Origin of the sequence: Streptomyces sp. NRRL S-337 (assembly GCF_000720175.1) — a bacterium.
GTDB classification, from domain to species: Bacteria; Actinomycetota; Actinomycetes; order Streptomycetales; family Streptomycetaceae; genus Streptomyces; species Streptomyces siderophoricus.
Genome location: NZ_JOIX01000096.1, coordinates 1 through 47,934 on the forward strand (window position 1 = coordinate 1; position 47,934 = coordinate 47,934).

At 74.7% G+C, this 47,934-nt stretch carries 35 protein-coding genes and 1 pseudogene; 14 read left to right on the plus strand and 22 right to left on the minus strand.

Annotation, left to right across the window (positions count from 1 at the left end):
* Nucleotides 1–432: 432 nt before the first annotated feature.
* Together IG62_RS0136580 and ptsP are read left to right on the plus strand one after the other, a co-directional pair.
* Nucleotides 433–882, plus strand: coding sequence for a PTS sugar transporter subunit IIA (locus IG62_RS0136580; RefSeq protein ID WP_030813937.1), 450 nt, complete (start codon nt 433–435; stop codon nt 880–882).
* Between the two features lie 80 nt (nt 883–962).
* On the plus strand, nt 963–2,633 hold the full coding sequence (gene ptsP, locus IG62_RS0136585) for a phosphoenolpyruvate--protein phosphotransferase (protein WP_030813938.1): 1,671 nt from the start codon (nt 963–965) through the stop codon (nt 2,631–2,633).
* A gap of 93 nt (nt 2,634–2,726) precedes the next feature.
* On the opposite strand, the gene IG62_RS0136590 is transcribed toward ptsP, so the two are convergent.
* Together IG62_RS0136590 and IG62_RS0136595 are read right to left on the minus strand one after the other, a co-directional pair.
* A complete protein-coding gene (locus tag IG62_RS0136590; RefSeq protein WP_030813939.1) occupies nt 2,727–3,701 on the minus strand; it encodes a hypothetical protein in 975 nt (324 codons plus the stop codon).
* Between the two features lie 158 nt (nt 3,702–3,859).
* Nucleotides 3,860–5,878, minus strand: a complete 2,019-nt coding sequence (locus IG62_RS0136595; RefSeq protein WP_030813940.1) for an acetoacetate--CoA ligase — start codon at nt 5,876–5,878, stop codon at nt 3,860–3,862.
* A 310-nt stretch (nt 5,879–6,188) separates the two neighbouring features.
* Here IG62_RS0136595 and IG62_RS0136600 point away from each other — a divergent pair, with 310 nt between their 5' ends.
* Both IG62_RS0136600 and IG62_RS0136605 read left to right on the plus strand, forming a co-directional pair.
* Entirely contained in the window at nt 6,189–8,612 is a 2,424-nt protein-coding gene (locus tag IG62_RS0136600) for a glycoside hydrolase family 31 protein (RefSeq protein ID WP_037840229.1), read from the plus strand.
* 84 nt (nt 8,613–8,696) lie between these two features.
* A complete protein-coding gene (locus IG62_RS0136605) occupies nt 8,697–9,560 on the plus strand; it encodes a M15 family metallopeptidase (protein WP_030813946.1) in 864 nt (287 codons plus the stop codon).
* 60 nt (nt 9,561–9,620) lie between these two features.
* On the opposite strand, the gene IG62_RS0136610 is transcribed toward IG62_RS0136605, so the two are convergent.
* Nucleotides 9,621–10,526: an NUDIX domain-containing protein gene (locus IG62_RS0136610; protein WP_234326894.1), complete on the minus strand. Its 906-nt coding sequence runs from the start codon at nt 10,524–10,526 to the stop codon at nt 9,621–9,623.
* A gap of 355 nt (nt 10,527–10,881) precedes the next feature.
* Between IG62_RS0136610 and IG62_RS0136615 the strand changes: the two genes are divergently transcribed.
* From IG62_RS0136615 to glpK, 3 genes are all read left to right on the plus strand, one after another.
* The gene (locus tag IG62_RS0136615) at nt 10,882–12,588 is read left to right on the plus strand and encodes a GGDEF domain-containing protein (RefSeq protein ID WP_051799108.1); all 1,707 of its coding nucleotides are present in this window, start codon (nt 10,882–10,884) and stop codon (nt 12,586–12,588) included.
* A gap of 227 nt (nt 12,589–12,815) precedes the next feature.
* Nucleotides 12,816–13,583: an MIP/aquaporin family protein gene (locus tag IG62_RS0136620; protein ID WP_030813955.1), complete on the plus strand. Its 768-nt coding sequence runs from the start codon at nt 12,816–12,818 to the stop codon at nt 13,581–13,583.
* Between the two features lie 76 nt (nt 13,584–13,659).
* Complete coding sequence (glpK, locus tag IG62_RS0136625) at nt 13,660–15,189, plus strand: glycerol kinase GlpK (RefSeq protein WP_030813958.1); 1,530 nt, start codon at nt 13,660–13,662, stop codon at nt 15,187–15,189.
* Between the two features lie 75 nt (nt 15,190–15,264).
* Here glpK and IG62_RS0136630 read toward each other — a convergent pair whose 3' ends face one another.
* The 3 genes from IG62_RS0136630 to IG62_RS0136640 form a co-directional block, all read right to left on the minus strand.
* Nucleotides 15,265–15,876, minus strand: coding sequence for a GTP-binding protein (locus tag IG62_RS0136630; protein ID WP_030813961.1), 612 nt, complete (start codon nt 15,874–15,876; stop codon nt 15,265–15,267).
* 163 nt (nt 15,877–16,039) lie between these two features.
* Nucleotides 16,040–16,651, minus strand: coding sequence for a TetR/AcrR family transcriptional regulator (locus tag IG62_RS0136635; RefSeq protein WP_030813964.1), 612 nt, complete (start codon nt 16,649–16,651; stop codon nt 16,040–16,042).
* 60 nt (nt 16,652–16,711) lie between these two features.
* Nucleotides 16,712–17,587 carry an alpha/beta fold hydrolase gene (locus IG62_RS0136640; RefSeq protein ID WP_030813968.1) on the minus strand — a complete coding sequence of 292 codons (876 nt, stop codon included), beginning with the start codon at nt 17,585–17,587 and terminating at the stop codon, nt 16,712–16,714.
* 184 nt (nt 17,588–17,771) lie between these two features.
* Between IG62_RS0136640 and IG62_RS42710 the strand changes: the two are divergent.
* Nucleotides 17,772–18,592, plus strand: a pseudogene (locus IG62_RS42710) (PP2C family protein-serine/threonine phosphatase).
* Nucleotides 18,593–18,646: 54 nt separating this feature from the next.
* Nucleotides 18,647–19,645, plus strand: a complete 999-nt coding sequence (locus IG62_RS0136650; RefSeq protein ID WP_037840235.1) for an MASE1 domain-containing protein — start codon at nt 18,647–18,649, stop codon at nt 19,643–19,645.
* A gap of 12 nt (nt 19,646–19,657) precedes the next feature.
* Here the strand turns inward: IG62_RS0136650 and IG62_RS0136655 are convergent, their stop codons facing one another.
* Genes IG62_RS0136655 through IG62_RS0136665 form a run of 3 tightly spaced genes read right to left on the minus strand, consistent with a single transcriptional unit; the run spans nt 19,658 to nt 23,398 of the window.
* The gene (locus IG62_RS0136655) at nt 19,658–20,071 is read right to left on the minus strand and encodes a DUF742 domain-containing protein (RefSeq protein WP_030813975.1); all 414 of its coding nucleotides are present in this window, start codon (nt 20,069–20,071) and stop codon (nt 19,658–19,660) included.
* Between the two features lie 19 nt (nt 20,072–20,090).
* Nucleotides 20,091–20,531 carry a roadblock/LC7 domain-containing protein gene (locus IG62_RS0136660; RefSeq protein WP_030813977.1) on the minus strand — a complete coding sequence of 147 codons (441 nt, stop codon included), beginning with the start codon at nt 20,529–20,531 and terminating at the stop codon, nt 20,091–20,093.
* Nucleotides 20,528–23,398: a nitrate- and nitrite sensing domain-containing protein gene (locus IG62_RS0136665; protein ID WP_030813979.1), complete on the minus strand. Its 2,871-nt coding sequence runs from the start codon at nt 23,396–23,398 to the stop codon at nt 20,528–20,530. Before IG62_RS0136665 ends, IG62_RS0136660 begins: the two co-directional genes overlap by 4 nt.
* Before the next feature lie 263 nt (nt 23,399–23,661).
* Here IG62_RS0136665 and IG62_RS0136670 point away from each other — a divergent pair, with 263 nt between their 5' ends.
* A complete protein-coding gene (locus tag IG62_RS0136670; protein WP_420711163.1) occupies nt 23,662–24,144 on the plus strand; it encodes a hypothetical protein in 483 nt (160 codons plus the stop codon).
* Nucleotides 24,145–24,189: 45 nt separating this feature from the next.
* Here the strand turns inward: IG62_RS0136670 and IG62_RS0136675 are convergent, their stop codons facing one another.
* Entirely contained in the window at nt 24,190–24,519 is a 330-nt protein-coding gene (locus IG62_RS0136675) for a bifunctional 3-phenylpropionate/cinnamic acid dioxygenase ferredoxin subunit (RefSeq protein ID WP_030813990.1), read from the minus strand.
* A 159-nt stretch (nt 24,520–24,678) separates the two neighbouring features.
* Between IG62_RS0136675 and IG62_RS0136680 the strand changes: the two genes are divergently transcribed.
* The gene (locus IG62_RS0136680; RefSeq protein ID WP_030813993.1) at nt 24,679–25,485 is read left to right on the plus strand and encodes an IclR family transcriptional regulator; all 807 of its coding nucleotides are present in this window, start codon (nt 24,679–24,681) and stop codon (nt 25,483–25,485) included.
* Nucleotides 25,486–26,101: 616 nt separating this feature from the next.
* On the opposite strand, the gene IG62_RS0136685 is transcribed toward IG62_RS0136680, so the two are convergent.
* The 8 genes from IG62_RS0136685 to IG62_RS0136720 all read right to left on the minus strand — a co-directional run bounded on the left by IG62_RS0136685 (nt 26,102) and on the right by IG62_RS0136720 (nt 37,905).
* The gene (locus IG62_RS0136685) at nt 26,102–30,763 is read right to left on the minus strand and encodes a hypothetical protein (RefSeq protein ID WP_030813995.1); all 4,662 of its coding nucleotides are present in this window, start codon (nt 30,761–30,763) and stop codon (nt 26,102–26,104) included.
* A gap of 53 nt (nt 30,764–30,816) precedes the next feature.
* Nucleotides 30,817–31,740, minus strand: coding sequence for a hypothetical protein (locus tag IG62_RS0136690; protein ID WP_420711164.1), 924 nt, complete (start codon nt 31,738–31,740; stop codon nt 30,817–30,819).
* 97 nt (nt 31,741–31,837) lie between these two features.
* Entirely contained in the window at nt 31,838–33,361 is a 1,524-nt protein-coding gene (locus IG62_RS0136695) for a hypothetical protein (protein ID WP_030814000.1), read from the minus strand.
* Nucleotides 33,362–33,577: 216 nt separating this feature from the next.
* A complete protein-coding gene (locus IG62_RS0136700) occupies nt 33,578–34,636 on the minus strand; it encodes a DUF2891 domain-containing protein (protein WP_030814003.1) in 1,059 nt (352 codons plus the stop codon).
* Nucleotides 34,633–35,277: a pyroglutamyl-peptidase I gene (gene pcp / locus IG62_RS0136705; RefSeq protein WP_030814006.1), complete on the minus strand. Its 645-nt coding sequence runs from the start codon at nt 35,275–35,277 to the stop codon at nt 34,633–34,635. The genes IG62_RS0136700 and pcp overlap by 4 nt, the downstream gene beginning before the upstream one ends.
* An 83-nt stretch (nt 35,278–35,360) precedes the next feature.
* On the minus strand, nt 35,361–36,329 hold the full coding sequence (locus tag IG62_RS0136710; protein ID WP_030814011.1) for a DUF979 domain-containing protein: 969 nt from the start codon (nt 36,327–36,329) through the stop codon (nt 35,361–35,363).
* A complete protein-coding gene (locus IG62_RS0136715) occupies nt 36,326–37,036 on the minus strand; it encodes a DUF969 domain-containing protein (protein ID WP_030814014.1) in 711 nt (236 codons plus the stop codon). Before IG62_RS0136715 ends, IG62_RS0136710 begins: the two co-directional genes overlap by 4 nt.
* Nucleotides 37,037–37,161: 125 nt before the next feature.
* A complete protein-coding gene (locus IG62_RS0136720; protein WP_030814022.1) occupies nt 37,162–37,905 on the minus strand; it encodes a GntR family transcriptional regulator in 744 nt (247 codons plus the stop codon).
* A 323-nt stretch (nt 37,906–38,228) separates the two neighbouring features.
* On the opposite strand from IG62_RS0136720, the gene IG62_RS0136725 reads away from it, so the two are divergent.
* Genes IG62_RS0136725 through IG62_RS0136735 form a run of 3 tightly spaced genes read left to right on the plus strand, consistent with a single transcriptional unit; the run spans nt 38,229 to nt 40,533 of the window.
* Nucleotides 38,229–39,023 carry a LamB/YcsF family protein gene (locus IG62_RS0136725; RefSeq protein WP_051799106.1) on the plus strand — a complete coding sequence of 265 codons (795 nt, stop codon included), beginning with the start codon at nt 38,229–38,231 and terminating at the stop codon, nt 39,021–39,023.
* Nucleotides 39,020–39,643, plus strand: a complete 624-nt coding sequence (gene pxpB / locus IG62_RS0136730; RefSeq protein WP_030814030.1) for a 5-oxoprolinase subunit PxpB — start codon at nt 39,020–39,022, stop codon at nt 39,641–39,643. Before IG62_RS0136725 ends, pxpB begins: the two co-directional genes overlap by 4 nt.
* Nucleotides 39,640–40,533, plus strand: a complete 894-nt coding sequence (locus IG62_RS0136735) for a biotin-dependent carboxyltransferase family protein (protein ID WP_030814033.1) — start codon at nt 39,640–39,642, stop codon at nt 40,531–40,533. The genes pxpB and IG62_RS0136735 overlap by 4 nt, the downstream gene beginning before the upstream one ends.
* 106 nt (nt 40,534–40,639) lie before the next feature.
* On the opposite strand, the gene IG62_RS0136740 is transcribed toward IG62_RS0136735, so the two are convergent.
* From IG62_RS0136740 to IG62_RS0136760, 4 genes are all read right to left on the minus strand, one after another.
* A complete protein-coding gene (locus tag IG62_RS0136740) occupies nt 40,640–44,248 on the minus strand; it encodes a hydantoinase B/oxoprolinase family protein (RefSeq protein WP_030814036.1) in 3,609 nt (1,202 codons plus the stop codon).
* Nucleotides 44,245–45,153 (minus strand): SGNH/GDSL hydrolase family protein, encoded by a 909-nt coding sequence (locus IG62_RS0136745; RefSeq protein ID WP_030814045.1) that lies wholly within the window; start codon nt 45,151–45,153, stop codon nt 44,245–44,247. The genes IG62_RS0136740 and IG62_RS0136745 overlap by 4 nt, the downstream gene beginning before the upstream one ends.
* A 161-nt stretch (nt 45,154–45,314) precedes the next feature.
* On the minus strand, nt 45,315–46,538 hold the full coding sequence (locus IG62_RS0136755; protein WP_030814039.1) for a glycosyltransferase: 1,224 nt from the start codon (nt 46,536–46,538) through the stop codon (nt 45,315–45,317).
* A complete protein-coding gene (locus IG62_RS0136760) occupies nt 46,535–47,662 on the minus strand; it encodes a glycosyltransferase family 4 protein (protein ID WP_030814042.1) in 1,128 nt (375 codons plus the stop codon). The genes IG62_RS0136755 and IG62_RS0136760 overlap by 4 nt, the downstream gene beginning before the upstream one ends.
* Nucleotides 47,663–47,934 lie beyond the last annotated feature (272 nt).

Here is a 47,934-nt window from a genome sequence, read left to right on the forward strand (position 1 = left end):
CATATCTGGCGTTGACTTTTGGCACGCTGTTGAGTTCTCAAGGAACGGACGCTTCCTTTGGACTCCCTCTCGGGCTTCCTCCGGGCGCTTCCCTTCGGTGTTTCACACTCTATCAGGCCTTTTCGGGCTTTCGAACCGCCGCTTTTCTGCAAGCATGCAGAAGCGCTCAATTCTTGAGTCGCGATCAAGACGCTGAGGAGTGCCGCCCACCTCGACCGGGCCGCAGTTGATTGCGGCTGGTTGTCCGGGGCAGGTCTCAGACAGTACAGCTCTGGTGTGGGCGAGGCAAATCGATTCAGCGGGACTCGCGGGGTGCAACCGGCCTCTGTCATGCGGAAGCGTCGATTCTTATGACTTACGCTCTGAACGGTGCGCCGTCCAGGACAGGTAGTGACGGCGGCCTGATGAATCTCCACCCCTGGGAGGCTTCCCATGACCACCGTGACGTCCCCGCTCGCAGGACGCGCCATCGGACTCGCGGCAGTGCCCGATCCGGTGTTCTCCGGAGCGATGGTGGGACCCGGTACCGCCATCGACCCCGTCCGTGAGCCGTCGGCCGCCGTCTCCCCCGTGGACGGTGTCGTCGTGTCACTGCACCCGCACGCCTTCGTCGTCGTGGACCCCGAGGGCCACGGCGTGCTCACGCACCTCGGTATCGACACCGTTCAGCTCAACGGCGAGGGCTTCGAGCTGCTCGTGAACAAGGGCGACAACGTGACCCGCGGTCAGGAGATCGTGCGCTGGGACCCCGCCGCGGTCGAGGAGGCCGGCAAGTCCCCGGTGTGCCCGGTCGTCGCCCTGGAAGCCACCGCCGACGCGCTCGGCGAGGTGCGCGAGGACGGCGATATGAAGGCCGGCGACCAGCTCTTCTCCTGGCGGTAGGCCGGGCGCCGTCGCGGACGGCAGGTACGACATTCATCGCGACGGCCCGGGCCGTCGCATCACAACCGGAGACGGGTGCAATGGAGACAACGCTGCGGGGCGTCGGGGTGAGCCACGGTGTGGCCATAGGCGAGGTGCGGCACATGGGCACGGCGGTGCTGGAGCCGCCGGCCAAGCAGATCCCGGCGGAGGAGGCGGAGCGCGAACAGGGGCGCGCCCGCCAGGCCGTCGAGGCTGTGGCCGCCGACCTGATAGCGCGCGGGAACCTGGCCGGTGGTGAGGCACAGGCCGTGCTGGAGGCCCAGGCGCTGATGGCGCAGGACCCGGAGCTGATGGCGGACGTCGAGCGGCGGGTCGCCGTGGGCAGCACCGCCGAGCGTGCGGTCTACGACGCGTTCGCGGCCTACCGGGCGCTGCTCGCCGGCGCCGGTGAGTACCTGGCGGGGCGGGTCGCGGACCTTGATGACGTGCGCAATCGGATCGTGGCACGGCTGCTGGGCGTGCCGATGCCGGGTGTGCCGGACAGTGATGAGCCGTATGTGCTGATCGCGCGGGATCTGGCGCCGGCGGACACCGCGCTGCTGGACCCGTCGCTGGTGCTCGGTTTCGTGACCGAGGAGGGCGGGCCGACCAGTCACAGTGCGATTCTCGCGCGGGCGCTGGGGGTGCCGGCCGTGGTCGCGCTGCCGGGTGCGGGTGAGCTGGTCGAGGGCACGGTGATCGCCGTCGACGGCAGCACCGGGGAGATCTTCGTGGAGCCGAGCCCCGCGAAGCGGGCGGAGCTGGAGCGAGCCGCTGCGGAGCGGAAGGCGGCGCTGGCCGCGTCGTCCGGTCCGGGCGCCACCTCCGACGGGCACAAGGTGCCGCTGCTGGCGAACGTCGGTGGCCCAGGTGATGTGGCCGCCGCGGTCGAGGCCGGTGCGGAGGGCGTCGGGCTCTTCCGTACGGAGTTCCTGTTCCTGGACGACAGCAAGCAGGCGCCGTCCGAGGAGAAGCAGGTCGAGGCGTACCGGCAGGTGCTGGAGGCCTTCCCGGAGGGGCGCGTGGTCGTGCGCGTGCTGGACGCCGGTGCCGACAAGCCGCTGGACTTCCTGACGCCGGCCGACGAGCCGAACCCGGCGCTGGGCGTGCGGGGTCTGCGCACCCTGCTCGACCACCCCGAGGTGCTGCGGACGCAGCTCTCCGCGCTGGCGAAGGCCGCCGAGGGGCTGCCGGTCTACCTCGAGGTCATGGCGCCGATGGTGGCGGACCGGACCGACGCCAAGGCGTTCGCGGATGCCTGCCGTGCGGCGGGGCTGCGGGCGAAGTTCGGGGCGATGGTGGAGATTCCGTCGGCGGCTCTGCGGGCGCGGTCGATCCTGCAGGAGGTGGAGTTCCTTTCGCTGGGGACCAATGACCTGGCGCAGTACACCTTCGCGGCGGACCGTCAGGTGGGCGCGGTGTCGCGGCTGCAGGATCCGTGGCAGCCGGCGCTGCTGGATCTGGTGGCGCTGTCGGCCGAGGCCGCGAAGGCCGAGGGCAAGAGCTGTGGTGTCTGTGGTGAGGCGGCCTCGGATCCGCTGCTGGCGTGTGTGCTGACGGGGCTCGGTGTCACCAGCCTTTCGATGGGTGCGGCGTCGATTCCTTATGTACGGGCGACGCTGGCCAAGCACACTCTGGCGCAGTGCGAGCGTGCGGCGGCCGCGGCGCGTGCGGCCGACACCGCCGAAGACGCGCGGGCGGCCGCGCAGGCGGTGCTCTCCGGGGAGTGAGGCCGTGCGGCGCACGGCGCCGCACGGGCCTGACGGCCGTCCCGCCCTTGTGGCGGGGCGGCCGTTCTTTGTGTTCCGGTGCCCCGGGGCCGGTCAGGGGTGGCAGGGGTGGTCGGGCGGGGGTGTCACCGGCAGGCCGGGGGCGTAGCTGACGCCTGGTTCGGGTGGGACGGGCTCGCCGCTGTCGGCGTCGGTGCAGTAGGCGGTGAAGACCTCGCCGGCGCTGAGGGCGTGCGGCCAGGCGTCGCGCAGGGACCAGCCGCGGACCGTGTCACGGGGTGTGGCGCCGGGTGTGTCGCGGGGTGCGCCATGGGCCGGGTGGGTGGCCGGGTCGCCGGTGGTGTGGTCGGCGGGGTCGGGTGTGCTGCGGGAGACGATGCCGCCGGGGGTGCGCAGGGCGAGGCCGGCGGCGAGGACCGTGCAGAAGATCAGGGCTTCGTGTTCGTCGAGCTGGGGGCGGGCGCCGGGGCGGCAGCCGGCGTGCAGGACGGCGAGCAGGGGTGGATCGCCTGCGGCGATGGAGCAGACGAGGTGGTGGCTGCCGTCGCCGAGGGCGTCGAGGAGGCCTTGGACGGCCTGGCCGGCGCGGGTGAAGGCGGCGTGGGCGAGGTCGGTACCGCAGGTCTCGCAGCGGCCGGCGCGGGTGAGCAGGGCGGTGGCGTGGTCCCAGGTCGCCTGGCGGTCGGCCTCGGCGGCGAGTAACGGGAGGAGCTGGGTCAGCGGCTCGCCCTCGTAGGTGACGGTGGCGCCGGTGCGGGCCACTTCGGCGGTGTAGCGGCTGCGGCTGTCGGGCCGGTCGGGGTCCAGGGAGCGGTCGGCGCAGTACTGCGCGTAGGCGGCCGGGTCGAAGAGGCCGACGGTGGTGAGCACGCCCTGGGCGGCGAGGGTGCGCAGCAGGGTCTCCATCTGGCGGAGGTAGCCGGCGTGGTCGTCGAACGGGAAGCTGGTGTACCGCCGCATGGCGGTGAAGTCGCGCTCGTCGGCGAGGACGGCGGCGGCGCTGGGCATTTCGCGGCGCAGGCTGCGGCGGGCGGCGGCCGGGTCGGTGGGCCGGGATGTGGTGGTCATGGTTCCCCCTCGGTGGTGTCGGTTGCGGAGTGGTCGCCGGGCCGTGCGGGTGCGCGGCCCGGCGTTCACTCGTCACCGAGAGTAATCGGGGGGTCTGACAACGGCGTCCGGCACCGGGCCCGGGTCAGCGGTTCCGGTTCCGGCGCCGGCCCGGGGTGCTACTGGGCGCGGTCGCGGGCCACCTGCTCGTAGAAGTGGAGGAGTTCGAGGTTGTCGACCGAGCCGGGGTTGACGGCCTTGTCGAGCGGGGTGCCCTGGAGGAGGCGTTTGACGGGGACCTCGATGCGCTTGCCGGTGAGGGTGTGCGGGACGCCGGGGGCCTCGATGATGTCGTCGGGGACGTGGCGCGGGGAGAGCTGTTCGCGGATGGTGCGCTTGATGCGGTCGCGGAGCGCGTCGTCGAGGGTGCTGCCCGGGGCGAGGTGGACGAAGAGCGGCATCCAGTAGCCGCCGTCGGGGAGTTCCAGGCCGATGACGAGGGATTCGCGGATCTCGGGGAGGCGTTCGACGGCTTCGTAGATGTCGGCGGAGCCCATCCGGACGCCCTGGCGGTTGAGGGTGGAGTCGGAGCGTCCGTGGATGATGACGCTGCCGCGGGAGGTGACGGTGATCCAGTCGCCGTGCCGCCAGACGCCGGGGTACATGTCGAAGTAGCTGTCGTGGTAGCGGATGCCGTCGGGGTCGTTCCAGAAGCGGGTGGGCATGGACGGCATGGGGTTGGTGACGACGAGTTCGCCGACCTCGTCGATGACGGGCTTGCCCTGCGGGTCCCAGGCCTGCAGGTCGGTGCCGAGGCAGGGGGCCTGGAGTTCGCCGATGTGGACCGGGAGGGTGGGGACGGCGCCGGCGAAGCAGCTGCAGACGTCGGTGCCGCCGCTGACGGAGGCGGTCCACAGGTCGGCGCCGCTCTCCGCGAAGGAGTCGTGCAGCCAGCGGAAGCCGTCCGGGGGGAGCGGGGAGCCGGTGGTGGCGACGCAGGTGACGGCGGAGAGGTCGAGGTCGCGGGCAGGGTGGATGCCGGCCTTGCGGCAGGCCATGACGTACGCGGCGGAGGTGCCGAAGACGGTGGCGCGGGTGGCCTCGGCGACCCGCCACTGGGCGGCGATGTCGGGGTGTCCGGGGCTCCCGTCGTAGAGGACGATCGTGGCGCCGACCAGGAGGCCGGCGACGAGGAAGTTCCACATCATCCAGCCGGTGGAGGTGTACCAGAAGAACCGGTCGTCGGGGCCGAGGTCGCAGTGCAGGCCGGTCTGCTTGAGGTGTTCGAGGAGGATGCCGCCCTGGGACTGGACGATGGCCTTGGGCAGGCCGGTGGTGCCGGAGGAGTACAGCACCCAGAGGGGGTGGTCGAAGGGGACCTGTTCGTAGACCGGTTCGGTGTCGTTTCCGGTCAGGTCCGACCAGTTGAGGGCGCCTTCGGGCGCGGGGGTGCCGAGCAGGGGGATGTGGACGACGGCGCGCAGGGTGGGGAGTTCGGCGCGGAGTTCGGTGACGGTGTCGCGGCGGTCGTGTTCCTTGCCGCCGTAGCGGTAACCGTCGACGGTGAACAGGACGACCGGTTCGATCTGCTGGAAGCGGTCCAGGACGCTGCGGGCGCCGAAGTCGGGGGCGCAGGACGTCCAGACGCCGCCGACCGCCGCGGTGGCGAGCAGGGCGACGACGGCCTCCGGGACGTTGGGGAGGTAGCCGCTGACGCGGTCGCCGGGGCGGACGCCGAGGCGGCGGAGTTCGGCGGCCAGGGAGCCGACCTGGGCGCGCAGCCGCCGCCAGGTGACCGGGGTCGGTTCGTGGCTCTCGTCGACGTACAGCAGCGCGGGCTGGTCGGCGCGGGCCGGGTCCTCGCCGGCGCGCAGGGCGTGTTCGGCGTAGTTGAGGGTGGCGCCGGGGAACCAGCGGGCGCCGGGCATCGCGCGGTCGGCGAGCACGGTCTCGTAGGGCGTGGCGAAGCGGACGTCGAACCAGGCGGCGACGGCGCGCCAGAAGGCGGGGAGGTCGTCGACGGACCAGCGGTGCAGGTCGGCGTAGCTCGTGGCGGGGTCGCCCGGGGTGGGGGCGGGGGCGCCGTGGTGGGTGGCGGCCCAGGTGTGGAAGCGGGTGACCTGTGCGCCGGCGATCCGGTCCGGGCCGGGCTGCCAGAGGGGTTCCGGCCGGTGGGCGGAGTGCGGTGCAGTGGTCATGAGGCGGCTCCCGGGTGGTACGCGGCGTATGCGCCGGGCGCGCACCATGGTGGGGGTCTCCCGGCCTGACGTGTGCGCGTGACACGGCTTGTCTGGACGATGCCATGTGATCGTCTTGTGCACCAGGGCCGACCGCCCATATTCGGGGGGTGGGGGATGTGGTGTGCCTACGTGGCCGGGGCGGCGCGGGCGGATTCCGGCCACGGGCCGCCCCACCCCGGGCCTCGGCGTGGCCGAGCGTGACCCCGTGCAGGTGAACGGCAGTTGAACGATGCCCGCCCGCCCGGGCGTCAATGGCAGGCTGACCGGCATGGACGGGCGTGATCTGGTGCGATCGGTACGGGTGGTCAGGGCGGTCGGGCCGGCGCAGGGGCTCCGCTCCGTGCGCGCGGCATGGCGGGCGCGGCGGGCGGATGCGGTGGCGTTGCCGGCCCGTGCGCCGGAGCGGGCGCGGGTGCCGGGGGCGGCCACGGGGGCGGAGCCGCAGCCGGGCGGCGGGGTGATCCATTTCGCGCGGTCGTCGCTGCGGGTGCGGGTGGCGACCGGGGGTGCGGTGTTCTGCGGCTGGGGCGGTGCCGGGCCGGAGCCGTCGTACGCGCTGGCCGGCGCGTGTCCCGAGGTGGACGCGCGGGCGATGCTGGAGCCCGATACGGAGGGCGGCTGGCGGGTGGTGTCCGAGCGGGTGCTGGTGGCGGTGTCCCGGCACGGTGCGGTGGAGGTGCGCACGCCGGGCGGGGCGGTGCTGCGGCGGGAGCTGCCGCCGCGCTGGTGGGACCGTGCGGCGGGGCCGGACGGGGCGGGTGAGCGGGCCGGCGGGCCGGAGGGCGGCGACGGGTCGCGGTGGGTGCAGCGGTCCGAGGTGGCGGCCGATGCGCGGTTCTTCGGGCTGGGCGGCCGGGCGCACGGGCCGCGGTTGCGGGACGGTTCCTACCGGTTGTGGAACACCGATCCGGGCGGCGCGTTCGTGCCGGGTGACGATCCGCTGTCGCTGACGATGCCGGTGCAGTTGGTGGTGGCGGACGCGGGAACACATCTGGTTTTTCATGACAATTCGTGGGACGGCCGGGTGCTGCTGCGCGAGGGTGCGGAGGGTGCCGGTTCCGGGCACGACCGGCCGGGCACGTGTGAGCTGCGGATGGACGGCGGGCCGCTGCGCTACTGGGTGCTGGCCGGGACGCCGGCCCGGGTGCTGCAGATGTGGACGGCGCTGACGGGTGCGCCCGCCCTGCCGCCCCGGTGGGCGCTGGGGTACCAGCACGCCCGCTGGGGGTTCGGCGGCCAGGACGAGGTGCGCCGGATCGTGGCCGGCTACAAGGAGCGGGAGCTTCCGCTGACGGCCGTCCATCTGGACATCGACCACTTCGACCGGCACCGGGTCTTCACCGTGGACCGTGCGCGCTATCCCGATCTGCCGGGCCTGGCACGGGAGTTGCGGGCCGACGGGGTGCGGCTGGTGTCGATCGTGGACCCGGCGGTGAAGGCGGAGCCGGGGGACGCGGTCTACGAGGGCGGGGCGGCGGCCGATGCCTTCGTACGGGACGCGCGGGGGCGGGAGGTGCGCGGGGTGGTGTGGCCGGGTGAGTCGGTGTACCCGGATTTCACCGATGCGCGGGTGCGCAAGTGGTGGGGTGCGCTGTACGCGGAGCGGCTGGCGCAGGGGTTCTCGGGGTTCTGGCACGACATGAACGAGCCGGTGTCGTTCGCGCCCTTCGGGGAGCAGACGCTGCCGCGTTCGGCGCGGCACGCGCTGGAGGGCCGGGGCGGGGACCACCGGGAGGCGCACAACGTCTACGGGCTGGCGATGGCCCGGGCGGGTTTCGAGGGCCTGTGTGAACTGCGGCCGGACGAGCGGCCGTTCCTGTTCTCGCGGGCCGGCTGGGCGGGGCTCCAGAGGTACGGGGGCACCTGGTCGGGGGATGTCGCGACGGGGTGGGAGGGGCTGCGGGCCTCGCTGTCGCTCGTCCTGGGGCTGGGGCTGTGCGGGGTGCCGTACAGCGGTCCGGACGTCGGCGGGTTCTCCGGGGTGCCGTCGCCGGAGCTGTATGTGCGCTGGTTCCAACTGGGCGCCTACCTCCCGCTGTTCCGGACGCATTCGGCGGTGTGGGCGGGCCGCCGGGAGCCGTGGGAGTTCGGCATAGCCGCGCTCGGGCATGCCCGGGCGGCGCTGCGGGAGCGGCAGCGGTTGCTGCCGTACTTCGTGACGCTGGGCCAGTTGGCGCGGCTGGCGGGGGCACCGTATGTGCGCCCGGTGTGGTGGAGTTCGCCGCGGGACCGGGCGCTGCGGGACTGCGGGGACGCGTTCTTGCTGGGGGACGCGCTGCTGGTGGCGCCGGTGCTGCAGGCGGGGGTGACCCGGCGGGCGGTGCGGCTGCCGCGCGGGCGGTGGTACGACACCGCGACCGGGCGGGCGTACGAGGGGCCCGGGCAGGTGTGGGTGGACGCGCCGCTGTCGCGGATCCCGGTGCTGGCGCGGGCGGGGGCGGTGCTTCCGGTGGCGGACGGGGACGGGGGGACGGAGCTTGAGGTGTGGGCCCCGGTGGCCGGCCGGGAGGGCGGCGGGCTGGTGGTTCCGGACGCCGGGGACGGCTGGCAACGGCCGACGGTGGAGCGCTTCGTGACGCGGCGGGAGGTGGACGGCCGGGTGTTCGTGGAGCGGCGGGACGGGGGCGCGGTGGGCTATCGCGTACGGGTGCGGGGGCTGGCGGAGGAGGTGCCGGCGGGGGCGGACGGGTGACTCGGGAGGCCGGCCGCCGCCCCGGGCCCGCGGGCCGGTGATCGGGGTCTTCCGCCGGGCCGCCGCGCCTGATAGACGGGGGCCATGCCGAGACCGATACTCGCTGCCGCGCTGCGCGGCGCCGCCACCGTCGCCGCTGCCGCCGCCCTGCTGGCCGTCACCGCGCTCTCCCCCGCCGCGGCGGTCCCGACCACCCGGCCCGCCCCGCCGTCGGCGCGGGCCCACGACCCCAAGGCGCCCGAGGAGTTCGTCGCCCTGCGGGACGTGGATCCCACCATCCTCCAGGAGATGCGCTACGCCACCCCGCACACCTTCATGGGCGTCCCGGTGACCGGCTACCGGGCGCCGATCTGCCTGCTGACCAGGGACGCGGCGCGGGCGCTGCACCGGGCGCAGCGCTCGTTCCTGCGCCGTGGCTACTCCCTCAAGGTGTACGACTGCTACCGGCCGCAGCGCGCCGTGAACCACTTCGTGGCGTGGGCGGAGGACCTCGGTGACCAGCGGATGAAGGGCGAGTTCTATCCGCGGGTCGACAAGTCGACGCTGTTCCGGGACGGCTACATCGCCGAGAAGTCCGGGCACAGCCGGGGCAGTACCGTCGATCTGACGCTGGTGCGGCTGCCCGCGCTGCCCACCCGGCCGTATGTGCCGGGTGAGCCGCTGACGCCCTGTTACGGGCCGCGGGAGGCCCGCTTCCCGGACAACTCGCTGGACATGGGGACCGGGTTCGACTGCTTCGACACCCTGGCGCACACCCTCGACCCGCGGATCGCGAGCGTGCAGCGGGCGAACCGGCTGCTGCTCAAGGACGGCCTGGAGCGGGCCGGGTTCGTCAACTATGCGGCGGAGTGGTGGCATTACACCTTCACCCCGGAGACGTTCCCGGACACCTACTTCGACTTCCCGGTGTCCCGCCGGTCGCTGACCGGGCACCGGCCGCGTGGCTGACCCGGCGGGGCGTGCCCGGGTGGGGTGCTCTCGGGTGGGGTGCTCTCGGGTTGGGTGTCTTCAGGAAGCGTCCCGGCCCGGGCGCAGCAACGCCGGGTGCAGCAGGGCGGCGCCGCCCGCCCGGTAGAGGCGGGCGCGCGGGCCGCCGCGGGCTCCCCCGCGGGCCGCGGTGGCGCCGGTGGGCTCGACGAAGCCGGGGACGGAGAGCACCTTGCGGTGGAAGTTGCCGGCGTGCAGCGGGCTGCCCCAGACGGACTCGTAGACGCCGCGGAGTTCGGCGACGGTGAATTCCTCACCGAGGAAGGCGGTGGCCAGCGGGGTGTACTCGATCTTGGCGCGGGCGCGGTCCAGGCCGTCGGCCACGATCCGGGCGTGGTCGAAGGCGAGCGGCAGCGGGGCCGGTGCGTCCGGGCCCGGCGCGGTGCCGTCCGGGGTCCGGGGCACGGAATCACCCCCGTCGATCCCGTGCCCCGGGCCCTGCTGTGAGGGACGCGGGCGGGCCGCGTCCGGTTCGCCGGAGGTCCCCGCCGTACGGTCCCGGTCCTCGGCCGTGCTCCCCCGGGCCGGCGTCCGGTCCGTACGGCCGTCCTGGTGTGCGCCGAGGGCGAGCCGGGAGACCGGGATCCAGGCCGCGGCGGTCGCGTCGCCGCCGCCCCGGGCCTCGGGGAGGTCGGGGGCGAAGGCGAGGTAGGCGACCGTGACGACCGGCATCCGCGGGTCGCGGGCCGGCTCGCCGTAGGAGCCGAGCTGTTCGAGGTGGACGCGTTCCAGGTGGGCGGCGTCCAGGCCGGTCTCCTCGGCGAGTTCGCGGGCCGCGGCGGCGTCGAGGGACTCCTGGCCGGCGCGGACGAAGCCGCCGGGCAGGGCCCAGGTGCCGCGGAAGGGGCGGCCGCCGCGCTCGACGAGCAGGACGTGCAGCGCGCCGCCGCGCAGGGTGAGGGCGACGATGTCGACGGTCACGGCGATCGCGGGGAAGCCCCGGGGGTCGTAGGCGGCGAGGAAGGCGCTGTCGTCGCCGTCGGCGCCAACTCCCTTGCCGCGCCGTTCCGTTCCGGTCACGACCGTCACCTCCCCCGGCAGTTGTTCTCACCCTGAGTCTTTCTCGGGGCGAGAACAACATAGCGACCGGGCGTGGCACGGTCCAGCCCGTTCTCGCCGTCCGTGCCGCGCCGGGTCCGCCGGGGGCGGCCCGCCCGCGTATCGCGCCCGGTCGAACGCGGTGTGTGGGTCGCGGGGCAGCCGTCCGTACGCTCCGGAAGGATGCGTGAACAGTGCGTTAATCACACCTCGCGGTGGGTCGCGGAGGGGCATGCTGCTGCCCGTGCCTGCGTGGACGGACCAGCTTCGCTTCGCCTTCCAGCCCGTGGTGAACCTCTCGACCGGTTCGGTCGCGGCGATGGAGATACTCGCCCGCCCCGAACCGGGTGCGGCCGACGTCCTGACGTCCGCGCGGCGCTGTCCGGACCTGGACGCCGAACTGGCCGCGCTCGCAGTCCGGGCGGCGTCGCACCAGGAGACGCTGCTGCCGCTGCACGTCAACGTCTTCGCCGGCACGGTCGCCGAGCTGCCCCGGCTGACGTCGCTGACCAAGGCGGTGCACGAGGTGGGCCGGCGCCCGTGGGAGGTCACCCTGGACATCGGCGGGCCGTTCCTCCACTTCCCGGGCGCGGCGCTGCTGGAGTCGGTGGCGGGCCTGCGTGACGAGGGCTTCCGGATCTGTGCGGACGGGGTCGGCGACGGCGATCTGCCGCTGCGGCTGCTCGGCGCGCTCGCACCGGACCTGGTCAAGCTCGATCGGTCGCTGTGCGCGGGGCTCGACGCCGACCGGGGCCGGCAGGCCGTGGTGGCCGCGATGCGGGAGCTGTGCGAGCGGATCGGCGGGCTGCTGGCCATCGAGGGGGTGGAGACCGAACGGCAGTACGCGGCGGTCCGGGACGCCGGGGTGCAGCTGGCGCAGGGCCATCTGTTCGCCCCGCCGGCCCGGCGGCCGGCCACCGACGTGTACCTGCCGCCGCCGGTGTCCCCGGTGGTGAGCGGGCCGGCCGCGGCGACGTACCACCCGCCGTCGGGGCCGCCGGTGGCGCAGTTCCTGCAGCCGGCCGCGCTGCTGCCGATGACGGCGTCGGCGGGCGCGGTGCGCAGCCACCTCACCGGTTTCCCCGAGGTGTCGGGGGTGCTGCTGGTGGACACCGACGGGGTGCCGGTCCGGGCGATCGACCGGGACCGGTTCCTGCTGTCGCTGTCCGGGCGGTACGGGCATGCGCTGTACGCGGACCGGCCGGCGCTGCGGCTGGCGGACCGGCCGCGGACGGTCGGTGCGGACGCCACCGCCTGGCAGGTGCTCGACGTGATCGCGGAGGGCGACCGGGCGCGTACCGGGGACGACGTGGCGGTGGTGGACGAGCGGGGCCGGTGCATGGGCGTGGTGCATCTCGCCGACATCCTGCGGGCGTTGGCGGAGAGCCGGGTGGAGGAGGCGGCCCGGCTCAATCCGCTGACCCGGCTGCCCGGTTCCGACGAGGTCAACGCGGAGGTGGACCGGCGGATCGCCGAAGGGCGGGCGTTCGCGCTGAGCTGGCTGGACGTGGACGGATTCAAGCAGGTCAACGACGGTGCGGGGTTCGCGGCGGGCGATGAACTGATCCGCTCGGTGGGGCGGACGCTGGCCGGGGTCGCGGCGGACGAGCCGTCCTGCCGGGTGGGCCACATCGGCGGTGACGACTTCCTGGTGCTGACCGAGCCGGACGGGCTGGGGCCCTTCGCGGCCGCGCTGCTGGACGTGGCCTGGCAGGCGGGCGGCCGGCCGGTGACGCTGTCGCTCGCGACGGTGGTGTGCCCGCCCGGCAGCGTCGGCGGGCACCACGAGGCCGCGGCGTCGCTCGCCCCGCTGAAGAAGGAGGCCAAGGCGCTGCCGGGGGCGAGCTGGGTGGTGGGCCGGCCGGGTTCGGCGCGCACGGAGGTGCGCCGGGGGGCGGTGGCCCGAGTGCCGGATCCGGCCGGGCCGGAGGGGCTGCGGGCGCGGGGCTGACGGCGGCCGGGCAGCACGGCACAGGCCCGCCGTCCGCGGTCAACGGCCGCTGCTGCGGGCGACCTTGACGCTCCCTCAGCCCGGGTGAACACTTCCCCGTGCCAAGTCGGCAGCGCCGCACTCCGGCGCCCCGGCCGGGTGGCAGCGGCTGCCCGCTGCCCGCCGGTGGCACGCACCCGACCGCGGAGGACCGGGGGACGCCCCCGGGCCAGGGACAAGGAGCCGCCATGTATACCAATGGGGACATCGTCGTCGGTGAAGTGATCGGTACCGCGATCCTGATTCTCTTCGGCGCGGGGGTGTGCGCCGCGGTCACCCTGCACCACTCCAAGGCGCGGGCCGCCGGCTGGGTCGTGATCGCCTTCGGCTGGGGCCTGGGCGTGCTGGCCGGGGCGTACACCGCGGCGCCGCTGTCCGGCGGGCACCTCAACCCGGCGGTGACGGTCGGCTCGGCGGTCGCGGGCGGCACGCCGTGGTCGAAGGTGCCGGTGTACGTGCTGGCGCAGATGGTGGGCGCGGCGATCGGGGCGGTGCTGGCGTGGGCGCTGTACTACGCCCAGTTCGCCGCGAACGCCGAGGGGGACAAGGCGCAGCCGACGCTGGGGATATTCTCCACCGCCCCGGAGATCCGCAAGCCGGCGGCGAACCTCGTCACCGAGGTCATCGCCACCGTCGGGCTGGTCCTGCCGCTGCTGTTCTTCGGCCAGAACAAGGGCATCGGGATCGGCCAGGTGCCCGGCGAGCGGGCCGGGGTCTACGGCTCGGGCATCAACGTGCTGCTGGTCGCGCTGCTGGTGGTCGGGATCGGGCTGTCGCTGGGCGGGCCGACCGGTTACGCCATCAATCCGGCCCGGGACCTCGCTCCGCGGGTGGTGCACGCCCTGCTGCCGATCGCCAACAAGGGGTCGTCGGACTGGGGTTACGCCTGGATCCCGGTGGCCGGGCCGCTGATCGGCGCGGTGCTCTCCGGACTGGTCTACCAGGCGGCATTCTGACCGGTGCGGCCGCACGAAGGCGGGCGCACCACGGGTGCGACCCGGGTACCCACTCGGAGCCAGGAGGCCTGACGGCATGAACCAGCACACCGAGAAGTACGTCGCCGCGATCGATCAGGGCACCACGTCGAGCCGCTGCATCATCTTCGACCACGACGGGTCGATCGTCGCCGTGGACCAGCGCGAGCACCGGCAGATCTTCCCCCGGCCCGGCTGGGTGGAGCACGACGCGACGGAGATCTGGACGAAGGTGCAGGCCGTGGTGGCGGGCGCGCTCACCAAGGCGGGGCTGCGTGCCGACCAGCTCAGCGCGCTGGGCATCACCAACCAGCGGGAGACCACCGTGCTGTGGGACCGGGCCACCGGCCGGCCGGTGCACCACGCGATCGTCTGGCAGGACACCCGGACCTCGCAGCTGTGCGCGGAACTGGGCGGCACGGACGGCCAGGACCGGTTCCGCGAGGCCACCGGCCTGCCGCTGGCGAGTTACTTCTCCGGACCGAAGGCGGCCTGGCTGCTGGACGAGGTGCCGGGCCTGCGGGCGCGTGCCGAGCGCGGCGAGATCGCGTTCGGCACCATCGACTCCTGGCTGATCTGGAACCTGACCGGCGGCATCGACGGCGGGGTGCACGTCACGGACGTGACCAACGCGGGCCGCACGATGCTGATGAACCTCGCGACCCTGCAGTGGGACCCGGCGATCCTCTCGGCGATGAACGTGCCCGCCGCGATGCTGCCGGAGATCCGCTCGTCGGCGGAGGTGTACGGCTCCGCGGTGGGCCAGCTCCAGGGGGTGCCGGTGGCGTCCGCGCTGGGCGACCAGCAGGCGGCGATCTTCGGGCAGACCTGTTACGGCGTCGGCGAGGCCAAGAACACCTACGGCACGGGTTCGTTCCTGCTGCTGAACACCGGCAACCGCCCGGTGGCGTCGAAGAGCGGGCTGCTGACGACCATGGGCTACCAGCTGGGCGGTGAGGACCCGGTCTACTGCCTGGAGGGCTCCATCGCCATCACGGGTGCGCTGGTGCAGTGGTTCCGCGACCAGCTCGGCATCATCTCCTCGGCCGAGGAGATCGAGCAGCTGGCGGCGAGCGTGCCGGACAACGGCGGGGCGTACATCGTGCCGGCGTTCTCCGGTCTCTTCGCGCCGTATTGGCGCTCCGACGCCCGCGGGGTGATCACGGGTCTGACCGGTTACGTCACCAAGGCGCATCTGGCCCGTGCCGTTCTGGAGGCGACCAGCTGGCAGACCCGGGAGGTGGTGGACACGATGTTCCAGGACTCCGGGGTGCGGATCACCCAGCTGAAGGTGGACGGCGGGATGACCGCCAACAAGCTGCTGATGCAGCATCAGGCGGACGTGTTGGGCGTCCCGGTGATCCGGCCGGTGATCTCGGAGACCACCTGTCTGGGCGCGGCCTACGCGGCGGGCCTGGCCACCGGTGTCTGGCAGGACCTGGACGAGCTGCGCAGCCACTGGAAGCGCGACACGGAGTGGGTACCGCGGATGGACGGTGCGGTCCGGGACCGCGAGTACGCCAACTGGCGGCGGGCGGTGGAGCGGAGCTTCGGCTGGCTGACCGAGGACGGCTCGGCCGCCTCGTAGCGGCGGGCGGCGGACGTACGGCCCGGACCCCGGACGGCGGGGTGCGGGCCGTACCCCTGCGCGGGTGGTCCCCGGTCAGCGCAGTGCGGGCTCCCGGCGCCGGCCGCCGGTCCGCATCGCGTGCTCGACGACGGCGATCAGCACGTCCCTGGCCGAGTCCCGCTCCCGGGCGTCGCAGAGCATCACCGGCACGTCGGGGTCGAGGTCCAGGGCGTCGCGGACCACCTCGGGCGGGTAGCGGTCGGCGCCGTCGAAGCAGTTCACGGCCACGGTGAAGGGCAGTCCGCGGCGCTCGAAGTAGTCGATCGCGGCGAAGCTGTCGGCGAGCCGGCGGGTGTCGGCGAGGACCACCGCGCCCAGCGCACCGCGGGCGAGCTCGTCCCAGAGGAACCAGAAGCGGTCCTGTCCGGGGGTGCCGAAGAGGTAGAGGACCAGTTGGTCGTTGACGGTGATCCGCCCGAAGTCCATGGCGACGGTGGTGGTGCTCTTGGTCTCCACCCCGTGGAGGTCGTCGACCGGACGGCCCGCCTCGGTCAGCCGCTCCTCGGTGCGCAGCGGTTTGATCTCGCTGACGGCGCCCACCAGCGTGGTCTTGCCGACCCCGAAGCCGCCGGCCACCAGGATCTTGAGCGTCACCGGATCGGCGGCGACGGTCTGCTGACGACGGTCGGAACGCCCGAAGACCATGGGTATCTTCTCCTGTATTTCCGGGTGTGCGGGCGGTGCTCACGTCTGTGCCCCCGGGCGTGGTGGGGAGCGGGCAGCAGGCGCACAGGCACCGTACAACGTGCTCGGCGCGGCGCCCACTTGAGATCCGTCACGCTTGGGACACGGCCGCAGCTGCGGCCGTTCAGCGCGGGGCGAGGGTCTGGGGCCGGTCGAGGAGGCCCAGCAGGCTCACATGGCCGGCCTCGATGAAGGCGCAGAGCTCCTCCTCGGTGCCGTGCTCGGCCATCTGCCAGGTGATGGCGGCCTCTTCGGCGAAGGCCATCCAGGCGCGGGTGGCGACCTCCAGCCGCGGGGCCGGGGGCAGGCCGAGCCGCCGCTGCCCGTCGCGGACCCGGCGGGCGAGCGTGGCGCGGGTCTCGTCGACGAGGTCGGCGACCGCGGGGTGGCTGCCCGCCGCGCCGCGTACGAGGGCGAGGTACACCTGACGGTGTTCCAGGACGTAGGCCACGAAGCCGGCGATGAAGGCGCGCATCCAGGCGACCGGCTCCAGGCCGGCGTCCGGTTCGGTCGCGGCGGTGAAGCGGTCACACGCGGCGCGGACCACGGCGCGGTAGAAGTCGCGCTTGGAGTCGAAGTAGTGGAAGAGCAGCCCGCGGGAGATGCCGGCGCGCCGGGCGACCTCGTCGGTGGACAGTTCGTCCAGGGCCCGGTCGGCGAGCATCTCCAGCCCGATGCCGACCAGTTGCTCCCGGCGCTGGTCGGGGGTGAGTCGGGTGCCTCGCTTGCCGGACATGCCCGCAGTGTACGGCGGTGCCGGGCCGGGTCCGGGCGGCCGTGGCGGCCCGGCCGGGCGTCAGGCGTGCCGGGCGAGGTGGTCGAGGATCGGGGGCGTGACGAGCCCGGGGACCTCTTCGGGGAGCCAGTGGCTGGCGCCCTCCAGGACCTCGAAGCGGTACGGGCCGTCCACCCACTCCCCCGTCGACTCGGCCGCGCCCCGGCCCAGGGCGACGTCCTCGCTGCCCCACAGGAAGAGGGTGGGCACGGCGATCCGGCCGGCCGGCACCGAGATGACGGACTCGGGGGCGCGGTACCAGTTGAGGGTGGCGGTGAGCGCGCCCGGTGCCGAGAGCCGGCGGAGGTTGCCGTCGACCAGCGCCGCGGGGACCTTGCCTCCGTAGACGGCGCGCAGCCGGGCCGCGTCGTCGGCGAGCAGGGCCACCTCGGCGGCGCCGTCGTCGCGGCGGAAGAAGCGGACGTAGTCGAGGCGGTGATGCTGCGTGGGGTCCTCGGCGGCGGCCCGGTTGAGGGCCTCCGGGTGCGGGGTGGCCAGCACGCTCAGGGACTTCAGCCGCTCGGGGTGGGCGCCGGCCAGCGCCCAGGCGACCATGCCGCCCCAGTCGTGGGAGACCAGGTGGAAGCGGCCGGCGCCCTGGGCGTCGGCGAAGGCGAGGGCGTCGGCGACCAGTTCCGGGACGGCGTAGTCCGCGATCCGGGGCGGGCGGGCGCCGGGGGCGTAGCCGCGCTGGTCGACGGCGACGGCCCGGTAGCCGGCCGCGCCGAGGGCGGGCAGCACCTCGCTCCAGGAGTCGGCGAACTCCGGCCAGCCGTGCAGCAGCAGGACGAGGTCCCCGTCGGCGGGCCCGCAGGCCAGGGCGTCATGGGTGTGCGGGCCGACCTGGATCTCCAGGCGCTCGAAGGGGGCCGGGGCGGGGGTGGCGTCGGTGGGCATGGTGGTGCCTCTCGTCCGGTGGCGGCCGGCCGCAGTGACGGCGGAGCACGGCCGCGGTGACAACGGAACAACTGATCAGGAGCCTAGCCCGCTGTTGACCATTGCTCAACAAGGCTGGGCGGTGCCCGGCCGGCCGGGCGTAGGGTGAGAACAGACGCGAGCCGCATGCGGAGCGGAGTGCGCGATGAACCGACGCCGCGGCACCGAACCGTCGCCCGAGGAACTGCTGGAACTCCTCGGCCGGCTCACCAGCAGGTCATGGAACGGATCAAGCTCCAGCAGGCACGGGTGGCACTGGCCGTGGAACTGCAGCGGCACATGCTCCCGCCGGAGCTCCCGGGCCTTCCGGGGCTGACCACCGCCGCCCGTTACGTCCCGGCCCGGACCGGGCTGGACATCGGCGGGGACTGGTACGACGCCTTCGCCCTGCCGGACGGCTCGCTCGGCTTCGTCATCGGCGACGTCCAGGGCCACGACGTGGAGGCCGCCGCCTTCATGGGCCAGGTCCGCACCGGCCTGCGCGCCGTCGCGGGCGCCACCACCGACCCCGGCGACGTCCTGGAGCGGGCCAACGACCTGCTGCTGTCGATGAGTTCCGACCTCCTCACGACCTGTACCTTCCTGCGGTTCGAGCCGGCGTGCGGCGAGCTCGCCGGCGCCCGGGCCGGGCATCTGCCGGCGGTCTGGGGCACCGCCGCCGGTACGGAGGTGCTCACCGACCCGGGCGGGCTGCCGCTGGGGGTCTTCCCCGACCAGCGCTACCCCGTCACCCGCCGCCGGCTGGACCGGGCCGGGGCGTTCGTCCTGCTCACCGACGGGGTGGTGGAGGGGCCGAGCTTCCCGATCGAGCAGGGGCTGGCCCGGGTGGCCGGCATCGTCGGGGCGGCGTACGAGGCCGCGGCCGACGACCTCGCCGCCCAGGTGGTCGCGGTCGCCGATCTGACCGGGCACACCGACGACGCCGCCGTACTGGTGCTCCGTCACGACGGCGGTCCGTACGGGTAGGCGGGCGCGGTGGACGGGCGGACGCCGAGCGGACCCGGCAGCGTGGCCGGGCGGATCCTCGCCGCCACCGCGGGGCACCGGGTGCTCGCCGTGCAGATCCTGGGCACCGCCGGGGTCTACTACGGCAGTGCCCGGCTCGGTCTGCTGCAGGAACTGGTCCGCGGGCAGGTCACCCCGCTGTGGCCGCCGACCGGGATCGCCCTGACCGCGCTGCTGCTGTTCGGGCCGCGGGTGTGGCCGGGCATCGCCCTGGGCGCGTTCCTGGTCAATGTGTCGCTGGGGCCGTCGCCCCTCGTCGTGTGCGCCATCGTGGCGGGCAACACGCTCGGCCCGCTGCTCTCCCACCGGCTGCTCGGCCGGGTGGGGTTCCACACCCGGCTGGACCGGCTGCGCGACGCGGTGGCGCTGGTGGGCCTCGGCGCCCTGACCGGGATGCTGGTGAGCGCCACCGTCGGCAGCGGCGTCCTGGTCCTCTCCGGGGCGCTGACCGGCGCCCGGTTCTGGCCCGCCTGGGCGGTGTGGTGGACCGGTGACGCGATGGGGGTGCTGGTGGTCACGCCGGTGCTGCTGCTGTTGAGCACCGTCCGGTGGCCGCCCCGGGGCCGCTTTCGCCCCTACCGGTGGGTGGAGGGGGTGCTGCTCGGGGTCGGCACGTTCGCCGTCACCGAGCTCGCCGTGAGCAGCTCGATGAACCTGCTCTTCCTCGTCTCACCGTGCCTGATCTGGGCCGCGTTCCGCTTCGAGCGGGCCGGCGCAGCGCCGTGCGCGCTGCTGGTCTCCTCGGTGGCGATCGTGGCCGCCGCCCAACGCTCGGGACCGTTCGCGCACCACGACCTGTTCACGAACATGGTCACCCTGCAGGCGTTCAACGGGATCACCGCGCTGACCGCGCTGCTGCTCGCCGCGGTCGTCACCGAGCGGCACACCACCCACCGGCAGATCCAGCAGGTGGTCGCCCAGCTGACCGAGGCGCTCGCCCGGCTGGAGCCGGGCCGGCCCGGTGAGCAGTGGCCGCCGCCGCGTCACACGGACCGGGGCGACGGCGGCGGCTGACGTCCCGGCCGGTCACAGCGCCCGCAGACCGTCGATCACCTCGCGCAGCACCTGCTCGTCCGGCAGTTCGGCCGGCGGCACCGGCCGGCTGACCCGGACCAGGCCGGCGTCGAGCAGATCGCCGATCAGCACCCGGAGGACACCGACCGGCAGGTCGAGCTCGGCCGCGAGTTCGGCGACCGACAGCGGCGCGTCCCGGCACCGCTCGACGATCTCGACGTGCTCCGGAGACAGCGTCCGGTCCTCGGTCGTCTCCGCCGCGCGGCTCTCGGCGATCACCTGCGCGATCAGGTCGAGGCGCCCCTCCGCGGCGGTCCGGGTGCGCCCGCGGGTCATGGCGTACGGCCGGACGACGGGACCCGCTTCGTCGTCGAACCAGCGGGCCGCCTCCCGCTCGCGCGCCGCCCGGCCGCCCTGATCGCTCATGGTGTCACCGTCGTCTGGCTCAGCTGGCCGGACCGGACCGGGGCGCGGTGCCCAGGTGCGTACCCACGCGCTTGACCAGCAGGGTCATCTCGTAGGCGATCAGCCCGACGTCGGAGTCCGCGTCGGCCAGCACGGCCAGACAGCTGCCGTCGCCGGCCGCGCTGACGAACAGGAACGCCTCGTCCAGTTCGACCATGGTCTGCCGGACCCCTCCGGCGCCGAAGTGCCGGCCGACGCCCTTGGCCAGGCTGTGGAAGCCGGAGGCGACCGCGGCCAGGTGCTCGCCGTCCTCCCGCGTGAGGTCCTTCGAGGCGCCGGTGGCGAGCCCGTCGCTGGAGAGGACGAGCGCCTTGCGGATCGCGCCGACCCGCTCGACCAGGTCGTCCAGGAGCCAGTTCAGCTCGCCGGATCCCTTCGCCGAGCCCGGTGTGGTGAACGCTGCTGCCTGCGGTTCGGTCATGGACCGTCCCCTCCCGATGTGGTTCCTGGTGGTGCTGTGGTGCCCGCGCCGGTGCCGTCCTGCGTGGCGCCGTCCGGGGCATCCGGATCTGTGGTGTCCGCGGCGGCCGGTGCACCGCCGGGGTCGTGCGCGTCCGGGGGTGTGCCGTCCGCGCGGGTCTCGTCCTCCTCACCGTTGTGGCGGCGGCCGCGCTGCCAGCCGCGCTGCAGCGAGGCCATCCGGGCGCGCACCGCCTCGGCGTCTCGGTCGTCGTCCGCGGACGGCGTGGCCGGCCGCTCCGGTCCGGGCCGGCCGCCCCCGTCGGCCTTGAGCTGCGGGGCGAGGCTGGCCTGCCGTACCCGGCGGGGCAGCCCGGTGGACGTGGTGGCGGTGCCGGGCGGCGGGTCCTCGCGGGGCGGGGCGGCGTCGTCGGTGCCTTCCGCGGATCCGTCCGCGGAGCCCCGGGCGGCGGGCCGCTCGTCCCGGTCCAGGCCCCGCCCGCGGTGCCGGTCCCGGTCCTCGGCCGTGTGCCCCGCACGCTCCCGGTCCCGGTCCCGGTCACGGTCCCGGTCACGTTCACGGTCGTCGACCGTTCGGCCGTGGTCGGAGACCAGCACCGGTGGGCGGGGGCGGCGCGGCAGCGGGGCGAGCCCGCCGCCCGGCGCCTGGTCGCGGGTCTGCTGGTGCTGCTCACCGTCGGGGACCGGCGGTACGGGGGCGATGCCGGCGCGCGGTGCGCGGTCCCGTCCCCGGCGCGGGCCGCCGAACAGGGCGTCCTCGTCGTCGAGCGGGCCGAGCTCCTCCGGTCGCAGCGGCGGTTCCAGTTCGACCGGTCCGTCGACGACGCCCCGCCCCTCCCTCGGGGGGAGCGGCACCGGCACCTGCGAGAGGGCGGCCAACTTCCCGGCCGCGTGGTCGAGTTCGTCGTCCACCGGGACGGCGGCCAGCGGTCCGGCGGCCGGCCCGCCGGCCTCCCGGCCGGCGCCCGCGTCCCCGGTCTCCGTGAGGATCGCGCCGGGCAGGAAGACCACGGCCGTGGTGCCGCCGTACGGCGAGGGCTGCAGGGTGACCCGTACGTCCTGGCGCTGGGCGAGCCGGCTGACCACGAACAGGCCGAGCCGGTCGGTGTCGGACAGCTCGAACTCGGGGGTCTCGGCGAGCCGGAGGTTGGCCTCCAGCAGCTGGTCGGGGGGCATGCCCAGACCGCGGTCGTGGATCTCCAGGGTGTAGCCGTTGGCGACCCGCTCGCCGAGCACCTGGACGGCGGTGTGCGGCGGCGAGAAGACGGTGGCGTTCTCCAGGAGTTCGGCTATCAGGTGGGTGAGGTCGGAGACGGCCGGGCCGTCCACCGCGAGCCGGGGCAGCCGGTGCACCTCGATGCGCTCGTAGTCCTCCACCTCGGCGACCGCCGCTCGCACCACGTCCATCAGCTGGATCGGTTTGCGCCACTGCCGGGAGGGCGCCGCGCCGGACAGGATGACCAGGCCCTCGGCGTGCCGCCGCATACGGGTGGTGAGGTGGTCGAGCCGGAAGAGGTCGGCGAGCTCGTCGGTGTCCTCGGTGCGCCGCTCCATGGCGTCCAGCAGCGTCAGCTGGCGGTGCAGCAACACCTGGCTGCGGCGGGCGAGGTTGACGAACACCTCGGAGACCCCGCGGCGCATCTCGGCCTGTTTGACGGCGGCCTCGATGGCGGCCCGCTGGAGGGTGTTGAGCGCCTGCCCGACCTGACCGGTTTCGTCCGGGCCGAATTCGAGCCGGGGCGCCTCGGTCTCCACGTCGACCTGTTCCCCGGCGGCCAGCCGGCGCATCACGCTCGGCAGCCGTACGCCGGACACCTCGTGGGCGGTCTTGCGCAGCCGGGTCAGGTCCCGCACGTGCCGGCGGCCGATGCGGAACGAGACGATGATCGAGACCAGCAGGGCGACGAAGCCGAGGACGCCGGCGGCGACGGCCTTGAGCACGATGCTGGTGGCGGCCGGCGCGACCCGCTCCTGGTAGCGGTCGCCGGCCTCCTTGCCCATCCTGGCGAGGTCGCCGAGCACCTTCTCGGCGGTGGTGTTCCAGCGTTCGGCGTTGACCGCGTCCGGCCCGCCCCGGTCGCCGGTGGCGATCACCCGGTCCTCGTAGGAGGTGAGTTCCCGGGCGGCGGCGGAGCGCCAGTAGTCCTCGTAGAGGCCGCGGTCCCGGGCGGGCAGCAGGGGCAGGTTGGTGCCGTAGAGGACCCGGCGCTCGGCGACCCGGTCGGACAGCTCGCGCACCTCGCGCCGGCTCATGCTGCCGGAGGCCAGCACCGCGGACATCAGGGCGTCCTCGCGGGCCAGGGCCTCGCGGGCGCGGGTGACGTTGACCAGGGCGCGGCCCTGCTTGTCCATCTCGACGTTGTCCAGGGCGTGGACCGCGGCGAGGAAGTCGTAACCGGGGTCGACCAGGGCGTCGTAGGACTCCATCGCCTCGGCGCGGGTGACGGTGTTGTCCTCGACCTGGGTGCGCAGCGAGCGGAGCGAGGACAGGCCCTTGAAGAGGGTGTTCATCCGGTCGCCGACGCCGGCGTCGAGGTCCTCGCGGACGTCACGGCCGGCGGCGTCGGCGCGCAGCCGGGCGACCAGGTCGTCGGTGACCCGGGTCCGGGCGTGCAGTTCGCTCAGGGCGGTGGCGCCGCGGCGGTCGGCGAGGTAGAGCAGGCTCTGGCGGCGCTCGTGCTGCAGGGCCTGGATGACGTCCTCGACGGGGTAGCCCAGGTTCTTCACGACGTTGCCGACGTCCAGCAGCTGGTTGGCCGAGCGGCCGGTGACATAGGTGGTGACCGCCCACATCGTCGTCAGGGACACCAGCGGTACGAGCAGCAACGCCACGATCTTCCGGCGGACCGACTTCCCGCGAAAGCGCATGGCCTCCCCTACGTCAACCCCGGCGCACGGGGGTGGTGTTCCGTCAACAAACGGCGCGAGCCTACTACTGTCGGGGGACCAACCCGAAGGGCTCTCCGGGCCCCGGCCCCGCGGCCCGCGGCAGGCTCGTCCTGAGTTGTCCGCCGATTCCCGGACAACCCGCCCGTATTTGTGCGCCGCGAGCGCACAACGGCGACGAAGGGTGTGGTGGAACGGTTGGCCGGTTTCGCTCTACCCCCGGGAACCCCGCGGTGCTTCCGTGCGTGCACCATGGGGGTGAACGGGTCCGGCGGCGGGGAATCTTCCGGTGGAACCCGGGCACGCGGCAAGGAGCGGACGCGCGGGGTGGATGCGGGGAGTGTGACGCGGTCATGGACACCGGCAGGGAGCCATTGTGGCAGGAGGAGCCGGCGGTCCGGCCCCGGATGGCGGACCCGGTGCGGACCGCCGCGGTGCGCGCCGTGATCATCGTGGCGATCACCCTGATCGGGGCCATGGTGGCGTTCCTGTGCACGCTGGCGGGGTCCTGGCTGGCGTTCCCGGCGGTGCTCGGTACGGTCGCCGGCACGGTGGTCGCCACCTGGGCGGTGCTGGACGTGTGGGTGACCCGGCAGGTCTGGGTGCAGCGGCACGGCGTGCAGTCGCAGCCGAGCAGTACGGCCCGGGAGCTGCGGCGCGAGCGGCGGCAGGAGCGCCGCCGGCAACGGCGGGAGCGGCCGGCGCCGGCGGACCGCGCGGCCGCCTGAGCGACCGCTGCGGCCCGGTCGGCAGGCGAGGCCGTCACACCACCGCTATGCCACCGCCTCTTCCCTGACCGCGGGCCGGACGTGGACCATCCCGTCGATGACGCCGACCTCGTGGGTGCGTACCGGGCGGCGGGCCGGCAGGCAGGTCGGGGCGCCGGTGCGCAGGTCGAACAGCGCAGCGTGCAGCGGGCATTCGACGAAGCAGCCCTCGACCCAGCCCTCGGAGAGCGAGGCGTCCTGGTGGCTGCAGGTGTCGTCGACGGCGTAGAAGCCGTCCTCGGTGTGGAAGACCGCGATGGCCGGGGTGGTCTCGTCGATCTCGATCCGTACGGACTCGCCCTCGGGCAGGTCCTCGATGCGGCAGACGGGAATCATCTGGCCCCCCTCGCGCTGATCGGTATCATGTGTTCTGAATAACGCATCGCAGAGCGCGATGCGCAACAGAATCCAAGGCGTGGAGCGGGCCGTCAAGGGCTTCTCGGAAGATGCCCTCGCACGGCCCCTCGGGGGCCACCGGGTGGTGAACGAAGACCCATGTCGAATACGAGCGGGACCTCGGACGACCGGTCCGAGGAGCGGCGCGGCGGGGCGGGTTCCGTCCAGTCCGTGGACCGTGCGGTGAGCGTGCTGGAGATCCTCGCCAGGCTCGGCGAGGCCGGGGTGACCGAGATCTCCGCGGAGCTGGGCGTCCACAAGTCGACCGCCTTCCGGATCCTCGGGGTGCTGGAGGGCCGCGGGCTGGTGGAGCAGGAGAAGGAGCGCGGCAAGTACTACCTCGGGTCCGGGGTGCTGCGGCTGGCCGGCGCCGCGGCGATCCGGCTGGACATCTCGCAGGAGGGCCAGCCGGTGTGCCGGGCGCTGGCCGACGACACCGGAGAGACCGCCAACATCGCGGTGCTGGACGGCGACGCCGCGGTCAACATCATGCAGGCCAGGGGCGCGGCCGCGGTCACCGCGTACAACTGGCTGGGCCGGCGCACCCCGTTGCACGCCACCGCGAGCGGCAAGGTGCTGCTGGCGCATCTGCCGCAGGAGCGCCGGGAGAGCCTGGTGACCCGCAAGCTGCCGCGCTTCACCGAGCACACGCTCACCACCGCGGCCGCCCTGCGCGGGCAGCTGACGGCCACGCTGGAGGACGGATTCGCCTGCACCGGCGAGGAGCTGGAGATCGGGCTGAACGCGGTCGCGGCGCCGGTGCGGGCCCACGACGGCGCGGTGATCGGCGCGATCGGCGTCTCCGGCCCGGCGTACCGGATGGAACGCCGACTGCTGCCGGAGCTGGCCGAACGGTCCGTGAAGGCGGCCGTCGAACTCTCCCGGCGCATGGGCTACGCGGGGTAGTGGGTCTTCCCACGTACCTGGCTTTCCCGCCGCGGTTGTTGCTCGCCGTTGCGCGCTTTGCGGCGCCGCGTACGTAGCTGGCTGTCCCGCCGCGGGGCTCGCTCGCCGTTGCGCTTTGCGGCGCCTCGTACGTACCTGTCTTTCCCGCCGCGGGGCTTGGTCGCCGTTGCGCCTGCGGCGGGCTGGGTGGGTGTCGGGTGCGGTGACGGGCCTCCGGGGCCGGTTGTGTGGACTGCTGACGCTTTACGTCCCCACAACCGGCCCCTCCGGCCCGTCCCCTCCCGTTGAGGGAGGGGGAAGAGGTGAGTGGGGGTGAGCGTTGAGGGAACCAGGGGCCCTTGGAACCCGTAGGGGAAGGTCGAACAGAACCCGTAAGGGTCGCAAGCGCCCCCTGCAGGGCCACAACCGAACGCGCCGGGCGAGCTATTCCCGCTGAACGGCAACGCCAGGTGCTCGCGCGACGACGCGCGCCCCCACTCACCCGCACACTCCCCCAACGGGAGGGGACGGGCCGGAGGGGCCTTGTTCGTGGACGTAAAGCGCCAGCAGTCCACGAACAAGGCCCCGGAGGCCCGTCACCCCAGGTACGTGGGAGGCGCCGCAAGGAACCGCAAGGTCACCCCGTCGCCGGCTCCTCCGGGCGGCGGTACATGCGGGTCGCCGTGATCTGGCCGTGCACCGGCTCGCCGGACGGGTCGGGCTGCGGGAGGCCCGGCCGCAGATGTTCCTCGACCCTGATGTACTTCAGGCCCGCCCGCAGGTCCGCGTCGTTGCGCAACCGGATGACCAGCGGGAACTCGGCGAGCGCGGTGGTGTCGAACAGGCCGGTGGTGTAGAGGAGCTGGACGCCCAGGGCATCGGCGACCGCCCGCTGGAGCTCCAGCAGATAGGTGGCGTTGGCGCGGCCGATGGGGTTGTCCAGGAACAGCGTGCCGGCGTGCCGCTGCTTGTCCCGGCCCCGGTCGTTGCTGCGCAGCGCCGCCATCGTGCAGTACAGGGCGATGGCGGCGGTCAGCAGCTGACCGCCGGAGAAGACGTCGCCCATCTGCCCGACCGGCACCCGCTCGGCGCGCAGCACCGCGTCCGGCTTGAGGATCTCCACCGCGACCCCGCGCGGCTGCAGCGCGGCGTGCACCCCGCGCAGCAGCAGGGACATCCCGTCCCGGCGCAGATCGCTGTTCTTCTTCACGGCCGCGCGGGTCGCCTCGTCGATGACCTCGCCCAGCCGCTCGGTGAGGGTGGCCTGGTCGGGGTCCTCGAAGCGGATCCGCAGGAACTCCTGGCCGGACCACTCCCCCAGCCCCTCCGGGAGCCGGGACAGCCGCTGGGCCGAACGGAGGGTGGTGAGCGAGGACTCGACCAGCCCGCGCAGCCGGTCGACGATGGAGTCGCGGTTGCGTTCCAGCTGCGCCAGCTCGTCGGTGAGCACCCGCAGCCGGGGCGCGAACGCCTCGGCCCACTTGGCGGCGTGGTCCGGCAGGGCCGCGGCGGGCAGTTCGCGGATCTGCTGCCGGGCCGGGGTGCGGACCTGTTCGTAGCGGGTGGAGTTGGCGTGCCGGACGAGGATGTCGGAGGCCTCGCGGACCGCGGATTCCGCGGCGGACAGGTCGGCGGCGCAGCCGCGCAGCGAGCGGCGGGACTCGGCGGCGGCCTGCCGGGCGGCGTCGAGGGAGCCGGCGTACGGCTCGATCGGCGCCGGTGCCCCCTCCTCGGTGTCGTGGTGGTCCCGCAGCAGATCGCGCAGCAGGGCGGCGGTCTCGTCGAAGCCGCCGGCCGCGTCCTCGGCCGCGCGGTGGGCCCGGAGCAGCTCCTCGTGCCCGGTGCGGGCGGCGGCCAGCGCCTCGGTGGCGGTGGCCAGTTCGCCGGACGCGGTGCGCAGCAGCTCCTTGGCGCGGTCGGCGTCGGCGGGCACCAGCTCGTCGGGGAGTTCGGTGTGCGCCTCGCCGTCCGTCGGGGCGAGCCGCTCGGCCTCGCCACGGAGCCGGCCGAGCTGCTCGCTGGCCGTCGAGGCGCGGCTCTCCAGCATCTGCACCAACGATTCGGCGCGGGCCGCGGCGGCCTGCCGGGACGGGCCGTCGGCGGCGTCCGGGCTCTCCAGGAGCGCCTCGGCGCGGGTACGGACCTTGTTGGTGAGGCGGTTCAGCTCGGCCAGCGCGGCGGATTCCTCGCCCTCGGCGCGGGCCTGCTCGGCGCGCAGGTCCGCGCCCACGCCGACCTTCTCGTAGAGCTGGGAGGCGGCGCGGTAGGCCTCGCGCAGCGCGGGCAGCGAGGCGCTCGGGGCCTCGGGCGCCTCGCCCAGGTCGTCCGGTACGCCGGCGATCTCGGCGCGCTCGGCGCGCAGCGCACGGGCCGTACGGCGGGCGTCGTCGGCGGCCCGCTGGGCGGCCCGGCGGTCCTCGTCGGCGGCCCGGGCGCGGTCCACGCATTCCTCGGCGCGGGCCTCGAACTCGGCGGCCTCGTCGGCGAGTTCGCGCAGCCGGGACTGCCAGGAGGCGCGCTCGCGCAGCCGGTGGGCAAGCCCGGCCAGCAGGTCGGCGGCGCGGCGGGCGCGCTGCGCGGCCTCCTGCCGCTCGTCGCGCACCCGGGTGGCCTCGGCGGCCGTCTCGTCGGCCTCGGCCCGGGCCGTACGGGCCTCGGCGAGCTCGGCGGCGGCCTCCTCGGCGGCCGTACGGGTCTCTTCCACGGCGGCGGCGAGCTCGGCGAGCCGGCCGGCCGGGCAGCCGGTGCGCCAGGAGCCGAGCCGGGCGGCCAGTGCGCGGTCGCCGGCGAGCCGGGCGGCGAGCGCCCGGATCTCCTCGTCGCGCTCTATGGCGCGAGCCCGCAGTGCCTGCCGCTCCTCGTCGGCGGCGGATTCGTCGTGCATCGCCGGGTTCGGCGGGACGAGGAAGACGGCCGGGTCCCGCTCGTCGTCGGCGGGGGTGGGGGCGAGCAGCGCGGCGGCGGTGCCGACCGCGACGGCGGAGCGGGGCAGCAGCGCGGCCTGGCCGAGCACCTCACGGGCCCGGGCGTGCGAGTCCGGGTCCGTGATGATCACGCCGTCGACGAGCTCGGGGCGGGCGGCCAGTACCCGGGCGTGGTCGGCCGGGTCGACGGCCTGGGCGAGGTAGCGCCAGCCGGGCAGGGCGGGCACGCCGTGTTCGCCGAGGTACTCGACGGTGGTGAGCACGTCCGGCCCGGGCGGCAGCAGGCCGCCGTCGCCGAGGGCGCCGAGGATCCGGGCGTCGTCGGCGGCGGCGGTGCGCAGGTCGAACAGTTGCCGCTCGGCGGCGGCGACGCCGTCCTCCAGCAGTTCCTGGAGCGCGTCGGCGTTGCGGTCCAGCTCCTCGGCGGTCAGCGGGCCGGCACCGGCCGGGCGGCGCGGGGTGCCCGGCTCGGCGCCGCCTGCCGTACGCGGCCCGGGCACGCCGGCGGTGCGGCCGTCGGCCGGCGGGAGGCCGAGGAGGTCGGCCAGCCGCGGCTCGGCGCCGATCGACTCGGCGGCCCGGCGCTCGGCGTCGAAGGCGCGCCCGGCGGCCTCGGCGGCGTCCTCGGCGCGAGCCGCGGCGAGTTCGGCGGCGGAGTGCCGGGCGGCCGCCTCGCGGGCCCGGTCGGTGGCCCGGCCCGCCGCCTCCCGGGCCACGTCCCAGGACTCGACGGCGGCCTTCTCGGCGTCCGAGGCGGCGAGCGCGGCGCGGGCCGGATCGGCGTCCGGGGCCGTGTCGTCCAGCCAGCCGGCCCGGACGGCCTCCTCGGTCTCCTGGGCTACCTCGGCGAGCCGCTGCCGGAGGTGGTCGGCCTCGCTGCGGGCGCGCTGGGCATGGGTGGCGGCGGTGGTCGCGTCGCGGTGCGCGGACTCGCCGGCCTCCTGGAGGGCGGCGGAGCGCTCCTCCTCCTCGTTGGCGATCCGCTCCCCGGCCTCGGCCGCCGCGTGCAGGGCGCGGACGAGGTCGGCGGCGGCGGTGGCGCGGGCGGCGAGCGCGGGCGCGGCGTCCCGCTCGGCCTCGCGGATGGCGGCGGCGACCCGGGCGGAGCGGTCGGCGGCGGCGCGGTGGCGCAGTGCGATCTCGGCGGCCTGCCAGGCGCTGTGCAGGGTACGGGCGTCGTTGAGCTCGCGGCGCTGGGCGGCGGCGCCCTTTTCGGCGGCGGCCAGCGCCAGGGAGGCGTGCCGGTAGGCGAGTTCGGCGGAGACCAGGGCGCGGCGCTCGCGGGCCTGTTCGGCGTCGGTGACGCGGTGGGCCGCGGTGGCGACCTGTTCGGCCAGCTCGGCGGCGCGGCCGCGCTCCTCGGTGCCGCGGGCGTGCAGCCGCTGGGCCAGGGCGCGGGTGCGGCGTTCGGCGCCGGCGTGCACCTCGCGGGCGCGTTCGCGCTGTTCGGCGGCGCCGGCGATGCGGGAGAGGAGGTCGAGGGAGCCGGCGGTGAAGTCGCGTTCGGCGGTGAGCTCGGCGCGCCGGCCGAGCTTGTGGGCGAAGCCGTGGACGAGGTCGGCGAGGCCGTCGGTGTCCCGGGTGTCGGTGACGGCGCGCAGCAGCAGGTCGGTGAAGTCGGAGTCGTTCTTCACCGCGAAGAGGCCGGCCGCCTCACCCTCGTCGGCGTTCATCTCGCGCTGGTAGCGGAAGAGTTCGGGGTCCAGGCCCAGCTCGCCGAGGTGTTCGTTCCAGCGTTCGTGGACCTCCTCCCAGATCACGTCCAGATTGGGGTAGTTCTTCCCGGCTTCGGTGAGGACGTCGCGGAAGCCCTTCATCGTGCGGCGGCGGCCCTGGGCGCCGGAGGAGCCCTCGGCGCCCTCCTGGCGGGGCCGGACGACGGTGGCCTCGGCGACCGGCAGCGAATCCAGGCTCATGCCGGGGCCGGGCCGGAAGCTGTACCACGCCTCGGCGAACTTGCGGGGGTCGTTGGAGACCTGCCGGCCGCGCCATTCGCTGACCTTGCCGACGACGACGGACTCGCCGGTGAGGACGTGCTGCCACTCCAGGGCGACGTGGCCGCAGTCGTCGGCGAGCAGGAACTTGCGCAGCACGCCGGAGCTGGCGCCGCCGAGGGTGTTGCGGTGGCCGGGCAGCATCACCGAGAAGATCAGCTTGAGCAGGACGGACTTGCCGCCGCCGTTCTCCAGGAAGAGCACGCCCGCGGGGGCCGGCCGGCGCGGCGGGCCGACCGGCTCGTCCTCGAAGAAGTCCGCCTGGGCCGGGGCCGGTCGGGGCACGGGCGCGCCGACTCCGCGCAGGTCCAGCACGGTGTCGGCGTAGCGCGCACCGGCGGGCCCGATGGAGTAGAGACGGACCCGGGACAGCTCGTACATGGCGGACTTTCGTTGTCGTGGCGGGAGGCGGCGGGGGCGGGCGGGGTGATCGGTCAGCCGGAGTGGAAGGGCAGTCCGGCGTCCGCGACCAGGTCGAGGGCGTCGGTGTCCTCGCCGGGCAGCAACGAGGCGCTGCCGTCGGCGACCGGGACGATGCCCAGGTCGAGGAGCTCGGCCATGGCGGCGCTGCCGGCCATGTCGCGGACCTGGAGCTGGTAGCGGGCGGTGGTGCGGTAGGCGCCGCCGGCGTCGTCGCCGGTGCGCTGCAGGAAGCCGGAGTCGACAAGGAAGGTGACGGCCTTGGCGATGATGCCGGTGGTCGAACCGGCCAGCCGCCGGGCGTCCTTGGTGGCGCCGGTGGCGCTGCGCCGCGCGTAGATCCGCCAGGCGGATTCCAGGCCGGGGGCGTCGGTGGCCGGGTCGGTGTTCTCGCCCTGCTGCTCGGCGCGCTCCTCCAGGCGGCGGCAGGCCTGCCGGACGAAGGCGTCGACGCCGTTGACGGTGATCCGGCCGATGTAGCCGTCGTCGGCGAGGTCCTCGGGGCGCGGGAAGGCGAGCGCGGCGACCGCGAGGTGGGCCAGGCCGTGCAGGAAGCGGTCGGCGGAGTCGGCGGAGGCCCGGCGGGCGTAGTCGCCCATGCGGACCGCGAAGACGGAGTCCTCGGCGGCGGTGACGGCCATGCCGGCGCGGGTGGAGACCTCCAGGACGACCAGGCCGAGGCCGGTGGCGACGGCGTCGGCGAGCCGGGCGAAGGCGGGGTCGTCGCGGTAGCGGCGCAGGAGTTCGCCGTAGTCGGCGTCGCGGGCCGGGAGCAGCTTGGGCTGGAGTCCGAAGGAGACCAGCCGCGCGGCGTCCGCGGCGTCGGCCGGGGTGACGGGGGCCGGGCCGGTGGTCTGTCCGGTGGTCTGGCCGGCCGCGGCCGGTGCGCCGTCGGCGGCGGGCGCGCCCCGGTCCGGTGCGCCGGGCGGGGACGCCAGGTCCGGCTGCGGCGTCTCGTCGGCGTCGTACGGGGTCACGGAACAAGCTCCTTGCGGGGGACGGTCGGGGGCGTTGCGGGCGGGGGCGCGGGGGTCATCAGGCGGCCTCCGAGCGGTCGGCGGCCATGCCCGCGGCGTCCAGCAGGGCGGTGCCGACGATGAGGTCGGCGCCGCCGAACTCGGGGTCGGCCAGCTCGGTGCCGTCGTCGACGGCGAACAGCAGCTGCTGTTCGCCCTGGCGGTAGGCGGTGCCGACCGGGGGGCTGGCGGCGTGCACGGCCAGCAGGGCGACGAGGTAGGGGAGTTCCGGGTCGCTGCGGCGGGCCTCGGCGAGCAGGCCGGAGAGCCGGCGGGGCGCGTCCGGCGGAAGGTCGAGCAGGGCCATCGCGGCGTCGAGCTGGGCCTCGCTGAAGCGGCTGTCGTCGGGGGTGGCCACCAGGTCGGGCTCGGGCATCTCGGCGCCGAGGTGCTCGCGCTCGACGGGCGGGGTGAGCAGCACCTCGACGAGGTCGCCGACGCGGACGGCCGCGGGGGTGCGCAGCCCGGTGCCGTGCGCGAAGAAGGCGTCGGTGACGCGGGTGGCCTGCTCGACGGGGAGCGGCAGGACGGGGGCGACGAGCTGGCCGTACAGGTCGAGGCCGGCCCGGGCGACGGGGGTGGCGAACGCCTGCCGGTCCTGTTCGGCGCGGAAGAGCGGGCCCGCCTCCAGCAGCCGCGACTGGAGCTGGGTGTGGCGGCGGATGCAATCCTTGACGATGTCGACGAGCTCGGCGGCACGCCGCTTGTGCTCGGGCTCCTCGGCCTCGTCGCGGGCCTTACGGATGTTGGTGAGGATGGCGTTCTCGTGGCGGTAGCGGTCCGCGACGTGGTCGAGCGCCTCGTTGATCATGTCGGGGACGGTTTCCAGCCAGTCGACCGCGCGGACGTTGCGCCGGGTGGCGTCCAGGGTGCGGCGGAGGGTCTCGGCGTACTGGACGGTGCGGTAGCGGGCTTGTTCGGCGGCGAGCTGGGCGTCGGCCAGCCGGCCGCGGCTGATCAGCACCTCCAGCTTGACCTCGGCGGCGATCTGGGCGCTGGTGACATCGGTGTCGAGCGCGCCGACCAGGACGTTGACCGCTTCGTCGGTGGCGCGGAGGTAGACGCTGCCGCCGGCGCCGGGGACCTCTTCGATGAGCTTGAAGTCGTAGTCCCGGCGGACGTACTCGCCGTCGGTGGTGAAGGTGCCGTAGACGGCGCGGAAGCCGCGGTCGACGCTGCCGACGTTGATGAGGTTCTCCAGGACCCAGCGGGCCACCCGCTCGTGTTCGGCGGTGGGGCGGCCGGGGGTCTGGGCGGCGACCCGGGGGAGCACCTTGGCCACTATTTCCTCGTGGTCGGCGCCGGTGTCGAAGTCCATGTTGAGCGTGACCAGGTCGATGACGGCGAGCGCCACCTCCGCCATGGCGTAGACGCCGTATTCGCCCGCGAGGTTGGCCTTGCGCGCGTCGAGGTCGTGCAGCGGCGCGGTGCAGGCCAGGGCACGCAGCCGGCGGGCCAGGCCTTCGTCGGCGGCCGGGCCCGGCGCGGGGCGGTTGACCCCGTTGAGCTGGGGCGCAGCGGGCCCCTGGGCGGGAAAAGTCACGTCGCACAGAGTAGGCGCTCGCACTGACAACGGACGAAACGGCGCGGATCCGCTCACGGGTGGAACGGCCGCCGTATCCCTTGACGGACCACGGGCGGGCGGCGCTTCGGCCGGTCGGCCAGTTTACGGCGTGGGCGGCCGCGGCCGGAGGGCAGGTCCCTTGCCGGTCAGGTCCCCTTGCCGGTCAGGCCCCATGGCGGTCAGGTCCCCTTGCGGTCACGCGCCGGAGGGTCCGTCGCCGGCCGGCGGTCCGTCCAGGGCGAGCACGGCGAAGGTGGCGATCCAGTGGTCGGCGGTGAAGTCCCCGGAGACGGTGTGCGGGAGGCCGGCGACCAGGTGGTCGCGGGCCGCGGCGGTGAGCACCGGGCGGCGCGCGTCACCGCCGGGCAGCGCGGCGGCGATCCGGCGCAGTGCGGCCGCCCGGCTCAGTGAGAGGCCGATGAGATGGCCGATCTGGGGGTCGGCGGGGTCGGAGACGGTGGGCGGGCCGAGCAGGGCGGCCGGGGCGCGCCGGTCGAGGCCGGGCAGGAAGCGGCCCAGCCAGGCGGCGAATTCCAGGCCCGGCAGGACCCGTGCCATCGCCTCGGCCTCGCTCAGCGCCGGGGAGAGGAAGTCCTGTGCGGAGGGTTCCCAGTGGGCGGGCGCGGTGTGGTCGTCGGTGAACCAGCGGCGCAGCGTACGGGCGACCGGCCCGGCCAGTGCGGGGCGGCCGGCCGCGGCGGCGCTGTCCAGGACCAGGCCGAGCGCGAAGGCGCTGTTGGTGTGGGTGCCGTGGCGGACGGGGTAGGTGGCGCGCGGCAGCCAGGCACGCAGCAGGTCGTCGACGGTTTCGGCCGCGGTCGCCAGCGCGGCGGCCCAGCGTTCCCCCTCGGCGCCGCCGAGCGCCCGGCATTCGGCGGTGAGCGCCAGCAGCCAGGCCCAGCCGTAGGGCCGCTCGAAGGACGGGTGGGCGCGCAGGTAGGCGGCTTCCGCGGCGAGGTGGGCGGGGGTGAGGTGGGCGTCGAGGACGTCGGTCACCGCCTCGCGGGGGATGCGCCCGGGGCAGCGGCGCAGCAGCCGGACCAGCAGCCAGTGCATGTGGACCGCGGAGTGCCAGTCGTACGAGCCGTGGAAGGCCGGGTGGTGGGTGCGGGGCGGCACCAGGTCCCCGGGCCCGGCGAGCAGGTGCATCGGGGCGTACGGGTAGGCGCGGGTCACGTTGGCCCGGGCCAGGGCGGCGAACCGCTCGGCGTGGGCGGCGAGTTCGGTGGCGTGGGCGCCGGTGGCGGTGCTCAATGGGTGGCTCCGCCGGCGATGCGGAGGTCGGTGCGGGTGCGGGCCGTGGTGGCGGCGATCTCCCGCAGCGCCCGGGCGGCCGCGTCGACCGGGAGGGAGGGCTGGGCGCGGTCGGTGACCTGCTCGGGGGCGTAGGGGACGTGCACGAATCCGCCGCGCACGCCGGCGAGTTCGGTGGCGATGAGGTGGGCGAGGCCGTAGAAGACGTGGTTGCAGACGAAGGTGCCGGCGGTGTTGGAGACCGAGGCGGGCAGGCCGGCGGCGTGTACGGCGGCCACGCAGGCCTTGATGGGGAGGGTGGAGAAGTAGGCGGCGGGGCCGCCGGGCACGACCGGTTCGTCGACGGGTTCGGCGCCCGTGGCGTCGGGGATGCGGGCGTCGTCGACGTTGAGGGCGACGCGTTCGACGGTGATGTCGGGGCGGCCGCCGGCCTGGCCGACGCAGATGACGATCTCGGGGCGGGCCTCGTCGATCGCGGCGCGCAGCACGGCCACCGACGCCCCGTAGACGCAGGGCAGTTCGACGGCGGAGGCCTCGATTCCGGGCGGCGGTTCGGCCGCGGCGGCGCGTACCGCCTGCCAGGAGGGGTTGACGGCTTCTCCGTCGAAGGGGGCGAATCCGGTCAGCAGTACCCGGGTCATACGGTCGTCCTCGGTGCGGGTGGTCGGGGGGACGGCGCGGGCACGGCGGTGGGGCGCCGTGCCGCGGCGGGGGCGGCGCCGGTTCAGAAGGCGAACAGGGCCATGATCACGATGTTGCAGCCGAGCAGGACGCCGGCGGTGGGCAGTTGGGCCTTGATGGGCCCGTACTGGTCCTTCAGTTCCAGCAGGGCCGCCGGGACGATGTTGAAGTTGGCGGCCATGGGCGTCACGAGGGTGCCGCAGAATCCGGCGAGCATGCCGACGGCCAGGACGGCGGCGGGGTTGCCGTGGAAGTGCCCGATGAGGACGGGCCAGCCGACGGCCGCGGTCATCACGGGGAAGGCGGCGAAGGCGTTGCCCATGACGATGGTGAAGGCGAACATGCCCACGCAGTAGAGGGCGATGGCGAGGTACAGGGAGTCCTTGGGCAGGACGGACGTGGTGAGTTTGCCGACCTGGTCGCCGACGCCGGAGACCTGGAAGATGGCGCCCAGTGTGGCCAGCATCTGCGGCAGCAGCATCGCCCAGCCCATCGCCTCCAGCATGGAGCGGCCGGCCTGGACGGGCACCGTGATCCGCTTCTCGCGGAGCATGACCATGCCGACGACGAGGGCGGCGACGGCGCCGATGCCCAGGCCCAGGATGGTTTCGCTGCCCTCCTGGAGGACCGGTTCCCCGCCTATGGTCAGGTGCTTGACGCCGATGGCGCAGGCCATGGCGACGGCCGGGATGGTGAGCGCGGGGACGAACAACTTGTTGCCGAGCCGGGCCGCGCTCGCCGTGCGCTCCTTTGGGGTGGTGGTGCGCGGGGTGCCGCGTCCGGTGAAGCCGAAGCCGGCCAGGCAGGCCATGACGAGGACGGCGACGCCGAGCGGCTCGGCGGGTGCCTGTTCGGTGACGACCCAGCTGCTGTAGACGAAGCCGGCGCCGATCAGGCCCCAGAACGCGCCGGTGCCGTACCGCTTGGGGTTGCTGCGGTCGGTGAACATCTGGGCGGCCATCACCAGGAAGCTGAGGCCGACCAGCCAGTAGAACCACTCCGCCTTGATCACTGGGCTGCCTCCACTGCGGTGTCGGACGGGACGGGGGCGGTGCCGAGTTCGCGCTCCAACTGCCGGTCCAGGCGCAGCAGTCGCCAGCCGTGGACCAGGAAGGCGCACAGGGCGGTGGGGATGGCCCACAGCGCGAGGTGCAGCGGTTCGAGGTGGGTGCCGTAGGTGGTGTTGACGAATCCGGTGATCAGCAGGATGGAGCCGACGGCGAGGAAGACGTCCTCGCCGAAGAAGAGGCCGACGTTGTCCGCGCTGGCGGAGAACGCCCGGACCTTCTCCCGGGTGCGTTCGGGCAGCCCGCCGTACTTGCGCTCGGCGGCGCCCTCGGCCATCGGGACGGCGAGGGGCCGGACGGTCTGGGCGTGCCCGAAGACGTTGGTCAGTCCGACGGCGGCGCCGATCTGCCGCAGGCCCAGGTAGAGCGCGAGGAACCGGCCGGTGGTGAGCCTTCCGAAGCGGGCGATGAGGGTGCGGGCGCGTTCCTGGAGGCCGTAGCGCTCCAGGAGGCCGATGACCGGGAGGGTGATCGCGAAGATGGTCACCGCCCGGCTGCCGGCGAAGCCCTCGCCGAAGGCGGCGAGGACCTTGCCGGGGGACAGTCCGCCCAGGAGGCCGGTGGCGATGCCGGCCACCGCGACGACCAGGAGCGGATTGCGTCTCGTGGCGAAGCCGATCACGACCACGAGCACGCCGAGGAGCACGATCATGGATCCGCCTTCCGCGTACGGGACCGCAGGGGGTCCGGGAGAGGGGTGAAGAGATTGCAGCGGAGGCTAGGCGATTGTTCAACGATCCGACAAGGGGTCTGCGCGGGCGAACCTCGGACGGCGTGTCAGTCCCGGGCGATGTGCTGGGCGTACGCGCCCGACAGCTGGCTGCGCGAGTCCTCCAGGTAGGACAGCAGCAGCCGTTCGGCCTCGGCCGCGTCGCCGGCCTGCAGGGCTTCCACGATCTGCCGGTTCCGGGTCAGATAGGGTGCGTGGAACCGCCGGGGATCGGCCATGACGTGGAAGACCAGCCGCAGTTCGGCCAGCACGCCGCGCATCAGCTCGTCGGTGCGCGGGCTGCCGGCCAGCGCCACGATGCCTTGGTGGAAACGGATGTTGGCGGTCGACAGGTCCTGCCACTCGCGGTCGTGGGAGGCGGCCTCACCGGCCCGCACGGCAGCCTCGATGGTGGCGATGGCCGCGGTCGTCCGGTCGTCGTAGGGCCCCTCCCCCAGGCTGCGCACCGCCGCGCACTCGACGAGCGTGCGCACCCGGTAGATGTCGTCCAGGTCCTCGACCGTCACCACCCGCACGAACACCCCGCGGTTGAGCTCGTGGACCAGCAGCCGCTCGTGCGTCAGCAGCCGGAAGGCCTCGCGCAGGGTGTTGCGGGAGACGCCCAGCGCGCCGCCGATGCTCTCCTCCGACAGCCGGGCGCCGGGCGGGAAGTAGCCCTCGGTGATCCGGTCGCGCAGGATGTCGGCGACCCGCTCCGCCGTGCTGGCGCGGCCCAGCAGGGCCCGGTCCCGCTCCAGTCCCGCGACCTCGGCGAGCCGCCGCTGGTCGTTCTTCGCCACTCCGCCGGCCATCTGGCTCCCCGCTCTCGTGCCGTGCCCGGTGGCCGTCCGGGCCGTCCGGGCGTGATGTGGACGGAAGTCAATCCCAGATCCGGGGACAAGACAACGGAACCTCGTCCGCAGCCCGCACACCCCTTGTCGGATCGTTCAACAATCCTCTACGTTGTCCCCCAACGCCGGTCGGCTCGAGTGCCCTCGGGGGAGAGTCACTACGGATACGGGCCGGCCGGTTCGCCCCCTGCCGTCCCTCCCCCGCCCGCAACCGGGCCGCCACGTCCTGCCCCGGCCCGCCCCGGCCCGCCCGGCCGGCACCGAGCACCCTGGAACGGAGCGACATGAGCGACGCGGTGGACTCCCCGGACTGTGCGGATGCTCCCGTCATCGACCTCAACGCCGACCTCGGTGAGGGCTTCGGCCGCTGGCAGCTCACCGACGACGAGGCCCTGCTGTCCGTGGTGACCAGCGCCAACGTCGCCTGCGGCTTCCACGCCGGCGACCCGGCCACGATGCGCCGGGTCTGCGCGCTGGCCGCCGAGCGCGGGGTGGTCATCGGCGCCCAGGTCTCCTACCGCGACCTGGCCGGCTTCGGCCGCCGCGCGATGGACGTCCCGCCGGACGAGCTCGCCGACGAGATCACCTACCAGATCGGCGCCCTTGACGTCTTCGCCCGGGCCGCCGGCGCCCGGGTCGGTTACGTCAAGCCGCACGGCGCGCTCTACAACCGCTGTGTGCACGACGCGGAGCAGGCCGGCGCGGTGATCGCCGGCATCCGCACCGCGGGCGGCGGGCTGCCGGTCCTCGGGCTGCCCGGCTCCCGTCTGCACGAGGCCGCCCGGCAGGCCGGACTGCCGGTGGTGGGCGAGGCGTTCGCCGACCGCGCCTACACCGCCGCGGGCACCCTCGTCCCGCGCCGCGAGCCGGGCGCGGTCGTCCACGACCCCGACGAGGTCGTCAAGCGCGCCCTGGGCATGGCCCGGGACCACGCGGTCACCGCGGTCGACGGCCGCCGGGTGGAGATCACCGCCCGCTCGCTGTGCCTGCACGGCGACACCCCGGGCGCCGCCGGTCTGGCCCGGCGCGTCCGGTCCGAGCTGACCGCGGCCGGGGTGCGCATCCGGAGCTTCGTATGAGGCCGCTGCCGGTCGGCGAACACGGGCTGCTGATCGAGCTGGACAGTGCCGAGGAGGTCGGCGCGCTCCACGCCGAGCTGCTGCGCCGGGCCGCCGACGGCACCCTGCCACCGGTCGGAGAGATCGTGCCGGCCGCCCGCACGGTCTTCCTCGACGGCCTGGCCGACCCCCGCGGGCTGATCGCCGAGCTCGCCACCTGGCACGTCCCGCCGCGCCCCGCCGACGACCGGCCGGCCGTCGAGATCCCGGTCCGCTACGACGGCCCCGACCTCGCCGATGTCGCCGCCCTGTGGGACACCACTCCCGAGGAGGTCGTCCGCCGGCACTCCGGCACCACCTTCCACGTCGCCTTCTGCGGCTTCGCGCCCGGCTTCGGCTATCTGACCGGGCTGCCCGAGCCGCTGCACGTACCGCGCCGGGACACCCCCCGGACCAAGGTCCCGGTCGGCTCGGTCGCGCTGGCCGGCCCGTACACCGGGGTCTATCCGCGGTCCTCCCCCGGCGGCTGGCAGCTCATCGGCACCACCGACGCCGTGCTGTGGGACCCGCGCCGGGAACCGGCCGCGCTGCTCACCCCCGGCACCCGCGTCCACTTCGTCCCGCTGGAGACCGCCCGATGACCGACCGTGCCCTCGCGGTGGTACGGGCCGGTGCGCTCACCACCGTGCAGGACCTCGGCCGTCCCGGCCACGCCCATCTCGGGGTGCCGCGGGCCGGCGCCCTGGACGGGCCCGCGCACCGCCTCGCCAACCGCCTGGTCGGCAACCCCGAAACGGCCGCCACCCTGGAGACGACGCTGACCGGCTGTGCCGTGCGGGTGCGGACGGCCACCACGGTCGCGGTCACCGGCGCGCCCTGCCCGGTGACCGTCGACGGCCGCCCCGCCCCCTGGGGCGCCCCGGTGCGCGTCCCGGCGGGCGCCGTCCTGGACGCCGGGACGCCGGTCCACGGGCTGCGCTCCCACCTCGCCTTCGCGGGCGGCATCGCCACCGAGCAGGTGCTCGGCAGCCGCGCCGCCGACCTGCTCTCCGGCCTCGGCCCCGCTCCGCTCACCGACGGCGCGGTGCTCCCGCTGGGCGACCCGTACGGCCCGCCCGCCGCCGCGGACGCCGTCCCGCACCCGGGCCCGGTGACCGAACTGTGCCTGCCGTTCCTGCCCGGCCCGCGCGACGCCTGGTTCACCGGGGCCGGGCTGCGCACCCTGACCACCGGCCGCTTCCGGGTCTCGGCGGCCAGCAACCGCATCGGGCTGCGCACCGAGGGCCCGCCGCTGGAACGCGCCCGCACCGGCGAACTCCCCAGCGAGGGGATGCCGTTGGGCGCCCTGCAGGTCCCGCCGAACGGCCTGCCGGTGCTCTTCCTGCACGACCACCCCACGACCGGCGGCTACCCGGTCGTCGGCGTGGTGCCCGAGCGTTTCCTGGCGCCCGCGGCACAGGCGGTGCCGGGCACCCCGGTCCGGTTCGTGCGCCTCGGCCGACGGCCCGACCGGGCGGCGCACTCCCAGTGACGCCGGCGCGCACCACCGCCCGAAGTGGGCACGGTGCGCCGGCCGTTCCGGCCGAACCGGCGCGTGGCCGGCCCTGGCCACCGCGGGCTCTCCGGCCGGCCGCGGGTCACGGCTCCCCGTAGCCCCCGCCCCCGGGCGTCCGCAGCACCAGTACGTCGTCCACCCCGGCCTCCGCCGCGTCGCAGCCCCGGAGCTCCTCGCGGGTGCCGTCGGCGCGTTCGATGAGGTTGGCGCCCAGCGCGCCCGGGGCGCCGCCCGCCATGCCGTACGGCGGGACGCGGCGGTGGTGGGTGAGCAGGGCGAGGGTGACCGGTTCCAGGAAGCGCAGCCGGCGCTCGACGCCGCAGCCGCCGTGCCAGCGTCCGCGGCCGCCGCTGCCGGCCCGGATCGCGAAGGCGTCGACGCGTACCGGGTAGCGCCACTCCAGGACCTCGGGGTCGGTCAGCCGGGAGTTGGTCATGTGGGTCTGCACGGCGTCGGCGCCGTGGAAGCCCTCGCCGGCGCCCGAACCGCTGGCCACGGTCTCGTAGTACTGCACCCGGTCGTTGCCGAAGGTGAGGTTGTTCATCGTGCCGGAGCCCTCGGCCTGGATGCCCAGTGCGGCGTAGAGCGCGCCGGTGACCGCCTGGGAGGTCTCCACGTTGCCCGCGACGGTGGCCGCCGGGAAGACGGGCGCCAGCATCGAGCCCTCGGGGATGCGCACCTCGACGGGCTTGAGGCAGCCGCTGTTGAGCGGGATGTCCTCGCCGACCAGGGTGCGGAAGACGTACAGCACCGCGGCCATCACCACCGAGGTGGGCGCGTTGGTGTTGCCGGGCTGCTGGGGCGAGGTGCCGGCGAAGTCCAGCACGGCGCCGCGGGCCTCCCGGTCGACGGTCAGCGCGACCCGGATCTCCGCGCCGCTGTCCGTCTCGTAGCGGTAGCTGCCGTCCGACAGCCCGGCGATGATCCGGCGGACCGATTCCTCGGCGTTGTCCTGGACGTGGCCCATGTAGGCCCGTACGACGTCCAGCCCGAACTGGTCGGTCATCCTGCGGAGTTCCTGGATGCCCTTCTCGTTCGCGGCGATCTGGGCGCGCAGATCGGCGAGGTTGGCGTCCGGTGAACGGGACGGGTACGGGCCGGAGGTGAGCAGCTCACGGGTCTCGCGCTCGCGCAGCGTCCCGTCCCGCACCAGCAGCCAGTTGTCGAAGAGGATGCCCTCCTCCTGGATGGTGGTGCTGAACGCCGGCATCGAGCCGGGGGTGATGCCGCCGATCTCGGCGTGGTGGCCGCGGGACGCCACCAGGAACAGCAGTTCGTCGCCGTCCGCGCTGAACACGGGCGTGACGACCGTGACGTCCGGAAGGTGGGTACCGCCGTGGTACGGGTCGTTGATCGCGTAGACGTCGCCGGGCCGCAGATCGCCGCGGCGCCGGCGGAGCACCTCCTTGATGGACTCCCCCATCGATCCCAGGTGCACGGGGATGTGCGGGGCGTTGGCGATCAGATTGCCCTCGGCGTCGAACAGCGCGCAGGAGAAGTCCAGCCGCTCCTTGATGTTGACGGAGTGCGCGGTGTTCTCCAGCCGGACGCCCATCTGCTCGGCGATCGCCATGAAGAGGCTGTTGAAGACCTCCAGCATCACCGGGTCGGCCTCGGTGCCGACCGCGACCCGGTCGCCGCGCGGGCGGGTGCGGGTCAGCACCAGGTGCCCGCGGTCGCCCATCTCCGCCTGCCAGTCGGGGTCGACGACGGTGGTGGCGTCGGCCTCGGCGACGATCGCCGGGCCGGTGAGGACGTCACCGGGCCGCAGCCCGTCCCGCCGGTACAGACCGGTGTCCCGCCACCGTCCGCCCGCGTACATCCGCACCGTCGCGGTGGGCGTCAACTCCCCGTCCCCGCCACCGGTTTGCGCCTCGTAGCCGCGGGCGCCGCCGGACTCGCCGCGCGCCTCGACCGACACCGCCTCGGCGACCAGCGGTTTGTCCATGGTGAAGGCGTACCGCTCGCGGTGCGCCCGGACGAACTCCTCCGCCATCGTCGCGGCGTCGCCGAGCGGGACGCCGAGGGGGGAGTCGGTCCCGGCGTAGCGGACCAGCACCCGGGCGCGGGTGGTGACCGACGCGTCCGGCACCCCGTCGTCGAGGAGTTCGCGGCGGGTCTGGTCCGCGAGCGCGGTGCACACCTCGTGGACGTGGTCGAGCGCCGCGGGGTCGGCGAACTCCGCCTCGACGGCCTGTTCGCGCATCGCGGTGGCGTCCGCGACGCCGATGCCGTAGGCCGAGAGCACCCCGGCCAGCGGCGGGACGAGGACCGTGTCGACGCCCAGGGCGTCGGCGACCGCGCAGGCGTGCTGGCCGCCGGCGCCGCCGAAACTGGTGAGGGCGTAGCGGGTGATGTCGTGGCCGCGCTGGACGGAGATCTTCTTGACCGCGTTGGCCATGTTGAGCACGGCGATGTCCAGGAACCCCGCGGCGACCTCCTCGGGGCCGCGGTCGTCCCCGGTCTCGGCGGCGGCCCGGGCGGCCAGCTCCGCGAAGCGCTCCCGGACCGTCCCGTCGTCCAGCGGCCGGTCGCCTTCGGGGCCGAACACCGCCGGGAAGTGGGCCGGCTGGATGCGGCCGAGCATCACATTGGCGTCGGTGACGGTCAGCGGGCCGCCGCGGCGGTAGCAGGCCGGTCCCGGGTCGGCGCCGGCGGAGTCGGGGCCGACCCGGTAGCGGCGCCCGTCGAAGTGCAGGACGGAGCCGCCGCCGGCCGCGACGGTGTGGATGTTCATCATCGGGGCGCGCATCCGGACGCCCGCGACCTCGTTGCCGAAGACCCGCTCGAACTCACCGGCGTAGTGCGACACGTCGGTGGAGGTGCCGCCCATGTCGAAGCCGATCACCCGGTCGTGGCCGCCACCGGCCTCGGCGGCCGTACGGACCATGCCGACCACGCCGCCCGCGGGGCCGGAGAGCACCGCGTCCTTCCCGCGGAAGTGCGCGGCCTGGCGCAGCCCGCCGTTGGACTGCATGAACATCAGCCGGATGCCCGGGAGCTGGGCGGCGATCTCGTCGACGTAGCGGGCCAGGATCGGCGAGAGGTAGGCGTCGACGACGGTGGTGTCGCCGCGCGGCACCAGCTTCATCAGCGGGCTGACCTCGTGCGAGCAGCTGACCTGGGGGAAGCCGGCCTCCCGGGCCAGCTCGGCGACGGCCTGTTCGTGCTCGGTGTGGCGGTAGCCGTGCAGCAGGACGACGGCGGCGCTGCGCAGCCCGTCGGCGCGGGCCCGCCGCAGCTCCGCGCGGACCCGGTCGGTGTCCAGCGGCCGGACGAGCTCGCCGTGCGCCCCGATCCGCTCCGGCACCTCGATCACCCGGTCGTAGAGCGCCTCGGGCAGCACGATCCGGCGGTCGAAGATCCGCGGGCGGTTCTGGTAGGCGATCCGCAGCGCGTCGCGGAAGCCCTCGGTGATGAGCAGCACGGTCGGTTCGCCCTTGCGCTCCAGCAGGGCGTTGGTGGCGACGGTGGTGCCCATCTTGACGACGGAGACCCGCTCGGCGGGCACCGGTTCGTCCGGGCCCAGGCCGAGCATCATCCGGATGCCGGCCACCGCGGCGTCCCGGTAGCGCTCGGGGTGGTGCGAGAGCAGTTTGCCGGTGACCAGCCGCCCGTCCGGGCGTCTGCCGACGACGTCCGTGAACGTGCCACCGCGGTCGATCCAGAACTCCCAGCGTCCGGTCGTCATCCCGTCATTGTCGCAGCGCCCGGCGCGCACCCGGCGGCTTTCGGCCCGGGGAGGGCGGCGAGCGCGGCCCGGGTCGTCCGGTCGGCCGCGGCGTCCAGGAGGCGCCCGGTGCCCGCGAGTGAGTGCCGGTACTCCCGGGCCGCGAGGGCGAGCAGACCGGGCAGCAGGTCCGTGCAGCGGTCGACGACCCAGCGGGTGCCCTTGGTGGCCATCCACAGGGCGGAGCCGGTACGGGTCGGTGGCCGGCCGTCGAGGGTGAGCGCGGGCGGCGGGCCCACGGGCAGGCCGGCGGCGGCGAGCTGCGCGTGGAAGCCGCGGGCCAGCAGCCGGTGCCCGCGTTCGCTGGGGTGCAGCCGGTCCACGCTCCAGCAGGCGCGTTCGGTGACCCAGGGGTGCTCGGCCAGATGCAGATGCACGCCACCATGGCGGGCGACGAGCGCGTGGACGACGGTGTTGACCGCCCGCATCCGGCGCCCCAGCGGCCGGGCCAGCGGCGCGGGCAGCCCCAGCATCCGCCCCGGATCGGGCAGACAGGCCGTCAGGACCACGGTCCCGTCGCCGCTCAGCGCGCCGTACGCCCGGTCCAGTGCGGCCGCGACCCGCTCGATGGCGAAGGCGGCGCGCAGGGTGTCGTTCGCGCCGACGAGCAGCGACGCGAACCGCGGCCGGTGCGCCCGCGCGGCGGGCAGCTGCCGCTCGGCCACGTCCGCCGCCAGCGCCCCGCTGACCGCCAGGTTCACCAGCCGCACGCTCTCCGGCCGCTCCCCCAGCGCCGCCGCCAGCAGCACCGCCCAGCCGCGCCAGCCCCCGCCCGGAAGGGGGTCGCCCAGCCCCTCGGTCAGCGAGTCCCCGAGCGCGACGAAGGGGACGGTGCCCCCGCCCGGGGCCGCACCCGGCGGCGCCAGGGACGGCCGTCCGGCCGGCGGCTGCTCCGATATCGGCCGTTCCGCCGCCGCCGCTCCCGTGGGCGACCGGTCCGCTGCCCCCGCACCCGTGGGCGGCCGTTCCGCTGCCGCCGCACCCGTAGGCAGCTGCTCGGGTATCGGCCCCGTTGTGGACCGCACCGTCACCACCCGCCCCGGGGGCCCGCCGGATGCGGCGCGGCCGGGACGGCGGTGGCGGGCCGGGCCAGCGGCACGGCGGCGTCGTGCGCCGCCAGGAAGGCGTCCACGGCCGGCTGCCAGCCGTAGCCCTCGGCCTGCCGGCGGGCCGCGGCGCGCCGGGCCGGCTCGGGCCGGGCCAGGACCCGCTGGACGGCGTCGGCGAAGGACGGCCCGTCGTCGAGCGCGGTGTCGCCCCCGCCGCCGACGAGCCCGGCCAGCGCCGAGGCGGCGCTGGCGACCACCGGGGTGCCGCAGGCCAGCGCCTCCAGGGCGGCCAGCCCGAACGTTTCGGCGGGCCCGGGCGCCAGCGCGAGATCGGCGCTGGCCTGCAGGGCGGCCAGCCGGTCGCGGTCGGCGAGGTGACCCAGGAACGCCGCGGGCAGCCGTTCGGCCCGCGCGCGGGCGGCCAGCCGGCCCCGCAGCGGCCCGTCACCGACCACCACCAGCGCCGCGTCGATCCCGCGCCGGCGCAGCTCGGCGAGCGCGTCCAGGGCCCGCCCGGGCCGCTTCTCCTGGGACAGCCGGGAGCACATCAGCAACAGCACCCCGGCCCGGCCCGCACACCGGCGGCGCAACTCGGCGCTGCGGCAGTCCGGATGCCAGGCATCCAGATCCACCCCGAGCGGGGCGCGTACGACATTGCGCGCGCCGGCCCGGGTGAACTCCGCCGCCGCCCACTCGGTGGTGCACACCACCCGGCTGTAGGCGTACGCGGTACGGCGGTTGAGCCCGTCAGCGGCGGCCCGGGCGAGCGGCCGCGGCACGCCCCAGGTGCCCAGCACCCCGTCCACGCTCTCGTGCGAGACCATCACCGCGGGGACCCGTGCCCGGCGGGCCCACTCGCCCGTCCAGCGCAGCGTCGTACGGTCCGAGACCTCCAGCCGGTCGGGCGCCAGCCCTTCCAGCAGCCGCCGCACCCGGTGCCGGTCGGTCAGCATCCGATAGCCCCCGCTGCCGGGCAGCACGCTCCCCGGCAACGTGAACACCCGCCCCTGAGCGGTGAGTTCCTCCCGCGTCCGCCCGTCCCCGGGCGGGCCGGGCACGATGAGCACCGGTTCGTGCCCGGCGGCCCGGTAGCCGGTGCCGAGGGCGGCGAGCGCGGTGCGCAGCCCGCCGGAGGCCGGCGTGACGAAGTTGGCGATCCGTACGATCCGCAGGCCCGTCGTGCGGGCCGCCCGCCGGTTCATGCCGCCACCGCCGTCCGGTCGGCGAGCACGTCCTCGTAGTGGCCCAGCAGCTGGTCGCCGACCGCTTCCCAGGTGCGGTCCGCGACGGCCCGGCGGGCCGCGGCGCCGTACCGCACGCGTAGTTCGGCGCTGCCCGCCAGGAAGCGCACCGCGTCCCGGAACGCGCCCCCGTCGCCGGGCGTGACCAGGAGCCCGGTGCGGCCGTGGTCGACCAGATCGACCGGCCCGCCGGCCCGCGGCGCGACCACGGGCACACCCGAGGCCATCGCCTCCTGCACGGTCTGGCAGAAGGTCTCGTAGGGCCCGGTGTGCACGAAGACGTCCAGGGAGGCGTAGAGCCGGGCGAGTTCGTCACCGGTGCGGCGGCCGAGGAAGCGGACCTCCGGGAGGGCGGCGCGCAGCCCGGCGGCGCTGGGGCCCTCGCCGATGACGACGGTACGGACGCCCGGCAGCCGGGAGGTCTCGGCCAGCAGCCGGACGTCCTTCTCCGGCGCGAGCCGCCCCACGTACCCCACCAGCAGCTCCCGCCCGGCGGTCAGCGAACTGCGCAGCACCGCGTCCCGCCGCCCCGGGTGGAACCGGGTGGAGTCCACCCCGCGCGGCCACAGGTGGACCCGGGGCACCCCGTGCTCGGTCAGGTCCAGCAGCGCCGCACTGGAGGGCGCCAGGGTGCGGTCGGCGGCCCCGTGCACCGCGCGCAGCCGCCGCCAGGCGGTGGCGGTGCCGCCGCCGAGATAGGTACGGGCGTAACGGCCCAGGTCGGTCTGGTAGACGGCGACCGCGGGAACCCGCAGCCGGGCCGCGGCGGCCATCCCGCGGGCACCGAGGACGAAGGGGCCGGCGAGGTGCACCAGATCGGGCCGGTGACCGGCCAGCGCCGCGGACAGCCGCCGTCCGGGGAGCGCGATCCGCACCTGCGGGTATCCGGGCAGCGGCATCGACGGCACCCGCACGACGGGGCATGGGCTGTCGTGCGTACCGGTTGCGGGCGCGGCGCCACCGAGCGGCGCGATGACGAGCGGATCGTGCCCGCGCCGGACGAGGTGACGGGCTGTTTCCAGGGCGCAGTGGGCAACGCCGTTGACATCGGGCGGGAAGGATTCGGTGACGATGACGACACGCATACGGCTGTTGTCGGCGCCCGGTGCGTGGAACGAGCCACGTGGATCTTTCCTGCCGGCGAACATTCCGCTGCGCTTTGCTGTGCCGCCCACGTACCCGTCTCTCCCGCCGCGGGGCTCGCCGTTGCGCTTCGCGGCGCCCCGCACGTACCTGTCTGCGGCGCCGCGGGTGTTGCTCGCCGTTGCGCCTGCGGCGGGCTGGGTTTGTGTTGGGTGCGGTGACGGGCCTCCGGGGCCTTGTTCGTGGACTGCTGTCGCTTTACGTCCACGAACAA

What these genes read in the sequence shown, in the direction of transcription:
- IG62_RS0136580 (WP_030813937.1), top strand. Translation starts at nt 433, where the DNA reads ATGACCACCGTGACGTCCCCGCTCGCAGGACGCGCCATCGGACTCGCG.
- ptsP (WP_030813938.1), top strand. Translation starts at nt 963, where the DNA reads ATGGAGACAACGCTGCGGGGCGTCGGGGTGAGCCACGGTGTGGCCATA.
- IG62_RS0136590 (WP_030813939.1), bottom strand. Translation starts at nt 3,701, where the DNA reads ATGACCACCACATCCCGGCCCACCGACCCGGCCGCCGCCCGCCGCAGC.
- IG62_RS0136595 (WP_030813940.1), bottom strand. Translation starts at nt 5,878, where the DNA reads ATGACCACTGCACCGCACTCCGCCCACCGGCCGGAACCCCTCTGGCAG.
- IG62_RS0136600 (WP_037840229.1), top strand. Translation starts at nt 6,189, where the DNA reads ATGGACGGGCGTGATCTGGTGCGATCGGTACGGGTGGTCAGGGCGGTC.
- IG62_RS0136605 (WP_030813946.1), top strand. Translation starts at nt 8,697, where the DNA reads ATGCCGAGACCGATACTCGCTGCCGCGCTGCGCGGCGCCGCCACCGTC.
- IG62_RS0136620 (WP_030813955.1), top strand. Translation starts at nt 12,816, where the DNA reads ATGTATACCAATGGGGACATCGTCGTCGGTGAAGTGATCGGTACCGCG.
- glpK (WP_030813958.1), top strand. Translation starts at nt 13,660, where the DNA reads ATGAACCAGCACACCGAGAAGTACGTCGCCGCGATCGATCAGGGCACC.
- IG62_RS0136630 (WP_030813961.1), bottom strand. Translation starts at nt 15,876, where the DNA reads ATGGTCTTCGGGCGTTCCGACCGTCGTCAGCAGACCGTCGCCGCCGAT.
- IG62_RS0136635 (WP_030813964.1), bottom strand. Translation starts at nt 16,651, where the DNA reads ATGTCCGGCAAGCGAGGCACCCGACTCACCCCCGACCAGCGCCGGGAG.
- IG62_RS0136640 (WP_030813968.1), bottom strand. Translation starts at nt 17,587, where the DNA reads ATGCCCACCGACGCCACCCCCGCCCCGGCCCCCTTCGAGCGCCTGGAG.
- IG62_RS0136655 (WP_030813975.1), bottom strand. Translation starts at nt 20,071, where the DNA reads ATGAGCGATCAGGGCGGCCGGGCGGCGCGCGAGCGGGAGGCGGCCCGC.
- IG62_RS0136660 (WP_030813977.1), bottom strand. Translation starts at nt 20,531, where the DNA reads ATGACCGAACCGCAGGCAGCAGCGTTCACCACACCGGGCTCGGCGAAG.
- IG62_RS0136665 (WP_030813979.1), bottom strand. Translation starts at nt 23,398, where the DNA reads ATGCGCTTTCGCGGGAAGTCGGTCCGCCGGAAGATCGTGGCGTTGCTG.
- IG62_RS0136675 (WP_030813990.1), bottom strand. Translation starts at nt 24,519, where the DNA reads ATGATTCCCGTCTGCCGCATCGAGGACCTGCCCGAGGGCGAGTCCGTA.
- IG62_RS0136680 (WP_030813993.1), top strand. Translation starts at nt 24,679, where the DNA reads ATGTCGAATACGAGCGGGACCTCGGACGACCGGTCCGAGGAGCGGCGC.
- IG62_RS0136685 (WP_030813995.1), bottom strand. Translation starts at nt 30,763, where the DNA reads ATGTACGAGCTGTCCCGGGTCCGTCTCTACTCCATCGGGCCCGCCGGT.
- pcp (WP_030814006.1), bottom strand. Translation starts at nt 35,277, where the DNA reads ATGACCCGGGTACTGCTGACCGGATTCGCCCCCTTCGACGGAGAAGCC.
- IG62_RS0136715 (WP_030814014.1), bottom strand. Translation starts at nt 37,036, where the DNA reads ATGATCGTGCTCCTCGGCGTGCTCGTGGTCGTGATCGGCTTCGCCACG.
- IG62_RS0136720 (WP_030814022.1), bottom strand. Translation starts at nt 37,905, where the DNA reads ATGGCCGGCGGAGTGGCGAAGAACGACCAGCGGCGGCTCGCCGAGGTC.
- IG62_RS0136725 (WP_051799106.1), top strand. Translation starts at nt 38,229, where the DNA reads ATGAGCGACGCGGTGGACTCCCCGGACTGTGCGGATGCTCCCGTCATC.
- pxpB (WP_030814030.1), top strand. Translation starts at nt 39,020, where the DNA reads ATGAGGCCGCTGCCGGTCGGCGAACACGGGCTGCTGATCGAGCTGGAC.
- IG62_RS0136735 (WP_030814033.1), top strand. Translation starts at nt 39,640, where the DNA reads ATGACCGACCGTGCCCTCGCGGTGGTACGGGCCGGTGCGCTCACCACC.
- IG62_RS0136740 (WP_030814036.1), bottom strand. Translation starts at nt 44,248, where the DNA reads ATGACGACCGGACGCTGGGAGTTCTGGATCGACCGCGGTGGCACGTTC.
- IG62_RS0136755 (WP_030814039.1), bottom strand. Translation starts at nt 46,538, where the DNA reads ATGAACCGGCGGGCGGCCCGCACGACGGGCCTGCGGATCGTACGGATC.
- IG62_RS0136760 (WP_030814042.1), bottom strand. Translation starts at nt 47,662, where the DNA reads ATGCGTGTCGTCATCGTCACCGAATCCTTCCCGCCCGATGTCAACGGC.